This is a genomic window from Undibacterium sp. Ji22W (assembly GCF_049340305.1).
GTDB lineage: Bacteria > Pseudomonadota > Gammaproteobacteria > Burkholderiales > Burkholderiaceae_D > Undibacterium.
Genome location: NZ_JBMPOU010000001.1, coordinates 922745 through 980276, shown reverse-complemented (window position 1 = coordinate 980276; position 57532 = coordinate 922745). Strand labels below are relative to the sequence as shown.

The 57532-nt window shown below is 45.6% G+C and carries 59 protein-coding genes and 1 tRNA gene (2 of these 60 cut by a window edge); 34 read left to right on the top strand and 26 right to left on the bottom strand.

The genetic code is table 11. The annotated features are described in order from the left end of the window. Position 1: a 1-nt sliver of a flagellar brake protein gene (locus tag ACO0KW_RS04075; protein WP_423050898.1), read on the top strand. Its footprint begins 761 nt before the window's first position; a 1-nt sliver of its 762-nt coding sequence is all that appears in the window; the start codon falls outside the window, past its left edge; only part of the stop codon is in view: it crosses the left edge, with 1 base visible at position 1. Between the two features lie 46 nt (positions 2-47). Here ACO0KW_RS04075 and fliE read toward each other — a convergent pair whose 3' ends face one another. After that, complete coding sequence (fliE, locus tag ACO0KW_RS04070) at positions 48-422, bottom strand: flagellar hook-basal body complex protein FliE (RefSeq protein ID WP_423050896.1); 375 nt, start codon at positions 420-422, stop codon at positions 48-50. Between the two features lie 171 nt (positions 423-593). On the opposite strand from fliE, the gene fliF reads away from it, so the two are divergent. The 14 genes from fliF (at position 594) to ACO0KW_RS04000 (ending at position 14318) form a co-directional block, all read left to right on the top strand. Beyond that, positions 594-2294 carry a flagellar basal-body MS-ring/collar protein FliF gene (fliF, locus tag ACO0KW_RS04065; protein ID WP_423050894.1) on the top strand — a complete coding sequence of 567 codons (1701 nt, stop codon included), beginning with the start codon at positions 594-596 and terminating at the stop codon, positions 2292-2294. Continuing rightward, a complete protein-coding gene (gene fliG, locus ACO0KW_RS04060) occupies positions 2287-3282 on the top strand; it encodes a flagellar motor switch protein FliG (RefSeq protein ID WP_423050892.1) in 996 nt (331 codons plus the stop codon). Before fliF ends, fliG begins: the two co-directional genes overlap by 8 nt. Continuing rightward, a complete protein-coding gene (locus tag ACO0KW_RS04055) occupies positions 3275-3949 on the top strand; it encodes a flagellar assembly protein FliH (RefSeq protein WP_423050890.1) in 675 nt (224 codons plus the stop codon). Before fliG ends, ACO0KW_RS04055 begins: the two co-directional genes overlap by 8 nt. Beyond that, positions 3946-5337 (top strand): flagellar protein export ATPase FliI, encoded by a 1392-nt coding sequence (fliI, locus tag ACO0KW_RS04050; protein ID WP_423050888.1) that lies wholly within the window; start codon positions 3946-3948, stop codon positions 5335-5337. The genes ACO0KW_RS04055 and fliI overlap by 4 nt, the downstream gene beginning before the upstream one ends. A gap of 43 nt (positions 5338-5380) precedes the next feature. Next, on the top strand, positions 5381-5818 hold the full coding sequence (gene fliJ, locus ACO0KW_RS04045) for a flagellar export protein FliJ (protein WP_423050886.1): 438 nt from the start codon (positions 5381-5383) through the stop codon (positions 5816-5818). Between the two features lie 42 nt (positions 5819-5860). Then, positions 5861-8155 carry a flagellar hook-length control protein FliK gene (locus ACO0KW_RS04040; RefSeq protein WP_423050884.1) on the top strand — a complete coding sequence of 765 codons (2295 nt, stop codon included), beginning with the start codon at positions 5861-5863 and terminating at the stop codon, positions 8153-8155. Between the two features lie 353 nt (positions 8156-8508). Next, positions 8509-8997, top strand: coding sequence for a flagellar basal body-associated protein FliL (gene fliL / locus ACO0KW_RS04035; RefSeq protein ID WP_423050882.1), 489 nt, complete (start codon positions 8509-8511; stop codon positions 8995-8997). A 5-nt stretch (positions 8998-9002) separates the two neighbouring features. Then, the gene (fliM, locus tag ACO0KW_RS04030; protein WP_423050880.1) at positions 9003-10016 is read left to right on the top strand and encodes a flagellar motor switch protein FliM; all 1014 of its coding nucleotides are present in this window, start codon (positions 9003-9005) and stop codon (positions 10014-10016) included. Then, positions 10009-10440, top strand: a complete 432-nt coding sequence (fliN, locus tag ACO0KW_RS04025; protein ID WP_423050878.1) for a flagellar motor switch protein FliN — start codon at positions 10009-10011, stop codon at positions 10438-10440. Before fliM ends, fliN begins: the two co-directional genes overlap by 8 nt. Further along, complete coding sequence (gene fliO, locus ACO0KW_RS04020) at positions 10440-10859, top strand: flagellar biosynthetic protein FliO (protein ID WP_423050876.1); 420 nt, start codon at positions 10440-10442, stop codon at positions 10857-10859. Before fliN ends, fliO begins: the two co-directional genes overlap by 1 nt. Positions 10860-10866: 7 nt before the next feature. Beyond that, positions 10867-11634, top strand: coding sequence for a flagellar type III secretion system pore protein FliP (fliP, locus tag ACO0KW_RS04015; RefSeq protein ID WP_423050873.1), 768 nt, complete (start codon positions 10867-10869; stop codon positions 11632-11634). Between the two features lie 18 nt (positions 11635-11652). Beyond that, positions 11653-11922, top strand: coding sequence for a flagellar biosynthesis protein FliQ (gene fliQ / locus ACO0KW_RS04010; protein ID WP_186940269.1), 270 nt, complete (start codon positions 11653-11655; stop codon positions 11920-11922). 9 nt (positions 11923-11931) lie between these two features. Then, a complete protein-coding gene (gene fliR / locus ACO0KW_RS04005; protein ID WP_423050869.1) occupies positions 11932-12732 on the top strand; it encodes a flagellar biosynthetic protein FliR in 801 nt (266 codons plus the stop codon). 14 nt (positions 12733-12746) lie between these two features. Continuing rightward, a complete protein-coding gene (locus ACO0KW_RS04000; protein WP_423050866.1) occupies positions 12747-14318 on the top strand; it encodes an NAD(P)H-hydrate dehydratase in 1572 nt (523 codons plus the stop codon). A 74-nt stretch (positions 14319-14392) separates the two neighbouring features. Here ACO0KW_RS04000 and ACO0KW_RS03995 read toward each other — a convergent pair whose 3' ends face one another. The 9 genes from ACO0KW_RS03995 to ACO0KW_RS03955 form a co-directional block, all read right to left on the bottom strand. Then, complete coding sequence (locus ACO0KW_RS03995) at positions 14393-14761, bottom strand: MerR family transcriptional regulator (protein ID WP_423050864.1); 369 nt, start codon at positions 14759-14761, stop codon at positions 14393-14395. Between the two features lie 23 nt (positions 14762-14784). Beyond that, a complete protein-coding gene (locus ACO0KW_RS03990; protein WP_423051959.1) occupies positions 14785-15207 on the bottom strand; it encodes an integration host factor subunit alpha in 423 nt (140 codons plus the stop codon). A 223-nt stretch (positions 15208-15430) separates the two neighbouring features. Continuing rightward, complete coding sequence (pheT, locus tag ACO0KW_RS03985) at positions 15431-17857, bottom strand: phenylalanine--tRNA ligase subunit beta (protein WP_423050862.1); 2427 nt, start codon at positions 17855-17857, stop codon at positions 15431-15433. 197 nt (positions 17858-18054) lie between these two features. Beyond that, positions 18055-19071 carry a phenylalanine--tRNA ligase subunit alpha gene (pheS, locus tag ACO0KW_RS03980; protein WP_423050860.1) on the bottom strand — a complete coding sequence of 339 codons (1017 nt, stop codon included), beginning with the start codon at positions 19069-19071 and terminating at the stop codon, positions 18055-18057. 362 nt (positions 19072-19433) lie between these two features. Continuing rightward, a complete protein-coding gene (gene rplT / locus ACO0KW_RS03975) occupies positions 19434-19793 on the bottom strand; it encodes a 50S ribosomal protein L20 (protein ID WP_186889230.1) in 360 nt (119 codons plus the stop codon). 27 nt (positions 19794-19820) lie between these two features. Further along, positions 19821-20018, bottom strand: coding sequence for a 50S ribosomal protein L35 (gene rpmI, locus ACO0KW_RS03970; protein ID WP_314860630.1), 198 nt, complete (start codon positions 20016-20018; stop codon positions 19821-19823). 196 nt (positions 20019-20214) lie between these two features. Next, entirely contained in the window at positions 20215-20751 is a 537-nt protein-coding gene (gene infC / locus ACO0KW_RS03965) for a translation initiation factor IF-3 (RefSeq protein ID WP_314860632.1), read from the bottom strand. A gap of 44 nt (positions 20752-20795) precedes the next feature. Beyond that, on the bottom strand, positions 20796-22703 hold the full coding sequence (gene thrS / locus ACO0KW_RS03960; RefSeq protein WP_423050857.1) for a threonine--tRNA ligase: 1908 nt from the start codon (positions 22701-22703) through the stop codon (positions 20796-20798). A gap of 224 nt (positions 22704-22927) precedes the next feature. Further along, positions 22928-23004 (bottom strand) — tRNA-Val (locus ACO0KW_RS03955). Positions 23005-23221: 217 nt separating this feature from the next. On the opposite strand from ACO0KW_RS03955, the gene ACO0KW_RS03950 reads away from it, so the two are divergent. Then, entirely contained in the window at positions 23222-24172 is a 951-nt protein-coding gene (locus ACO0KW_RS03950; protein ID WP_423050855.1) for a cation diffusion facilitator family transporter, read from the top strand. Between the two features lie 39 nt (positions 24173-24211). Here ACO0KW_RS03950 and ACO0KW_RS03945 read toward each other — a convergent pair whose 3' ends face one another. Together ACO0KW_RS03945 and ACO0KW_RS03940 are read right to left on the bottom strand one after the other, a co-directional pair. Continuing rightward, a complete protein-coding gene (locus ACO0KW_RS03945) occupies positions 24212-25006 on the bottom strand; it encodes a spermidine synthase (protein WP_423050853.1) in 795 nt (264 codons plus the stop codon). A gap of 2 nt (positions 25007-25008) precedes the next feature. Next, positions 25009-25569 carry a DNA-3-methyladenine glycosylase I gene (locus ACO0KW_RS03940; protein WP_423050851.1) on the bottom strand — a complete coding sequence of 187 codons (561 nt, stop codon included), beginning with the start codon at positions 25567-25569 and terminating at the stop codon, positions 25009-25011. Positions 25570-25851: 282 nt separating this feature from the next. Here ACO0KW_RS03940 and ACO0KW_RS03935 point away from each other — a divergent pair, with 282 nt between their 5' ends. Both ACO0KW_RS03935 and ACO0KW_RS03930 read left to right on the top strand, forming a co-directional pair. After that, positions 25852-27309 (top strand): S41 family peptidase, encoded by a 1458-nt coding sequence (locus tag ACO0KW_RS03935; protein ID WP_423050849.1) that lies wholly within the window; start codon positions 25852-25854, stop codon positions 27307-27309. Between the two features lie 145 nt (positions 27310-27454). After that, positions 27455-27967: a peroxiredoxin family protein gene (locus ACO0KW_RS03930; protein WP_423050847.1), complete on the top strand. Its 513-nt coding sequence runs from the start codon at positions 27455-27457 to the stop codon at positions 27965-27967. Positions 27968-28131: 164 nt separating this feature from the next. On the opposite strand, the gene purM is transcribed toward ACO0KW_RS03930, so the two are convergent. Then, positions 28132-29175, bottom strand: a complete 1044-nt coding sequence (gene purM, locus ACO0KW_RS03925; protein ID WP_423050845.1) for a phosphoribosylformylglycinamidine cyclo-ligase — start codon at positions 29173-29175, stop codon at positions 28132-28134. A 206-nt stretch (positions 29176-29381) separates the two neighbouring features. Between purM and ACO0KW_RS03920 the strand changes: the two genes are divergently transcribed. The 8 genes from ACO0KW_RS03920 to ACO0KW_RS03885 are packed head-to-tail and all read left to right on the top strand — an operon-like array spanning position 29382 to position 36041. Further along, positions 29382-30467, top strand: coding sequence for an AI-2E family transporter (locus tag ACO0KW_RS03920; protein WP_423050843.1), 1086 nt, complete (start codon positions 29382-29384; stop codon positions 30465-30467). 51 nt (positions 30468-30518) lie between these two features. After that, positions 30519-31196: a DnaA regulatory inactivator Hda gene (hda, locus tag ACO0KW_RS03915; protein ID WP_423050841.1), complete on the top strand. Its 678-nt coding sequence runs from the start codon at positions 30519-30521 to the stop codon at positions 31194-31196. Positions 31197-31237: 41 nt separating this feature from the next. Continuing rightward, positions 31238-31933, top strand: a complete 696-nt coding sequence (locus ACO0KW_RS03910; protein WP_423050839.1) for an HAD family hydrolase — start codon at positions 31238-31240, stop codon at positions 31931-31933. A gap of 11 nt (positions 31934-31944) precedes the next feature. Continuing rightward, complete coding sequence (gene pcnB, locus ACO0KW_RS03905) at positions 31945-33342, top strand: polynucleotide adenylyltransferase PcnB (protein ID WP_423050837.1); 1398 nt, start codon at positions 31945-31947, stop codon at positions 33340-33342. Positions 33343-33346: 4 nt separating this feature from the next. Then, a complete protein-coding gene (gene folK / locus ACO0KW_RS03900; protein ID WP_423050835.1) occupies positions 33347-33823 on the top strand; it encodes a 2-amino-4-hydroxy-6-hydroxymethyldihydropteridine diphosphokinase in 477 nt (158 codons plus the stop codon). Positions 33824-33853: 30 nt separating this feature from the next. Further along, positions 33854-34201 carry a DMT family protein gene (locus ACO0KW_RS03895; RefSeq protein WP_423050833.1) on the top strand — a complete coding sequence of 116 codons (348 nt, stop codon included), beginning with the start codon at positions 33854-33856 and terminating at the stop codon, positions 34199-34201. Between the two features lie 38 nt (positions 34202-34239). Continuing rightward, positions 34240-35052, top strand: a complete 813-nt coding sequence (gene panB / locus ACO0KW_RS03890; protein ID WP_423050831.1) for a 3-methyl-2-oxobutanoate hydroxymethyltransferase — start codon at positions 34240-34242, stop codon at positions 35050-35052. 26 nt (positions 35053-35078) lie between these two features. Next, positions 35079-36041 (top strand): carbon-nitrogen hydrolase family protein, encoded by a 963-nt coding sequence (locus tag ACO0KW_RS03885; RefSeq protein WP_423050829.1) that lies wholly within the window; start codon positions 35079-35081, stop codon positions 36039-36041. A 10-nt stretch (positions 36042-36051) separates the two neighbouring features. On the opposite strand, the gene ACO0KW_RS03880 is transcribed toward ACO0KW_RS03885, so the two are convergent. From ACO0KW_RS03880 to ACO0KW_RS03850, 7 genes are all read right to left on the bottom strand, one after another. Further along, positions 36052-37473: a S41 family peptidase gene (locus tag ACO0KW_RS03880; RefSeq protein WP_423050827.1), complete on the bottom strand. Its 1422-nt coding sequence runs from the start codon at positions 37471-37473 to the stop codon at positions 36052-36054. A gap of 71 nt (positions 37474-37544) precedes the next feature. Next, the gene (locus tag ACO0KW_RS03875) at positions 37545-38246 is read right to left on the bottom strand and encodes an SDR family NAD(P)-dependent oxidoreductase (RefSeq protein ID WP_423050825.1); all 702 of its coding nucleotides are present in this window, start codon (positions 38244-38246) and stop codon (positions 37545-37547) included. Between the two features lie 288 nt (positions 38247-38534). Beyond that, a complete protein-coding gene (locus ACO0KW_RS03870; protein WP_423050823.1) occupies positions 38535-38798 on the bottom strand; it encodes a TIGR02450 family Trp-rich protein in 264 nt (87 codons plus the stop codon). Between the two features lie 7 nt (positions 38799-38805). Then, positions 38806-40353 (bottom strand): cryptochrome/photolyase family protein, encoded by a 1548-nt coding sequence (locus ACO0KW_RS03865; protein WP_423050821.1) that lies wholly within the window; start codon positions 40351-40353, stop codon positions 38806-38808. Then, the gene (locus ACO0KW_RS03860) at positions 40350-41720 is read right to left on the bottom strand and encodes a DASH family cryptochrome (RefSeq protein ID WP_423050819.1); all 1371 of its coding nucleotides are present in this window, start codon (positions 41718-41720) and stop codon (positions 40350-40352) included. Before ACO0KW_RS03860 ends, ACO0KW_RS03865 begins: the two co-directional genes overlap by 4 nt. Then, positions 41717-41872 carry a DUF2256 domain-containing protein gene (locus tag ACO0KW_RS03855; RefSeq protein ID WP_423051957.1) on the bottom strand — a complete coding sequence of 52 codons (156 nt, stop codon included), beginning with the start codon at positions 41870-41872 and terminating at the stop codon, positions 41717-41719. Before ACO0KW_RS03855 ends, ACO0KW_RS03860 begins: the two co-directional genes overlap by 4 nt. Positions 41873-41905: 33 nt before the next feature. After that, entirely contained in the window at positions 41906-42946 is a 1041-nt protein-coding gene (locus tag ACO0KW_RS03850; protein ID WP_423050817.1) for a MerR family transcriptional regulator, read from the bottom strand. A gap of 237 nt (positions 42947-43183) precedes the next feature. Between ACO0KW_RS03850 and ACO0KW_RS03845 the strand changes: the two genes are divergently transcribed. The 5 genes from ACO0KW_RS03845 to ACO0KW_RS03825 all read left to right on the top strand — a co-directional run bounded on the left by ACO0KW_RS03845 (position 43184) and on the right by ACO0KW_RS03825 (position 47012). Next, positions 43184-43576: a thiol-disulfide oxidoreductase DCC family protein gene (locus tag ACO0KW_RS03845; protein ID WP_423050815.1), complete on the top strand. Its 393-nt coding sequence runs from the start codon at positions 43184-43186 to the stop codon at positions 43574-43576. 96 nt (positions 43577-43672) lie between these two features. Next, positions 43673-43981: a high-potential iron-sulfur protein gene (locus ACO0KW_RS03840; RefSeq protein WP_423050812.1), complete on the top strand. Its 309-nt coding sequence runs from the start codon at positions 43673-43675 to the stop codon at positions 43979-43981. 6 nt (positions 43982-43987) lie between these two features. Then, entirely contained in the window at positions 43988-44245 is a 258-nt protein-coding gene (locus tag ACO0KW_RS03835) for a TIGR03643 family protein (RefSeq protein WP_423050810.1), read from the top strand. A 519-nt stretch (positions 44246-44764) separates the two neighbouring features. Next, a complete protein-coding gene (locus ACO0KW_RS03830; RefSeq protein ID WP_423050808.1) occupies positions 44765-45244 on the top strand; it encodes a cache domain-containing protein in 480 nt (159 codons plus the stop codon). A gap of 154 nt (positions 45245-45398) precedes the next feature. Next, complete coding sequence (locus ACO0KW_RS03825) at positions 45399-47012, top strand: methyl-accepting chemotaxis protein (RefSeq protein ID WP_423050806.1); 1614 nt, start codon at positions 45399-45401, stop codon at positions 47010-47012. A 219-nt stretch (positions 47013-47231) separates the two neighbouring features. Here the strand turns inward: ACO0KW_RS03825 and ACO0KW_RS03820 are convergent, their stop codons facing one another. The 6 genes from ACO0KW_RS03820 to grpE all read right to left on the bottom strand — a co-directional run bounded on the left by ACO0KW_RS03820 (position 47232) and on the right by grpE (position 55064). Further along, positions 47232-48824: an FAD-binding domain-containing protein gene (locus ACO0KW_RS03820; RefSeq protein WP_423050804.1), complete on the bottom strand. Its 1593-nt coding sequence runs from the start codon at positions 48822-48824 to the stop codon at positions 47232-47234. Positions 48825-48930: 106 nt separating this feature from the next. After that, positions 48931-50046: an acyltransferase family protein gene (locus ACO0KW_RS03815; protein WP_423050802.1), complete on the bottom strand. Its 1116-nt coding sequence runs from the start codon at positions 50044-50046 to the stop codon at positions 48931-48933. Between the two features lie 230 nt (positions 50047-50276). After that, positions 50277-50945, bottom strand: coding sequence for a carbonate dehydratase (gene can / locus ACO0KW_RS03810; protein ID WP_423050800.1), 669 nt, complete (start codon positions 50943-50945; stop codon positions 50277-50279). A 155-nt stretch (positions 50946-51100) separates the two neighbouring features. Then, positions 51101-52219, bottom strand: a complete 1119-nt coding sequence (gene dnaJ / locus ACO0KW_RS03805; protein WP_423050798.1) for a molecular chaperone DnaJ — start codon at positions 52217-52219, stop codon at positions 51101-51103. Positions 52220-52353: 134 nt separating this feature from the next. Then, positions 52354-54291, bottom strand: a complete 1938-nt coding sequence (gene dnaK, locus ACO0KW_RS03800) for a molecular chaperone DnaK (RefSeq protein ID WP_423050796.1) — start codon at positions 54289-54291, stop codon at positions 52354-52356. Positions 54292-54485: 194 nt separating this feature from the next. Next, entirely contained in the window at positions 54486-55064 is a 579-nt protein-coding gene (grpE, locus tag ACO0KW_RS03795; protein ID WP_423050794.1) for a nucleotide exchange factor GrpE, read from the bottom strand. 294 nt (positions 55065-55358) lie between these two features. Between grpE and rfbB the strand changes: the two genes are divergently transcribed. The 3 genes in view from rfbB to rfbC are tightly spaced (at most 30 nt apart) and all read left to right on the top strand, a layout consistent with a single transcriptional unit that may run on beyond the window. Continuing rightward, entirely contained in the window at positions 55359-56420 is a 1062-nt protein-coding gene (gene rfbB / locus ACO0KW_RS03790) for a dTDP-glucose 4,6-dehydratase (RefSeq protein ID WP_423050792.1), read from the top strand. A gap of 30 nt (positions 56421-56450) precedes the next feature. Next, a complete protein-coding gene (gene rfbA, locus ACO0KW_RS03785; protein ID WP_423050790.1) occupies positions 56451-57341 on the top strand; it encodes a glucose-1-phosphate thymidylyltransferase RfbA in 891 nt (296 codons plus the stop codon). 20 nt (positions 57342-57361) lie between these two features. After that, positions 57362-57532 carry the beginning of a dTDP-4-dehydrorhamnose 3,5-epimerase gene (rfbC, locus tag ACO0KW_RS03780; protein ID WP_423050789.1) on the top strand. 387 nt of this gene lie beyond the right edge of the window, so the window shows 171 of its 558 coding nt (coding positions 1-171); the start codon lies at positions 57362-57364; its stop codon lies off the right edge, out of view.

Here is a 57532-nt window from a genome sequence, read left to right as displayed (position 1 = left end):
GTACAGATAAGATTTTTTTGATCTAAGTCGAAGTAATTCTGTGGCGCTTAAATTTGCATATTCATAATATCGTGATAGGCGCTCACCAACTTGTTCCGAACTTGTACTGTGGTTTGAAATGATATGCTCGCTTTCTGCATAGAGATCATCATGTCAGACATGCTGACACTATCATCCCCCATTGCAAATTTCTGCCCCATCTGCTGTGAGGAAAGTTGCGCTGCGTTGACTTGATCTAAGGATGATTTCAGTGCGTCTGCAAAATCCAACTTAGGCGTCGTCGCGGCTCCAGACCGTGACACCTCACCGGCACCTGCTTCCATTTTCGTCGCGGCTGCCTTTAGCTGCGCTACCATCGCATCGATCCGGCTCTTGTCTATGCCTCCGATATTCACTTGCACTCTCCACTTATTCAGATGCATGAAGCTTATCATCGAAAAAAAAAAGCTTATTTTGAATAAGACGGGTGAAATCACCGTTTTTCTCCCCTTTAAATTAGTGAACAAGCCTCACAATCTGTATCAAGGAAAAAACCTTCACGGGAATCATCATGCTGCAACTAGAATTTAAAACGCTATCTACCGGGAGTGCACATGGCAACAGCAAATGACACTACGCTAACGCCACCTGTGCCAGAACTTTTTGGTATACCGCAGACTCCTGGCGTGCGTACCATTATTTTGTCAGTCGGCGCCGCAATTACCGTCGCGGTCATGGTTGGAATTTGGATGTGGAGTCAGGCACCTGACTACCGCGTGTTATTTTCCAATTTCAATGATCGAGATGGTGGCGCGATTGTCGCATCACTTCAACAACTGAATATTCCTTACAAATATTCTGAGGGTGGTAGTGCAATTTTAGTTCCTGCAGATCAGGTTCACGACGTACGTTTGAAATTAGCGGCACAAGGCTTACCAAAAGGTGGTAATGTTGGCTTTGAACTGATGGAAAATCAAAAACTCGGTATTTCTCAATTTTTAGAGCAGGTCAATTTTCAACGCGCACTTGAGGGTGAATTAGCACGCTCGATTCAAGCAGTTTCCGCAGTACAAACTGCACGCGTGCATCTGGCCATTCCAAAAGCATCCGTATTCATACGGGAGCAACAAAAACCAACCGCATCTGTCCTACTCAATCTCTACCCGAGCCGAGTCTTAGATCAGCAGCAGGTCAGTGCCATCGTACATCTCGTGGCCAGCAGTATTCCCGAATTATCTGCAAAAAATGTGACCGTTGTTGATCAAAATGGAAATTTATTGTCAGATCCAAGCAAACAAGTAGCGAACAATAATTTAGATCCATCGCAATTGAAGTATGTACAAGAATTTCAACAAAGTGTAGTGAGAAAAGTTGAATCTATTATCTCGCCGATCGTTGGCTTGCAAAACGTCCGCGCAGAAGCCAGCGCTGATATCGATTTCTCTCGTAGTGAGCAGGCTGCTGAAAGTTATCGCCCGAATTCTCCGCCGGAAGCCAGCTCCATTCGTAGCCAACAAAGTAGTGAAAGTTATGGTAAGCCTACCGCCGCTTCAGGAGTTCCTGGTGCTTTAAGCAATCAGCCTCCCGCCCCTGCGACAGCGCCCATTTCTGGTGCTGCAAATGCGAACGCAACACCTACTACAAGCACAGCAGCAACTGGAATTACACAAAAAGACTCTACCGTGAATTTTGAGGTCGATAAGACCATCCGTTACACACAACAAGCCATGGGTGGATTAAAACGCCTCTCAGTCGCAGTGGTTGTCAACTATAAAACTGAGATCGACAAATCTGGCAAAACCATTACTCGTCCGTTAACAGAAATTGAGAAAACACAAATTACCGATCTGGCCCGAGAAGCTATGGGTTTTAGTAAAGAACGTGGCGACACTTTAAATGTAGTGAATAGCCCATTCGCAGCCCCAGAAAAAGTCAGTGCGGAAGACATTCCGATATGGAAGCAAGCGGATATTCTGCAAACCGTAAAAGAAGTTGGAAAATATATCGTTGGTGGTTTATTGTTACTGTATCTGTTCTTTGGCTACTTAAAGCCAACTTTGAATAAATTGACAGGTAAAGATGCTGCATCAGTGAAAAAAGAAAAAGAGCGTCTGCGTAAAGAAGAGGAAGAAGAGGAAAAACAAAAAGCGGAAGAGGAAGAAGCTGCGATCGTCAATATTAAGAGCGAAGCGGACGCACAACATAAACATCAACATTCGAGCTACGAAACAAATATGGATATGGCAAAACAACTGGCCGCTAGTGATCCTAAAATTGTCGCGAATGTAATCAAATCTTGGGTAAGCAATGAGTGAAGACGGCATACAAAAAGCAGCAACATTAATGCTCGCGCTTGGTGAGGATGGCGCTGCTGAGGTAATGAAACATCTCGGTCCACGCGAGGTGCAAAAAATCGGTGCGGCAATGGCGGCGATCGGTGCGATTCCGCATGAAACTATTGCCAAAGTTTTAGAAGATTTTAAGTCAGAGGCGGATCTTAGTTCATCGGTTGGGCTGGATTCAGATGAGTATATTCGTAATGTTTTGACTAAAGCACTGGGCGACGACAAAGCGTCGTCCCTACTTAATCGAATACTAGGTGGTAAAGACGCGAGCGGAATTGAAAGCCTGAAGTGGATGGACTCTGCGTCAGTTGCCGAGCTCATTAAGAACGAGCATCCGCAAATTATCGCCACGATTCTAGTCCATTTAGAAAGTGACCAGGCCAGCGAAATCTTAAATCATTTCAGTGAACGATTACGTAATGATGCCGTTTTGCGCATCGCAACTTTAGATGGGATTCAACCAACGGCCCTACGTGAATTGAATGATGTATTGACCAAGTTGCTGACGGGCAATGAAAGCCTGAAGAAAAAATCGATTGGTGGCGTTCGTGCTGCTGCAGAAATTCTTAACTTTATGAGTGGCGAAAACGAAGCCTCGATTATGGAAAACCTGCGCAAATATGACGGTGATATGGCAGAAAAAATCATGGATGAAATGTTTGTATTTGACAACATTCTCGAAATCGATGATCGCGGCATTCAACTGTTGCTACGAGAAGTACAATCGGATTCATTAATCATCGCACTCAAAGGTGCGAATGCCGATATGCGCGAAAAGATTTTCAAAAATATGTCACAGCGCGCGGCTGAAATGATGCGCGAAGATCTTGAATCTAAAGGTCCAGTTCGCTTGTCCGAAGTTGAGGCGCAACAAAAACAAATTCTATTGATTGTTCGTCGCCTGGCAGATGAAGGTCAGATCATGTTAGGTGCAAAAGGCGAGGATTCCTATGTCTAGCGCTCTACCAAAAGAGCAACAAACAGCCTTCCAACGTTGGGAAATGACCTCGTTTGGGGATGCACGTCCCGCACAAATTGAACGGGTAGCGCAGGCGGCCAAAGTGAGCCTGGCAGAACTTGAGTCCATCAAAGAACAAGCGCGCAATGAAGCCTACACAACTGCGTACAAAGAAGCATATGCACTTGGCTACCACGAAGGCCAACAAGCTGGCACACTCGAAATGCAAACTCAACTAAGTGAGTCGTTAGAAACACTGGTCAAATTAAAGAATAATTTCAAACATCAGTTAGAGCAAGCGCACAATGACATCGGTCAAGATCTTATTTCCTTGGCTGTCGATCTCGCAAACGCGATGACCAAACATCAGTTTGAACATCACTCCGAGGCGATCGTTGATATTGTGAAGGAATCGATTGAAATGCTCCCAGTGATCCATCAACCTGCGCAGATTTTTTTGCACCCCGACGATTTACAAATCATCAGAAGTGTAATGGGCGAAACACTAGAGAAAGACGGATGGCGCTTAAATCAAGATGCTCACCTCACCCGCGGCGGATGTCGCATAGAGACCGCCCAAAACCTGATCGACGCAACGTACGAAACTCGTTGGGCGCGACTGACCGAGGCGTTATTAAACAGACCGTCTGATAACCAAGCAATATGAACGACACGCTCTCGCCTCAGCATTGGAAAGATCAATTTGCCAAAAGCGCAAAGACGCTTCAACATACGCAGAGCGAAAATATCTCCGGACGCATCGTCAAGGTAACGGGCTTAGTGATGGAAGCCGTTGGCATCAAACTTCCAGTTGGGAGTGGTTGCATTATTCACTTGCAAAACAACGTCAAAATTGAAGCAGAAGTCGTCGGATTTGATGGAGATCGCTTATTTCTTATGCCACAAAGCGATTTAGATGGCGTCATTCCCGGTGCTGCAGTATTTCCTGTGACGACCCCAGTTTATGCCGGTAGCGATTTACCGCATCGGCGCAATGCTGACCGTACAAAACACTTACCAGTAGGCCCCGAGTTACTTGGACGTGTGTTAGATGCCAATGGCCGCCCCTTAGACTCGCTGGGACCGCTTAATAGTAAGGCCAGTGCTCCACTTGGCGCTCGCATTTATAATCCACTGTCACGTGCACCAATCAAAGAAAAATTAGATGTCGGGGTACGGGCGATCAATAGTATGTTGACGGTAGGTCGTGGACAGCGTCTTGGATTATTTGCAGGCTCTGGCGTGGGTAAAAGTGTATTGCTCGGTATGATGGCGCGCTATACCACCGCCGATGTCATCGTCGTTGGACTGATAGGTGAACGGGGCCGTGAAGTTAAAGAATTTATTGAAGAAATTTTGGGTGAAGCTGGCCTGGCACGTGCAGTTGTTGTAGCCGCCCCAGCTGATGCACCTCCATTAATGCGCATGCAAGGCGCTGCCTATGCAACCACGATTGCAGAATATTTTCGCGATCAAGACAAAAATGTCTTGTTGATTATGGACTCACTTACCCGTTATGCAATGGCACAACGTGAAATTGCATTGGCGATTGGCGAACCCCCGGCGACGAAAGGTTATCCACCATCAGTTTTTGCGAAATTACCAATTTTGGTTGAACGTGCTGGAAATGGACGCCTCGGCGGCGGCTCCATCACCGCTTTCTACACGGTGCTGACTGAAGGGGATGATCAGCAAGACCCTATCGCGGACGCGGCCCGTGCAATTTTAGACGGTCATATTGTCTTGAACCGGACATTGGCTGAAAGCGGACACTATCCGGCTATTGATATTGAACAGTCAATTAGCCGTGCCATGCATGGCATTACATCTCCGGAACATCAACGGCTATCCCGTAAATTAAAACAACTCTACTCCCGCTATGAACGTAGTCGAGATTTAATCAACGTCGGCGCTTACTCAGCGGGTTCTGACCCAGTCTTGGATGAGGCGATTCGAAGATATTCCGAAATACAGGCTTTTTTACAACAAGAAATCAACGAAAAATCATCTATAACCGAGAGCTTAGCCGCACTTTCGGCTCTATTCGACGCTTAAAATAAAATCTTTCTCCGTAAAATAGAAGTCAACCGAAAACATCATGGCAAGTTCAGCGTTACATACTTTGATCGGATTAGCGGTAAACGACGTTGAGACGGCAGCAAAGAATTTAGGGAAGTGCATCAAGGCGCGCGAAGATGCGAACGCACAATTAAGCTTATTACTTCAATATCGCAACGACTACGTGGATCGATTTCAAGCCAATGCACAACGAGGTCTAAATGTCACCCAATTCACTAATTTTCAAGGATTCATCAATAAATTAGATCTGGCAATTGAAGGTCAAAAAAAGATCGTCGCAGATGCCGAATATAAAATCGACATGGCAAAAAAGACCTGGCAAGAATGTGAAAAAAAACGTTTATCTTATAAAACGCTGATCGATAGAAACGCCGCGGCTGAAACTAAAAAAGAAAATAAACGAGATCAAAAACAAACAGATGAACGTGCAGGTCGCACATTGTTTTACAAAAAATAAATCGCAGAAAGTTTGCGACATTTACATTACGCAGGTGACATCATGCCCAGTTCTCAAACTATTCAGCAAGCTCTTCCGATTTTTTCCTCTACAAAAAATACAGCGTTACCTGTTGAGCTAAAGACGAGTAGCAATAACTTTAATCAAGTATTGAAGAACGAGGTAGTGAACAAATCCAAAAAGACCAGTGTTGAACAGTCTAAATATAATCCCGCACCTAATGTTAAGTCTAACCCAACGCCTAGCACCACGCAGATCAAGCCTACCGAACATGAAGACGATGCTGAAATCAAGGATACAAACAAGGAAGAAGTTGCTGATCAAGCAGAACATACCACCGGAAACTTAAGCGATCCGGGTTCAATGCTTGCATTTGTCAGCAATGTCTCAGCCCTCGCACAAGCGGCCAATAATGACATCGCGTCTGACAGAAACAATACAGACATTACCAGTATCACGCTTGCGGTAGGAAATGATGTCACGTCTTCTTCTATGAACGATGTCGAACAAAACAACAATGTCAATAGCAATGGCCTCAACGCCGCTGATATCAATGGCGATGCGCCATTGATAGATGAGATAAATCCGTCAAATTCGTCTATGAGCTCGCAGAGCAATGCGATCAACGCGCAGCGAGACATTTCCTCACCAGCGCAAACAACAGAAGTGGTCAAGTTCAGTGACGTGCGATTACAGACACAGCCAAGTTCACAAGAAAATCGCGAGACGCCATCCGCGATCCAGTCCCCACCGAATCAGCCGGAAATAGGAATTGACAAACAACTGGCTAAATCATTGAATTCACAAAAAGTAAATCAACAATCGTTGTCAAACACAGTCAATCGTCAAGAAAATTCCGCGCTAACGGTACAACAGACGAACGCCGCTGCCTTAACAAGTATGGAGGCATCAACTCGTCCAATCGATGCCCGCCTCTCTAATTCTGCAGAGACTAAAGTCTCGCTTCAACAAACGCCGTCAATAGCGATTAGCCCTCAAGAAAATACCGCGCTAAAAGTACAACAAGTACCCACTTCTTCCTTAGTAAGCAAGGAGGTATCCACCCGTCCGATCGATGCCCGCCTCTCTCATTCTGCAGGGACTCAAGTTTCGACAATAAATTCAAATAATTCCTTACCAATTTCCAATTCCACCAACAATTCGGGGCTTAACGAATCCGATCTGATTCCTATTCTCCCTGCGATCTCGGAAACTAAAAGTCATCTGGGGCAATTGGCCCCAAATCTTGCCAACACTACACAAGATCCTGCCGTTAATCTACTTTCACCAGCACCACTCAAATCAGCTCCTGCTAATTCGACTTCACAAGACCTGAGCCTCAAAAACCAAGCAAATTTAACATCACCAGATCTCACTGATCCGGCCTCGGAACAAATTACAGCGTCAAAAAATCTCAACAACATGTTCGCTGTGAATACGCAACAAAGTCAGATGCCGCCGCAATCTAATTCAATGCCATCAATACCTAAATCAGATAGGCTTGGTCAAGAAAAGAATCGCAATGGAGACATGCGTATCAACAGTGCGCCCCTCGCACAAGGATTGCCGGTAAGTGAAGATTTACCACGAAAAAATGATTTGCCTACTACCGAAATGCATGAATTAACGGCTCCCGAAAACCTACACAAGTCTGAAGAGGTCGCACAAAATGCGCAAGAAATATCATCCAGCATTCAACTTGACAAGGGTCAATTTGCCAAGGAACTCAGCACACAACTGACACAAGAGCGATTAGACATTCTCAAGTCGCTGAAAGTGGAGTCACATAATGAACAAACACTCAACATAGATCGTACTGAGCAAGTAACAGGGACACCCGTACCCGCTGCTCCCTCTGAAATCGTAAACACCACGGCGATTTCCGAGCACATCAGCCCACGTGTTGCCAACAAGGGCTGGGATCAGGCTCTGGGACAAAAAATCGTATGGATGGTTGCTGGCGGAGAGCAAAGTGCGCAACTTACTTTAAACCCACCGGATTTGGGTCCATTGCAGGTAGTGTTGAGCATTAGTGACAATTTTGTCGACGCTAGTTTTGTCTCATCACATTTGGACGTACGTGAGGCGATCGAAGCTGCTGCGCCAAAATTGAGAGAAATGATGGATAACGCAGGAATTTCCTTATCTGGTTTTTCAGTGAGTGCCGAAACTGCGCAGTCAGGTAACCCATTTAGCGGTGAAAGATTTCAGCATAACAGCGGAAGTCAACTACGCGAAATCAGGGCGGGCTCGGACGAACAAAACATGAATTCGACAAATCCAGCGCCCCTTACAAATAACAGCCGCGATTCAGGCATAGTCGATACTTTCGCCTAATTCAGTCGCCGCGTTCTAATTCTTGTTGTGAATGTGTGATGAAAATCATTGATTTTAGTCACACACCTTTCATTCGGGCATGATTTCTTAAAAACGATACTATAATTAAATATGCAAAAGAATTCCCCTAATGAAACTTTATCGTATCTACTGATCAGTCTTGCGCAGAAGTCGCGTGCGATTTAATCAGTGATAGGAAACTTACCAAGGAATTCAGATTTATTTATACGCGCATCTGACTTATCACGAGAGTTAGGCGATAAACTCCTCTCTTTTTAGAAGATAGGATGAATACAAAATGCTGCATAATTTCTTCCAATCAGACAAACACTTAACATCGGTGAAAAATCAATATGTCTAAAGCTCCAGAAAACCCAGCGAATGCCTCTAATACTGGAAAATCTAAAAGAAAACTGCTGGTAATTATTGCCGCAGCAGTGGTTCTGCTTGCCGGCATTGGCGGAGGCGCTGCCTATTTCCTGTCTAAGAAAAAGGCACCTGAAAAAGAACATAAAGAAGAAGCCAAGGCGCCAGTATTTTTGCCATTAGAACCGTTTGTAGTTAACTTGCAGTCTGAATTCGGCGAAAAGTATCTACAGGTTCAAATGACTTTACAGGTACCTGACGAAGCGCAATCAACTTTAATCAAAGCAAACCTACCTCAAGTAAAGAGTCGCTTAATCATGCTATTGTCTAGCAAGAGTGCTGAGGGACTATTAACCCCAGAGGGTAAGGACACTTTGATTCAAGAAATCACCACGCAGGTTAACTTACCATTTAATCCAAAAGCCGATCCACAGAAGGTTAGTGGTGTTTTCTTCACTTCGTTTGTAGTTCAATAGATATCGTGTCTGATAATTTTCTATCACAGGAAGAAGTCGATGCCCTTTTAAAGGGAGTCACAGGCGATCAGGATGACTCTGAGTCGCTAGAAGATACCTCGGGGGTCCGCCCTTATAACTTGGCGACTCAAGAACGTATCGTTCGTGGGCGTATGCCAACGCTGGAAATTATCAATGAACGTTTTGCACGGTTACTGCGTATTGGTTTGTTCAACTTTTTACGTCGCAGTGCTGAAGTTTCTGTCGGCACCGTCAAAGTTTCAAAATATAGCGAATTTATCCGTAACTTGGTGGTGCCGACCAATTTGAATTTGACCCATATGAAGCCGCTGCGAGGAACTTCATTAATCGTGTTAGATCCTGGTTTGGTGTTTTTATTGGTCGATAATTTATTTGGTGGCGATGGCCGTTTTCATACGCGAGTTGAAGGACGTGACTTCACGCAAACCGAACAAAGAATTATTCAAAGAATTTTAGAAATAATATACGAGACCTATGCCAAATCTTGGGAGCCTGTTTATCCGGTTCAGTTTGAATATATTCGCTCGGAAATGAATACGCAATTTGCAAATATCGCCACACCAAATGAAGTCGTAGTGTCGACTACATTTACGATCGAACTTGGCCCCGTGAGTGGTGAAATGCACATGTGTATGCCCTATTCAATGATAGAACCAATTCGTGATTTATTGACGAGTAGTTTGCAAGGCGAAACCTTGGAAATCGATAAGCGTTGGGTGCGTTTAATGACGCAACAAATTCAAATCGCCGAAGTGGAAATTGTCGCGGATCTGGGCACTACCAAAATGACATTGGGCGATATTTTAAATATGAAAGTTGGCGATATCATTCCAATTTCCGTACCTGAAATCGTCTCTGCGAAAGTAGATGGTACGCCAGTAATGGACTGTAAATACGGTGTGTTTAATGGACAATATGCATTACGTGTCGACAAAATGCTTGGGTCAAGTGTCAATGAAATAGCGCATGAGTCGCTACATGGAGAAAACAATGGATGACAATAACGACAACCCGATCAGTGAAGACGATTGGGGTGCAGCGATTGCCGAACAAGAAAAAGCCGATGCTGAAGCAGCGGCAAGAGCTGCTGCGCCACCTGCGGTCCAATCTGGTGCGAGCATGTTTCAAGAATTTGGCAAAAGCCCACCGCCACAAACGCACAACGATATCGACTTTATTCTCGATATCCCAGTTCAACTTACTGTAGAACTAGGCCGCACTAAAATCGCCATTAAAAATCTGCTGCAATTGGCTCAAGGTTCCGTGGTGGAGCTTGATGGACTGGCAGGCGAGCCTATGGATGTGTTAGTCAATGGCTGCTTGATCGCTCAAGGTGAAGTGGTGGTGGTGAACGACAAATTTGGTATCCGTTTGACCGATATTGTTACGCCTGCTGAACGTATACGTAAATTGAATAAATAATGGGTAAATTATTTTTACTACTAGTTAGCCTGTTATTTTCAAAAGAGGCACTTGCACAATCAAACACGGTTTCTGCCAGTACTGGTCTCTTACAAATTTTCTTGGCGCTGACAGCCGTTATCGCTGTGATGCTGTTGTTGGCATGGGTATTGAAACGTGTCGGACCAATCAACAACACCAACAAATTACCAGTGAACATCATCGGCGGTATCAGCATCGGGAATCGTGAGCGTGTCATGGTGATAGAAGTGGCGGATCAATGGTTGGTTTTAGGCGTTACTTCGCAACAAATAAACACACTAGCGACTATGCCAAAACAAGAATTACCTGCCTTTGAACCACACAGCAATCCATTAGCAGCACCTTTTTCCGACTTGCTCAAGAAGACCATAGAAAAGCGCAATTCACCAAAAAATTAAAGTATTTATGAAAAACGTGCGCAAGACTCTTAGCTCATCCCTGCCCTTCGCAACAATATTGCTATTAACTGGCCTTTCCCAATTGGCCTTAGCGCAAAGCGGTGGATTGCCAGCGATTAATAGTTCACCTGCTTCCGGTGGCGGGCAAAATTATTCCCTCAGTATTCAGACGCTGATCTTTTTAACTTCACTGGCATTTATCCCAGCAGTTCTACTGATGATGACCAGTTTTACTCGCATCATCATCGTTTTGTCGCTACTTCGTCAGGCACTAGGAACACAATCCGCTCCACCAAACCAGGTTTTGGTCGGTTTAGCCTTATTCCTCACTTTGTTTGTGATGGGCCCAGCATTTGACAAAATTTATGAAGATGCTTATCTGCCTTTTTCTGAAAATAAAATCACCATGCAAAAGGCGATGGAAAAAGGTGTGGAGCCATTGAAGGGCTTTATGCTGAAACAAACACGAGAGTCAGATATTGCGCTTTATGTGAAATTATCTAACACGCCGGCGTTGCAAGGACCAGAGGATATTCCACTGCGTGTCTTAATTCCCGCATTTATTACCAGTGAATTGAAAACGGCATTTCAAATCAGCTTTGCGATTTTTATCCCATTCTTAATTATCGATATGGTAGTCGCCAGTGTTTTGATGGCGATGGGTATGATGATGGTGTCGCCATCGATTGTCTCACTTCCCTTTAAGCTAATGTTATTTGTCTTGGTCGATGGCTGGCAATTATTAATCGGCTCATTAGCACGAAGTTTTTATTAGCGGAATCAGAGGATAAAAATGAATCCAGACAGTGTCATGACGATGGGCCGTCACGCAATGGAGGTGACTTTGATGGTTGCTGCACCATTGTTACTTGTGGCGCTTGGCGTGGGCTTAATCGTCAGCATTTTTCAAGCAGCGACACAGATTAACGAAACAACCTTGTCATTTATCCCTAAATTAGTCGGAATATTTGTAACATTAATCGTTGCCGGTCCTTGGATGTTAGGCGTCCTTGGTGATTACATGCGTGAGGTATTTACCAGCATTGCCTTTATGAATGGCTAATTTAAGATTATGGTTTCAATTAATAGCAACGAATTGATCGCGTTAATCGCCTCATTTCTCTGGCCGTTAACCCGAATCCTTGGTTTCATTTCAATTGCACCGCCCATCGGGAATAATGGCGTTCCTGTGCAAGTAAAACTGACTCTTGGCGTGTTTCTAGCGTTAATAGTCGCTCCGAGCATTCCTGAACTAAAACAAGTTGATTTAATCTCCATCACTGGAATTGCGGTCCTTATGCAGCAATTAATCATTGGCCTAGCTATGGGCTTCGTAGTCAGGCTAATGTTCGCAGGCGTTGAAATGGCCGGTGAAGTCATTGGCTTAACGATGGGCTTGGGGTTTGCAACTTTTTTTGACCCCCAAACAAAAGGTCGATCCTCCGCAATCTCGCAGTTTTTAGTCATTATCACGACGTTGATATTTCTTAGCCTCAATATGCATTTAGCGATGTTTGAAGCCTTAATTAACAGTTTCAAAAGCATCCCTGTTTCGACTTCTTTAAACATGGGTTTTAGCGTACAACGCATAGCAATTTGGGGAGAGGAAATTTTTAAAATTGGAATGCTGATTTCTATGCCTATGGTGGCAGCACTCCTGATTACGAATATCGCCTTAGGTATCTTAACCCGCGCTGCGCCTCAACTAAATTTATTTGGTATTGGCTTTCCTATCACCATCGCGGTCGGTTTTCTCATGCTTAGCTTAATCTTGCCTTATTTACTGCTCCCCTTAGAAAATATGTTTCAACAAAGTTTGGATCTTATTAACGGGTTAGGTTCGCCTCCGCACTATCCAGTAAAGCAACCCTAAGGATATTCCTCAGCATGCATCCATCATCAAAGATCTTTCTTCAAACTCCTGAAAACTCACCGCTGGGTTTGTATCAAACTCGACAGATCCAAGCGATTGAAGCGATAGCAAAAAAAGACTTGCCGATAGGGGCTTTGATGCGCGCAGCAGGAATAGCCGCCACAAATTTGGCTAACAAGCTTTTACACAAAAAAAGTGAAAAAGTATTGGTGCTTGCAGGTCCAGGCAACAATGGTGGTGATGCGTTAGAAGTCGCTCACTTGTTAGCGGAAGAAGGATTTGACGTTCATGTCCTTTTGTTTGGTACAGAGCAGCACTATTCTCAAGAAGCGAAGCAAAGCTTACAGCGTGCAAAACATAGCAAACTAAAATGGCCATTACAAGCCGAAGTAGAGACTCTAGCTGTCCGTTATTGGGACTTAATCATCGATGGACTATTCGGAATTGGGCTCAGTCGCCCCATCGATGGAACGATTGCGACGCTGATCGCCTACATCAATAATAACAATAATAATCAACAAGTACCAATATTGGCATTGGATGTACCCAGCGGGTTGGACGCCGATACCGGCACGATCCTCGGCGGCCAACAAAATGCTTTACGCGCTACCTATACGATTAGCTTTATAGCCAATAAAATTGGCCTACATACCTCACAAGGCAAAGACTTTGCCGGACAAGTTCACGTTGACGGATTAGGTATAGATTACAATATTTATCCACCTGCCTACGCACACCTATTGACCAGCAAAACATTCGCTGACAGCATGCCCCAGCGTGAACATGACAGCCACAAGGGAACTTATGGTGACGTGTTAGTTGTTGGTGGAAATAACGGAATGACTGGGGCACCTTTATTGGCTGGTCGAGCTGCATTATTTTGCGGCGCCGGACGTGTTCATCTAGGATTTCTCGACAAATTTAACGCTGTAGATTATTTACATCCAGAGCTGATGTGCAGAAGTGCGCAGGACTCTGACTTCATTTCTGCAGTCGTTGCGATAGGTCCGGGTCTTGGCACGACTGATGACGCCAAAATCCAATTACAACGCGCATTACAAGAGAGTACCGATTTAGTGATTGATGCTGATGCGCTCAATCTGATTGCGTGCCACCGCCAGTTACAAGATTTGGTCAGACACCGAAGTCAACAAAACCTACGCACGATTATCACCCCGCACCCTTTAGAGGCGGCGCGTTTACTTCAAACAACGGTGCTGGCTGTACAGGCGGATCGATGTGGCGCCGCGAAAAAGCTAGTGGAAGATTTGCAAGTGTGCGTAATTCTCAAAGGAGCCGGAAGTATCATCGCCGATGCTGATTTTATTTGGGTCAATAGCAGTGGTAACCCAAGTCTAGCAACTGCTGGTACTGGCGATATTTTGACGGGTATATGCGCAGCTTTTTTGGCGCAAGGATTAGGAGTAACGCATGCAGCCTGCCTCGCAGCCTATTTGCATGGAAAAGGTGCGGACGACTGCCTAACGGATGGTTTAGGACCACTAGGTATTTCTTCTAGTGAACTCATTCAGGCAGTACGTTCAGCACTAAATAAGCTAATAAGATCCAAAGGAATACCCCACTGATCTTCTCAAATTTTTCCGATTAATATTTTTGCCGGATATTACTCTTAATATTAATCGGTCAAACAAATCCACTCTTAGAGCTTCAATAAATGTAACACAGCACGCAATTCACTACGGATCTGCACAAAGCTTAACGGCATCGAATTATTTGACTCAGTTTTAACCTCATCATGTGTGAGCTGCGTTAGCTGATTATTCAATTTATTACGGGCACCATTAATCGTAAAACCCTGCTCATAAAGTAACTCTCGAATTCTACGAATAAGCAAGACTTCATGATGCTGGTAATAACGACGGTTGCCACGACGTTTCACAGGTTTCAGTTGCGCAAATTCCTGCTCCCAATAACGCAATACATGGGGTTTCACTCCACACAAATCACTCACTTCGCCGATAGTGAAATAACGCTTTGCTGGTATCGGGGGCAGTATTAAATTTTCCATGGCGGCATCACTCATAAGAGACATTAAGCTACGTTAGCGCCATTAAATTCGCTAGGGGAATGTAAATCATCGACCATACCCTTTAACTTTTGACTGGCATGAAAAGTCACAACACGACGTGCCGTAATAGGAATCTCTTCGCCTGTTTTCGGATTGCGCCCTGGCCGTTGTGGCTTATCACGTAACTGAAAATTACCAAAACCAGAAAGTTTCACCTCGGCACCTCGTTCCAAAGCATCACGAATCTCGCCAAAAAAAGTCTCAACCATATCTTTTGCTTCACGTTTATTTAACCCAACTTGCTCAAATAAAAGTTCGGCCAACTCTGCCTTGGTCAATGTTGGTAAATCTTTTTCTGCCTTAGAACGTGCTTGAGCTTCTCGCATAGCACGTTCCAAATCTTCGTCCAACAGGGTATGAAGATCAGCAGAAGTTACATCATTCATCATTGTTTACCTATTATTTTCCAATTTTCACCATGCGCAATTTCAATACGGGTGAGCTTTATTTTTAACAGCAAAGCCGCAGATAGCGAACGACCCATGTGCAGCACAATGTTTGAATTACAGTTAACGCAAACCGTTCTAGATGTTCAGCTTAGTTTAAATGCTTTGACGCCTCTACGTGCCAAAAATAAGTGGCAATCAAGGCGTCAAAAAATAAGCATGTCTAACGAAGTCTTGCGGAAACGCCAGCAGTTGCTGCAGCCACTAAAGCAGTCATCGCCAGTTCAACAGTGTCATCCTGTAGTGTATTCTGAGTATCTTGCAAGCTAAAGCGGAAAGCAAGACTTTTCTCATCGCTTTCTAAGCCTTTACCACGATATTCATCAAATAAAACAAGGTCTTGCACGATTTTGCAAGATTCAGCTTTGTTTATTTCCGCACGGAAAACGTCGATCAAATCTTGTGTGGAAACGGCTTGTTTCACAACCAATGCTAAATCGCGCGTAACAGCTTGAAACTTCGAAATGTCACGATGACTAGGTAAATTAACTGCTTGCAGTGCTGCGATCTCAACTTCAAATACGATAGGCGCTAATGGCAAGTCATATTTCTGTTGTAATCGTGGATGCAGCTCACCAATCATGCCAATGACTTTACCATCGCACTCAACTTGCGCAGAACGTCCTGGATGTAAAGCAGGATAATCAACCTTATTGAAACGCAGCACTTTCGGTGCAAACAAATTTTCCAGGTCTGACTTCATATCAAAGAAATCAACATTACGTGTCGCTTGTCCCCACTGCTCTGCAGCAACTGGTCCATAGGCTAACGCGGCCAAACGTTTAGGCTGATCGTATCCGGCAATAGTTAATGCCCCATCAGTCACAGCTTGGTCGCGCAAATATACCGCTGCCAATTCAAAAATACGCACACGATTTAGTTTGCGATTCAAGTTGTAACGTGTGTTTGCCACCAAACTTGCGATCAGGCTGGTACGCATGACACTCATTTGACTGGCAATCGGATTTTGCAGTTTGATAGGATTATCGTTACCACAGAAATCTCTTTCCCAAATCTCTTCGACGAAACTGTAATTAACGACTTCTTGATAATCTAAGTCGGCAATTTGACGACGCAAAGTAAATGCGGAGCGGGTATTTTCCGGTGCAATTAACATCGCGTTTGGTGCGACTGGCGGCAAGGATGGAATATTCTCAAAACCATATACGCGTACCACTTCTTCGATCAAATCTTCTTCGATTTCGATATCGAAACGATAGGACGGTGGTGTAACTGAAAACAAGCCAGGTTCTTGCGTGAATTGCAAACCAAGACGGGTAAAGATGTCAGCGATTTGCGCGTCAGTAAAATCTACGCCAATCACTTTATTAGCACGCGCTGTGCGCAATTTTACTGGCAGGCGCTTCGGTAAGTTAACCACGTGATCATCAACAGGGCCGACTTTGACGTGCTCGGTGCCACCACAAATTTCTACAATCAATGCGGTGATGCGTTCCACATGTTCAACGATAGATTCGAAGTCGACACCACGTTCGTAGCGATGCGCTGCATCGGTAGAGAAATTATATTTGCGGGCACGACCTTGAATTGCCTGCGGCCACCAGAAAGCGGATTCTAAATAGATATTTTCTGTATCTAATGTAACTGCAGTTGAATCGCCGCCCATGATACCAGCCAAAGATTCAATTTCTTGATGATCTGCAATCACACCAACCCATTCATCAACCGCAACCGTGTTGCCATTTAAGAGTTTTAAAGATTCACCAGCTTTACCCCAACGGACATCGAGGCCGCCGTGGATTTTATCCAGATCAAAGACATGACTAGGGCGACCCATTTCTAGCATTACATAATTAGAAATATCGACCAATGCAGAAATTGGACGCTGACCACTGCGTTCAAGACGCTGTTTCATCCAATCAGGTGTTGGCGCTTTCGCGTTCACACCACGAATCACACGACCGACAAAGCGGCCGCACAAATCTGGCGCACTGATTTTCACTGGCAGTTTTTCAGTCAAAGCCACTGGCACAATATGCGCCTCTGGCAAATGCATAGGCGTACCCGTCAATGCAGATACTTCTCGTGCGACGCCGAGCACGGATAAACAGTCGGCTTTGTTTGGCGTCAACTTGATGGTGAATTTCAAATCATTTAACTGATAATAATCGCGGAAATTTTGACCGACTTGCGCATCAGCTGGCAAATCCATCAAACCGCCGTGATCTTCGGATAACTTCAATTCACGCGCTGAGCACAACATACCCTGCGATTCAACGCCACGCAACTTGCCGACTTTAATCAGGAAAGGCTTACCGTCCGCTCCCGGTGGTAACACTGCACCAGCCGTTGCACACGGCACTTTCATACCAACCCTGACATTCGGCGCACCACAGACGATATTCAGCAACGTGCCAGTACCGACATCGACCTGACATACATTCAGTCGATCTGCATCCGGATGCTTGGCGATTTCGCGAATCTCAGCGACAAACACATTAGTAAAAGGTGGCGCAACAGCTTCCACCTCTTCGACTTCCAATCCGGCCATAGTGAGTAAATGAGATAACTCATCCGAAGTCATATTCGGATCAACCATGGTACGTAACCAGTTTTCAGAAAATTGCATAATTCAACCGTGATGTTGATGGTGTACTTTGCAGTACGGAAATTTAATCTAATTTAATTTTGCTAATGGAGCATCTAGAAATTCAATTATCGGGATGCAGATTGAGGCGCAAAACGAAGCAATACTTCAGTATTCAATATTGCGTGGCTTTGCGACAAAAAATATGCGGGCGAGAATTGGATTTATAGATGTTTCCATTAGTTAAACTGCTTTAAGAATCGCAGATCGCCTTCGTAGAACAGACGCAAATCGCTGACACCATAACGCAGCATCGTCAAGCGCTCTAAACCAGAGCCGAATGCAAAACCGATGTATTGTTCAGGATCGAGACCCATGTTTTTGATCACTGATGGATGCACTTGGCCTGAGCCGGAAATCTCCAACCAACGTCCCTTCAAAGGGCCGCTGCCGAAAGCAATATCAATCTCTGCCGATGGCTCTGTAAACGGGAAATACGATGGGCGAAAACGTACTTGCAAATCGTCAGTCTCAAAAAAAGCTTTGACGAAATTCAGATACACACCTTTGAGATCCGCGAAGCTGATATCTTCTGCAATCCACAAGCCTTCGACTTGATGAAACATCGGCGAATGCGTCGCATCACTATCGACGCGATAAGTGCGACCAGGCGCGATCACTTTGATCGGTGGTTTGTTCATGCGTGCATAGCGCACCTGCATAGGACTAGTATGCGTGCGAAGGAGTAAAGGCTTACCGGATGTATCGTTACCTTCTACGTAGAAAGTATCTTGCATAGAACGCGCAGGATGATTTTCCGGGCTATTCAAAGCAGTGAAGTTCGTCCAGTCGTTTTCGATTTCCGGACCATCTGCCACATCAAAACCAATCGAGCGGAAAATTTCCTCTACACGTTGCCAAGTGCGCATCACCGGATGGATTCCGCCCATGCCGCGACCGCGACCAGGCAAAGTTACATCGATAGCTTCTGAATTTAAACGTGCTTCCATTTGCGCGTTGGCTAATGCATCACGACGCGCCGTTAAAGCATTTTCAATTTTTTCTTTGGCAACGTTAATGACCGCCCCTTGAACTTTGCGCTCTTCAGGCGGGAGCTTGCCCAAGCTTTTCATTTGCTCGGTGATTTGCCCAGACTTACCTAGGTACAAGGCTTTCGCATTTTCTAGAGCTGCTGCATCTGGAGCAGCAGTGAAATCAGCGATTGCTTGGTTGACGATTTGATCTAAGGGATTCATGCGTTTTTTCCCACTTCGTGTGGATGATAGAAAATGACGAGTCTTATGTTGTAGCTTGAATGAAAAACTCTTCAAACTACTTCATCCCCTCCCGTTCAAGTGGAGGGTTAGAGTGGGAATAGGTCTAATTTGAGTAAACAAACAGTATCTATTACTCGAAATAGACCAATCCCCATCCTAGCCTTCCCCATACAACGGAGAGGGGAAAGGGGCGTAATTCTAAAGACTCAAACAAAATAATCAACAAGGTAAATAGAGTATTTTGTATAAGCCCTTCAGAAAAACAAACGGGGCACAGGATTGAACCTCTGCCCCGCTCATCTTGCAGATTCGCGAATGGCGAATATGCAGACTATGGCTTATTAAGCAGCCAAAGTCGTTTTTACTTGATTAACAATCGCAGCAAATGCTGGTTTGTCCATCACAGCCATATCGGCCAACACTTTACGGTCGAGTTCGATGTTCGCTTTTTTCAAGCCGTTCATGAACACACTGTAAGTCAAACCATGTTGACGGGATGCTGCATTGATACGAGTAATCCACAATGCGCGGAATACGCGTTTCTTATTACGACGATCACGGTATGCATATTGACCAGCGCGCATAACTGCTTGCTTAGCAATACGGAATACCTTGCTACGACGACCACGATAGCCTTTGGCTAAATCGAGAACTTTCTTATGGCGGGCACGAGCGGTAACCCCACGTTTTACTCTAGGCATAATAACTCCTTAAATATTGAGTATGGGTTAAGCGGTTGGCATCATGCGTTTGACGGATGTTACGTCAGCAGCATTAACGTTCGTGATTCCACGCAATTGACGTTTACTCTTTGTGGTTTTCTTAGTCAAAATATGACGTTTGAAAGCGTGACCACATTTAACTGTTCCACCTGGGCGGACGCGAAAGCGCTTCTTTGCAGAGCTCTTTGTTTTCATTTTAGGCATAACATCTCTGTCTTACGACAGCTCCTTTTATATGATGGTAGGTGGCAACAATGACGTTACTCTTGGATGCCTACTTCTCACTTAGCATGGGTTTGAAATCGAGTTCAATACCCTTTGTTGCAATCACGATTCTTACGATTCGCTTTCACTACAAATTCTTTTCGTTCGTGTGGCGGGTTGTAGCCCACCCTACAAATTATTTCTTCTTCTTCGGTGAAAGGATCATAACCATTTGGCGTCCTTCCATTTTAGGAAACTGTTCAACCTGACCGTACGGCTCAAGATCAAGTTTCAGCTTTTCTAGCATACGCATACCAATTTCTTGGTGAGCCATTTCACGACCACGGAAACGCAAAGTAATTTTAGTTTTATCGCCGTCATCCAAAAATCTAGTCAGATTACGCAACTTAATGTTGTAATCACCATCATCTGTACCTGGACGGAATTTCACTTCCTTGACCAAAACAACTTTTTGCTTCAGTTTGGCCTCATGTGCCTTCTTCTGCTCTTGATACTTAAATTTGCCGTAATCCATCAATCGGCAAACAGGCGGCTGCGCGGTTGGCGCGATTTCCACCAAATCTACTTCGGCCTCTTCGGCTAAGCGAAATGCTTCACTTAATTTAACAATGCCTAAAGGCTCGTTCTCAACGCCGGACAGACGCACTTCTATCGCTGTAATTTCGCCGTTGATGCGATGTGACTTATCGGTAGCTATCTTAGTTTCCTTCAAAAATTTAAATAAACAGGCTGTACTTTTTCGCGGGCAAAAGCTGGTTAAGCCTTGGTTTCCAAGTCGTTTTTGAGGCGATCCAAGAAGGCTTCCTGAGTCATTACACCCAAGTCCAGATTACCGCGCGTACGCACAGCCACTGTATTTGCATCCCGTTCTTTATCACCGACTACGATGATGTAAGGCAATTTTTGCATGGAATGTTCGCGTATTTTATAGGTAATCTTCTCATTACGCAAATCTGTATGCACCCTAAAGCCTTGTTTTTTCAGGTTTTCTGCGACAGATTTGGCATATTCAGCCTGAGACTCAGAAATATTCAGTACCGCAACTTGCACTGGAGCCAACCAAGTTGGCAAAGCGCCAGCATGATTTTCGATCAAAATACCAATAAATCTTTCCATCGAGCCAACAATAGCACGATGCAGCATGACAGGCACTTTGCGTGAATTATCATCCGACACATATTCCGCACTCAGACGACCCGGCATAGAGAAATCAACCTGCATTGTTCCGACTTGCCATGGACGACCCAAGCTATCTTTCAAGTGATACTCGATTTTAGGACCGTAGAAAGCACCCTCACCCGGCAACTCTTCCCAGGTCATACCACAATTGCGCAAAGCGGCACGCAAAGTGTCTTCTGCTTTATCCCAAATTTCTTCGGAACCAATACGATTTTCAGGGCGCAGTGCCAGCTTAATTTGAATATTTTCAAAGCCGAAATCGTCGTACACTTTCATCGCCTGCGGATGGAAAGCCATCACTTCATCTTGAATCTGATCTTCGGTACAGAAGATATGACCATCATCTTGCGTAAAGCCGCGCACACGCATAATCCCATGCAAGGCACCAGACGGCTCATTGCGATGGCATTGACCAAATTCACCGTAACGCAAAGGCAATTCGCGATAGCTACGCATATTCGAATTAAAAATCTGCACGTGACCAGGACAATTCATCGGCTTCAATGCGTAATTGCGATTTTCAGATTCCGTACTGAACATGTTTTCGCGATAGTTCTCCCAGTGACCGGTCTTTTCCCACAGAGTACGATCCAAAATCTGTGGCGCTTTCACTTCTTGATAACCGCAGTCTTGGTAGACTTTACGCATGTATTGTTCAACTTGCTGCCAAATTGTCCATCCTTTTGGATGCCAGAAAATTAAACCTGGCGCTTCATCTTGGAAGTGGAACAAATCCAGACTCTTACCCAATTTACGGTGATCGCGCTTCTCTGCCTCTTCCAACATATGCAGGTATTGCTCTTGGTCTTCTTTTTTCGCAAATGCTGTACCGTAGACACGTTGCAGCATTTCGTTTTTAGAATCACCGCGCCAGTATGCACCCGCCAACTTCATCAACTTAAACACCTTAAGCTTGCCAGTTGATGGCACATGAGGACCACGACACAAATCGGTAAAGCTACCCTCTGTGTAAAGCGACACGTCCTGATCAGCAGGAATCGATTCAATGATTTCCGCCTTGTAGGCCTCACCAATTGACTTAAAGTAAGCCACCGCCTCATCACGCGGCAAAACCTTTCGAGTGACTGGCTCGTCTTTTTTTGCCAATTCAGTCATCTTCTTCTCAATGGCCACCAAATCATCTGGTGTAAATGGGCGCTTGTAAGAGAAATCGTAGTAGAAACCATTTTCGATCACAGGGCCGATTGTCACTTGCGCATCTGGGAACAACTCCTTCACCGCGTAGGCCAACAAGTGAGCCGTAGAGTGACGAATAACCTCTAAGCCATCCGCGTCTTTATCAGTCACGATCGCCAAATCAGCATCGGATTCGATCAAATGTGAGGTATCGACCAATTTACCATTGACCTTACCAGCCAAGGCAGCTTTCGCTAAACCCGCACCAATACTGGCAGCAACCTGCGCCACTGTGACAGCGGACTCAAATTGTCGTTGCGAACCATCGGGCAATCGAATTGAAATCATATTCATCTCCATACGGGCCTAAGCCAAAAAAATTACTTTTTTAAAATTCAAACAAATCTTTAGACGAAAAAAAACGCGGACTAGCCGCGTTTCTTTATCGTACCTGAAGACGAAAAAACACCTCGACTAGCGTCGCTCACAAAGGAATGTGATCGTAGTTCGCGGTGTCATAACCATGATGCCTTTCTCGCTCTTACAAAGTACTGCTTATTTTTACTAAATTCTGGTGGGCGGTGCAGAATTCGAATCTGCGACCCCTTGGATGTCGACCAAGTATTCTAACCAGCTGAACTAACCGCCCGAAGAGCCGAGACTATAGCAAACAACTTAGAAATCGTAAAGTGCTTTTTGGAACTTTCTTACGAAACAGTTACTAAGTACTTACGACTGCATAGCAAATATCACACCACTCCATGCCAATTTCAGGTGGAATGAAATTCCAACCATAATTAGTTTGCCCATTCATCTAAACATAAATCCCTTACAATGCGGGATCAATCACATGACATCACTCAACTATGCCTCACGACTCACACGCCCACAACAATCTCGAGAAAAGCGCACATCTTCATGCACATCGCCATGGGGATGCCGAGCATCTGCACTATTTCGCTGATCGTAGTCAATCGATTTTGGCATGGGCACTTGGCCTAACATTATTTTTTGCCGGTGTTGAGATTGTTTTTGGATTCCTGTCAAATTCACTAGCCTTGATTTCTGATGCAGGTCACATGGTGACTGACTCTGCTGCACTTGGCCTGGCGCTACTCGCACAAATTATCGCCAAAAGACCGCCAACGGCCAAACATACATTTGGCTTTGGACGATCTGAAGCATTGGCAGCATTTGTCAATGGTCTGATCATGCTTGGCGTTGTCGCTTGGATTAGTTTTGAGGCTCTGCAAAGACTGGCAACACCTGAAAAAGTACAAGGCGGCATAGTCATGATCGTTGCTGCGATTGGCTTAGCAATTAACATTGTCGTCGCATGGGTGCTTTCACACGATAAAGACAGCATGAACACGCGCGCCGCACTGATTCACGTGATGGGAGATCTACTAGGATCTGTTGCTGCAATTGTTTCTGGGGGCATCATCTATTACACCGGCTGGATGCCGATTGATCCTATATTGTCCATTTTTGTCTCTCTACTAATCTTAAAGTCCACCATCGGCGTACTCAAAGAATCCTTTCATTTCTTAATGAAAGGTGTCCCACACCACATTGATTACGTACAAATTGGCAGCGATTTGGAAGCTACACCTGGTGTCGCTTCTGTCCATGACTTACATATTTGGGATATGTCACCAGGTCAGCCTGCACTCATCGGGCATTTAGAAATTGATGACCTAAGTGCATGGCCACGTATTTTAGAAAGCATCAAGAAAATGCTTTTGGAGAAACACGGCATTGATCATATTACTTTGCAGGCGGAGGTTTTAAGAGATGATGAATTTGATGTGAACTGACTCAATTTAAAGACTCCATTCACGCCAAGATGAGTTAGTTCAATCGTCTTCGCGTAACATCCAAGCCTTTAAGCCATTCACCCAAACAGGCGCTTGCAATTTGTAATTCACTCGCAAAATTGCAGCGCGCTGATACAAAATTTCAAAATCAATTTCCGGCGCCTTCTTAAATGCGATAGCCACGACATTGGCGTCGTGCACCTCAGGCAACCACACGACCACATCAAAAAAAGCCTGCATTGCTTCTATATTTTTTCGACGTTGCACATCACTCGCAAACAAGTTAACTGTCATCATGCCTTCGGACGTCAGACAGGCCGCACATGCTTCATAAAATTCAGCACTATCTAATACCGGCCCTTCGGCCTCAGCATCATACAAATCCACCTGGATCACATCGATTCTGCCGTGACGCGCCGGATTGCGTACGAAATCGAAAGCGTCCATTTCGAGCACATGTAGGCGCTCATCATCTACGGGTAGCTTAAATTGCTCACGACACATGGCAATGACCTTTGGATTTAAATCTACCGCAGTAACAACTGCGTCGGGGAAATGCCGATAACAAAATTTTGTCAGCGAAGCTGCTCCCAATCCTAGTTGCACAATATGCTTAGGCGCCATATTAAACAACATCCACAGATTCATTTGCTGTACGTATTCAAGTTCAATTTGATCTGGCACCGCCAGCCTCATTGATCCTTGAATCGGCGCGCAACTAGTATCAGCGTTAATCGCACTAGCCAAATGCAATGACCGCACGCCTCTAAATTCAGAAACAAATACATCTGGATGTTCGTTAACCAGCGCTTCTACAATGTTCTTTTTTTTCATGGCTATGCGACGGGAGTTTGGCGCCATGCACAATCATGCACGTGATCGTTCACCATGCCGATTGCTTGCATGTAAGCGTAAATAATCGTTGAGCCAACAAATTTAAATCCACGCTTCTTCAGGTCTTTAGAAATTTGATCAGATAAGTCGGTCGTGACAATGCGCTCCCCATTGTTAACTATCGGCGTGCCTTGCACATGCTTCCACAAATAGACATCTAGTCCGCCACATTCGGCACACAACTGCAAGTAAGCTTTAGCATTTGAAATTACTGCTTGGATTTTTAATCGATTCCGGATAATCCCCGCGTTTTGCATTAGCCCAGCAACCTTTTCCTCATCATATAAAGCAATTTTCTTCGCATCCCATGCATCAAAAGCTAGACGATAATTCTCTCGTTTATTCAAGACCGTTTCCCAACTTAAGCCCGCTTGCGCGCCCTCCAAATTCAGCATTTCAAACAAACGCAATTCATCATGGCATGGCACGCCCCACTCTTGATCGTGATACTTCAAATACAATGGATTGGCAGCATTGGCCCATCCGCAACGTTGTAAAGACATAATTCCTCTGTGAAATTTGGATAAACTTACACCCAAGTAGATTCCGCAAATCATACAAATCGATCCATTTACGAGCGAGGCGAAGTACAAATATTTCTCTCTACTCTTGTCGATAGATTTGTTTTTTAGATACGTTTATTTTTTTATCAAACAACTTGGATTATACTGCTCAGGGACTAGGCTTAGATGCCAAACAATGAATAAAACCAGCTGCGCCAGTATTGAACATCGGCATAATCAACGCGATGAACTCGAACCGGACGAAAACAATTGAGGCAAACAATGCTTAACAAACTATCGACGACAACAGCCGCACTCTCCTGTCTTTTATTGTCACTATCTTTGAGCAGTTGTGGCGGCGGTGGCAATTCGAATAGCAGTTTAAAGCTGTGCGGAAATGGCACCGGCGTGTGCTCAGTTGCGACGACGGATAACACGAATACTGGAAATAACAATTCGAGTGGAGGCAATACGGAAATTGGCTTGCCAGGTGTGTATGCAAATATTTGCACCCCAAGCGTGGAAAAATCTTGGGTCAGAGCACATTTAAATGATGTCTATCTTTGGTACAAACTGATTGTCGATGTTCCAGCGGCCAATTACAGCACACCACAAAGTTATTTTGACGCATTGCTCGTGAAACAAAATGACCGTTTTAGTTTCACTGCGAATAAAGATGAAATTGATGGATATTTTGAGGCCGGTGAAGATGTAGGTTTTGGGTACAAGCTAGTCAATCAAAACAATCAATTGCGCGTCGCCTATGTCCAACCAGGTTCACCCGCCGATTTACAACAAATCAAGCGCGGTGCGCAAATCATAGGATTAAATGGCACACCGATTGGACAAATCAGCTACGACAATCAAATCGCTGCACTTTACCCGAGCAGCTCACAAACCACGACGCGCTTTGAAATCAAAGATGTCGGTGCCAGCACGGCACGCAGCGTCGACCTGAAAGCTACCACAGTTATCACCAAACCCGTATTACAAAACAAAATCATCACCACAGCAGACAACCGTCGCTTAGGTTATCTGGTGTTCACCGATCATATTGCGACCGCATCAGATCCCCTAGTCAATAGCCTGCGCGAATTTAAAGAACAAGGAATTAACGATCTTGTCTTAGATGTCCGCTACAACGGTGGCGGATATATTTATATCGCGAATGAAGTCGCCTCCATGATTGCGGGCACCAAAGCGCAGGGTCATGTTTTTGAGCAATTGCAATACAACGACAAACATGCTGATTGGACCGCTCAGAGCAAATTCATGTTCACTAACAAATCACGTTCTGGCATGGATTTACCGCAACTTAATTTGACGCGTGTATTCGTATTAACCAGTGCGCGTACTTGTTCTGCCAGTGAATCTATCATCAATGGATTGTCGCCATTCGTACAAGTCATTACGATAGGCGGTACAACTTGTGGAAAGCCTTACGGTTTTAGCCAAACTGACAACTGCAATACAGCATATTTCGCCATTGAATTTGATGGTATTAATGATGCAGGCAAAGGCGGTTATGTAAACGGTTTTGCCCCGACCTGCCCGGCAACAGACGACTTAGAACATGATTTAGGTACACTTAATGAACGTCTGCTTGCGAATGCAGCGGCTTACAGCAAATCAGGCATTTGTGGCGCTAGCGGCTATACTCCGCCACCAGCCTTGATTGGCAGTTCGACGATCACTGACCATGAACCTCATGCATGGCGAAATAATCGAATTCGGAAGTAATTGTCGAACCTAACTGCAATACTAATTAAGCAAAAAAATCCCAAGCCACTTTGTTTGGGATTTTTTTTCACTAAATATGTAATTTATTCTCTCGTGTCTCGACTAATCGCCAAATGAATCTTTTAAAACCAATCTCATGGCGACTATGTACAAATTACTATTCAAAATAAGTGCGATTGCACTAGCGTTCAGTTTAAGCGCCCCAGTTTTTGCTCAACAAATAAAGCTTGCGCCAAAACTAGCGCTCATCGGAACCGATTACAACGGCAAAAAAATTGATTTACGAAACTATGCGGGCAAAACAATCTTAATCAGTTTTTACAGTGCGGGTTGCAGTGTGTGCGCCCGTGATTTGAAATTGATGCGCGAATTCTATCGTGATAACAACGCCAAAGATTTCATATTAATAGGCGTCAATACCGACAAGACACAGGCAAATTTTGATCTCTACACGAGAATACTTTCAGCGAGCATTCCAAAAAATCAACAATTCCCTATAATCTGGCGCGGGAACGCAGAAGCAATTACTGGGTTTGGCACAATGAATGTCGACCCCAGCCACTACCTGATTTCGCCCGATGGGCAGATTACTTTGAAGCGTGAAGGCACATTTAAAGCAGAAGATTGGGATAATTTGTGGGAGTCTCTACATCAGTAAATAGCAACATCACACGGTACTTATTAGCCAATCGATCAGTGAAAATTTACAAATGCTTGACCCAACAAAAAAACGCACCGTCATTACCTGAAGGTGCGTTTTTTTAAAATGAAAATCGTCAATGCACTAACAACTGATCGACTATTAACTTGTCTACTACCACCTTATACGACTATCGTTTGATGCTCGTCACCCTCACGAGCGCGGATAGCACCAATCTTAAATACGGTCTCGCCGGCGGCTGCTAATTGCGCCATTGCCGCATCAGCCTGATCTGCCGACATAATCACGACCATACCAATACCGCAGTTGAATACGCGGTGCATTTCTGCATCAGCGACGCCACCGTGTTGTTGCAACCATTTGAACAAAGGTGGCATTTCCCAAGATTTACTATCCAAGATCGCAGTTAATTTATCGCCCAAAACGCGTGGTACGTTTTCTACCAAGCCACCACCGGTAATGTGCGCCATGCCTTTGACTTCCATGCTCGCCATCAAGGCCAGCAAAGGTTTGACGTAAATACGGGTTGGTGCGATCAAAGCATCCGCCAAGCTACGGCCGTGGAAATCTGCGTTCAAATCGGGATTTGCAACTTCGATGATTTTGCGCACTAAAGAAAAACCATTGGAATGAATGCCGGAAGAAGCTAAGCCCAGGATTACGTCACCTGGTACGATTTTGCTACCGTCGATGATCTTAGATTTTTCTACAGCACCGACTGCGAAACCAGCCAAATCGTATTCACCTTCTGGATACATAGAAGGCATTTCAGCCGTTTCACCACCAATCAATGCGCAGCCTGCTTGTTCGCAGCCAAATGCCACGCCTTTGATCACATCGGTCGCCGTTGCCACATCTAATTTGCCGCAAGCGAAATAATCAAGGAAGAACAAAGGCTCAGCGCCCTGCACCAAGATGTCGTTGACGCTCATAGCGACCAGATCGATGCCAACGGTATCGTGACGATTCAGGTGAAAAGCCAATTTCAGCTTCGTACCAACACCGTCCGTACCAGAAACCAACACTGGCTCTTTATATTTTTTGCTGACTTCAAACATCGCACCAAAACCGCCAATACCGGCCATCACGCCTTCGCGCATCGTGCGTTTTGCGAATGGTTTGATCGCATCGACCAGCGCGTCGCCAGCAACCATATCGACACCAGCGTCGGCATAAGAAAGAGAAACAGGAGTATTTGTGCTCATAGGATATTCGTCAGTAGGGGCTTGAGGCGGTAAAATAGCGGAATTGCCAGAAACGAGGATGTTCAAAATCAGTTGTTTCACACTAAATTCATGAAAAAAACGATTTTCAGCACATCCAAAACCGCTATTTTAACAAATTGACCTAGGTTTTACCTAGTTTTTAGGCAAACTAGCGGTTTCAACATTTGCTCAACCAAGAAAAGACTATGCCCTTTAATCTGACCAGCAATCAAAAGCAAACCATCACATGGTTGAGCGTCGCTTTCGCTTTTATACTTTTGCTATCTTTACTTGGCCCGATTTTGATGCCGTTTATTGTGGCGGCAATCTTAGCGTATGTCCTCAATCCTTGGCTCGACAAGCTGTGTAAAGTAAAAATCAAAGGGATCCATCTGCCTCGCCCGATCGCGGCCACCTTGATGATCCTATTAGTTGTTGCCTGTATCTTGGCGATTGTTTTAATCATGGTGCCAATTTTACAAAAGCAAATTCCCCTTTTACACAATCAAATTCCCCAGTTTCTCGATCGCTTCAACGCCATGCTTGGCCCGATCCTGCGCGACTTTGGCATACAAGCCAATATCGATAGCGAAGGCATTAAAGCCATTATCAGTGATCATTTAGCCACCAGTGGGGACGTTATCGGCAAAGCCGTGCTCTCCTCTATCCGAGTTGGGGGTACCGCAGTGTTGGGGATGTTAGCCAACTTTATTTTGATCCCCATTGTATTGTTTTACCTGTTGGTAGATTGGCATGCTCTCATGGGGCGTCTACGTAATTTCATCCCCCGTCGCTGGTTAAAACAAACGCAGACCTGGTTCAAAGAAGTGGATGAATTGCTGGCGCAGTACTTACGCGGTCAAATCATGGTGATGGTGATCTTGGCGATCTACTACACTCTTGGCTTAGCAATCGCTGGTTTTGATTTGGCGTTACCGGTCGGTATTTTGACTGGTTTGCTGGTATTCATTCCCTACCTAGGCTATGGTTTGGGCCTGTTTCTCGCCTTGGTCAGCGCGGTACTGCAATTTAACGATTTACATGGTTTGATCGCTGTCGGTATCATCTACGGCATTGGTCAAGCCTTAGAATCCTTTATTTTGACACCAAAATTGGTTGGTGAGCGTATCGGCTTACATCCGCTGACCGTAATTTTCGCTTTAATGGCTTTTGGTCAGTTGTTTGGTTTTATTGGTATTCTGGTCGCCTTACCTGCATCTGCAGTAATCTCGGTTGCTGCGAAAAACTTACGCCTTTCCTACCTAAATAGTTCCTTTTATCGTCAATCATAATTCATCCCTGATGAGTGATACGAAATTGGTTTTTTGACGATATTCATGATAATGAGACAGCTTTTACTTGATCTGGATGCGGAGAGCCTTCCGTCCTTAGATACTTTTGTAGTGGGACAAAATGCAGAACTGGCACAGATTTTGTGCCTATTCTCAGAGCGCATCGCCAGTCAATATGGCGAGCGCTCCGTGTATTTATGGGGCGAAGCGGGCGCTGGCAAAACGCATCTACTGCACGCAATTGCGCAAGCGCCCAACACTCGCTATATCAACGCCGACGCGCCTGAGGAGCAATTTTGGTATAGTCCAGAGGTAGATCTTTATCTGCTCGACGACTGCGATCAATTGTCAGCTGCGGCACAGATTGACGCTTTTGCGCTATTCAATGAAGCGCGTGCCAATGGTGCTTTTTTTGTAGCCGCTGGCAATCACCCACCGATGATTTTGAATGTGCGTGACGATCTGCGCACGCGCCTTGGCTGGGGCTTAATTTATCAAGTAATCGGCTTATCAGATGAAGACAAAATTGATGCCTTAGAACGCGCGGCACAGGCAAAAGGCATAGGATTAGCACAAGGCGTGTTACCCTATCTTATTACACACTACCGCCGCGATATGCGCTCTTTGACCTCGATGCTGGGCGAACTTGATCACTATTCGCTGGAAACCAAGCGCCCGATTACACTACCCTTATTGCGCGAATTATTACAGAGAGATCATGCAGATTAATTTTTTGAATTGCCTGCATAGTGAACATTTTGAGCATGCTTATGACTAAACAATCCACGCAAAACATCGCACTTTTTGATCTTGACCACACGCTATTGCCGATTGATTCGGATTACGAATGGGGTCAGTTCCTGTGTCGTATCGGTGCTGTTGATGCTGAAGAGTTTGGACGCCGCAATGCGGAATTTTTCGCACAATACCAAGCGGGCACCTTGGATCCTGTCGAATATTTGGAATTTGCATTAGGCACGCTGGCACAATTCTCACGCCAGCAATTAGACGATTATCACGCGCAGTTTATGCAAGAAGTGATCAACCCTGCCCTCTTGCCAGCTGCACTTGATTTAATCAAACAGCATCAAGATCAAAACGACTTAATCGCCATCATCACGGCAACCAATCGCTTCGTCACACAACCGATCGCGCAAGCCTTGGGCGTTGAGCATTTATTGGCAGCTGAACCACATTTGGACGAACAAGGCAATTTGACTGGTAAACTGCGCGGTGTGCCGACTTCAGGTCCCGGCAAAGTCACGCATTTAAACGCATGGCTGGCGGGACAAGGTAAGCAACTTAGTGATTTTGATAAGAGTTATTTTTACAGCGATTCACAAAACGATATTCCCTTGCTCTCTATCGTGACTCACCCGATTGCGACCAATCCGAATAAACTACTACAAGCCCATGCAAAAGCACATGGCTGGCCGACCTTACAATTATTTGAGCTGCACAACTAAGCATAAAAAGCATGATTAAGAAATTTATACGCAAAATCCTAGGCGTTAAAAGCCCTGACGACACCATCGATCAAGGCAAAGCGAGCGCTAAGAAAAATAAGCCAAAAGCCTTGAGCGCGAAAGAACACGGCATCGATCCAGAACTGGTATCGAATAACGCGATACGCGTCACGCAAACCTTGCAAGACAACGGCTTTAAAGCCTTCATCGTCGGCGGCGCGGTGCGTGATTTGTTACTCGGCGTAAAGCCTAAAGATTTCGACGTCGCCACTGATGCAACGCCTGAGCAAGTAAAACGTCTATTCCGCCGCGCCTTTATCATTGGTCGCCGTTTCCAGATCGTGCATGTGATGTTCGGGCAAGACTTAATCGAAGTCACAACTTTCCGAGGTGCAGCTAAGCACGAAGCGCCAAAAGATGAACATGGCCGCGTCTTGCGCGACAACACTTTTGGTGAGCAACATGAAGATGCGGTAAGGCGCGATTTCACCATCAATGCCATGTACTACGACCCTGCTAGTCAAACGGTGCTCGATTACCATGGCGGCATTGCCGATATTCGTAAAAAAACTTTGCGTATTATTGGCGTGCCAGAATTGCGCTATCGTGAAGATCCTATCCGCATGTTGCGCGTTGTGCGCTTCGCTGCCAAGCTCAAATTCACCATCGATGCCGAAACCCGCGCACCAATCAAAGTGATGGCAGCGTTGATTAATAATGTGCCAAGCGCCCGCGTGTTTGATGAAATGCTCAAGCTCTTAATGAGCGGGCATGCGATGGCTTGCTTACAGCAGTTACGCAAAGAAGGCCTGCATCACGGTTTGATGCCCTTACTCGATGTCGTGCTCGAACAACCTTTAGGTGAACGTTTTGTCACGCTGGCTTTGGCGAATACCGACGAGCGTGTACAGCAAGGTAAAACAGTATCCCCTGGATTCTTATTCGCTTCTCTGCTCTGGCATCAAGTAGTGGAAAAATGGGAAGCTTATAAAGTGTCAGGTGAGTTGCCTATTCCTGCTTTGCATTTAGCGGCCGATGATGTTTTGAATACGCAAACAGATGCCCTCGCCTTGCAACGCAAAATCGGTACCGACATGCGCGACATCTGGGCGATGCAACCGCGCTTTGAAAAACGCATAGGCAAAGCACCCTACAAGCTCTTAGAAAATAATCGTCTGCGCGCTGGTTACGACTTCTTATTACTGCGTTGTGCTTCCGGGGAAATCGACGCAGAATTAGGCGAATGGTGGACCGACTTTATCAATGGCGATGAGCAAGACCGCGTACGCTTACTGAGCATTAAGCCAAAAGCGAAAACTGCGGAAAGCGCACCAGCAAAAAAACGTCGCCCACGCCGCAGTCCGAACCGAAACGCTAGCAGCAAACCTAAAGCGGATAACGCAGAATAAAGCCATGACGATCAGCGCTTACATCGGTATCGGTGCCAATCTCGGTGACGCACGTGCGATGGTCGAGTATGCAATTGAAAAATTACGCAGCTTACCGCAAACACAGTTCAAGCAAGCCTCGTCGCTATTCATCACCGCACCGATAGACTCCAGTGGCGACGACTACATTAATGCCGTTGCAGTATTGGAAACTGATTTAGAAGCGCAGGTTTTACTAGAACATTTACAAGCATTAGAACTCGCCTGTGGTCGTGAACGCCCGTATCGTAACGCGCCACGCACCTTGGACCTCGATTTGCTACTGTATGGTCAGCAAACAATCAATACCGAACACTTGACCGTGCCACATCCACGTATGACGGAGCGTGCCTTCGTGTTGATTCCTCTGTTGCAGCTCGATCCCTTTATTGAGATTCCCGGCAAAGGTGCTGCGCATCAATTCGCTCAAGCCGTCGCGGATCAAGGCATCCGCAAACTTTAGATCCAAAATCTAAACGCAAAAACGATCGTCATGCAAATTCCCGTCATCATGCAAACCACCGGGCTATTGATACTATCAAACGTCTTCATGACTTTTGCATGGTACGGTCACCTCAAAAATCTCAACAGCAAAGCCTGGTATATTGCGGCGTTTGTCAGTTGGGGCATCGCACTTTTCGAATATCTACTCCAAGTACCAGCGAATCGTATCGGTTACACTCAATACAGTTTGGCGCAACTCAAAATCCTGCAAGAAGTTTTGACGCTCTTAGTCTTTGTGCCTTTTTCGATGATATATATGAATCAACCGTTTAAGTTAGACTATGTATGGGCGGGGTTTTGCTTAGTAGGCGCTGTGTATTTTATTTTTAGAAGTTAGGCTTCCAAGTCAATCCACTTCACACCAAAGGAAACATCGTGGCTGAATACTTACAAGACCGCAAAGCGGTCACCATCACGACACTCAACACATTACGTGAACAGAGTGAAAAAATCACCATGCTAACCTGCTATGACGCCAGCTTTGCGGCCATGATGGATCGCTGCGGTGTCGAAGTTTTATTAGTCGGTGACTCACTCGGCATGGTCTGCCAAGGACACAGTTCCACTTTGCCCGTGACCAACGCCGATATTGCGTATCACACCGCCAGCGTAGTCCGTGGGAATGACAAAGCTTTTGTGGTAGCCGATATGCCTTTTGGCACCTACCCAACACCCGAAACCGCCTTTACCAACGCAGTACAACTGATACAAGCCGGTGCACAAATGGTCAAAGTCGAAGGCGGCGCATGGATCGCCCCTATCATCAAATTCCTCACTGAACGCTCCATCCCAGTCTGCGCCCACCTAGGATTAACGCCACAGTCTGTACACCAATTAGGCGGCTATAAAGTTCAAGGAAAAACCATCGCTGCAGCTGATTTGCTCAAAGCCGACGCACACTTATTGCAAGAAGCTGGCGCGGCCTTATTGGTTTTAGAAGCCATCCCAGCGGGTTTAGCACAAGAAGTCACTGACCTTTTACAGATCCCAACCATAGGCATAGGTGCTGGCCCCGATTGTTCAGGTCAAGTCTTAGTCATGCACGACTTACTCGGCGTTTTCCCAGGACGAAAAGCGCGTTTTGTAAAGAATTTTATGGATGGTCAAACCAATATTGATGATGCGATTAAGGCTTATGTGGCAGCTGTTAAGGACAAGAGTTTTCCTGCGGCTGAGCATTGTTTCTGACAAATACCTAACATCAAGGCATCGCAATGACTTCTAAACAACAAGACCACATCACCGTCGCCCTAGCCCAAATCGCACCGGTCTGGCTCAACCGAGTCGCAACAACCGCGAAGATCATCGACTACATACAGCAAGCCGCGAAGGAAGGTGCGCGCTTGGTTTGTTTTGGTGAAACTCTATTGCCCGGTTATCCATTTTGGTTGGATCTCACTGATGGTGCGCGTTTTAATGATGATGTGCAAAAAGATTTGCATGCCTTCTATGTGCAACAAGGTGTGGATATTGAAGCTGGTGATTTGGAGAGTATTTGCTTGGCCGCGAAAACACATAAGATCGCTGTCATGCTCGGTTGTTTGGAACGGCCAAAAGATCGCACTGGTTATAGCGTGTATTGCTCTTGTGTGTACATCGGCACAGATGGCATGATCGGTTCGGTGCATCGCAAGCTAATGCCGACTTACGAAGAGCGCTTGACGTGGGCTGCCGGTGACGGTCATGGTTTGCGCACCCATGCATTGGATGGTTTTACCGTTGGGGGTTTGAATTGCTGGGAAAACTGGATGCCTTTGTCGCGAGCCGCTTTGTATGCACAAGGTGAAGATTTGCATGTGGGAATTTGGCCTGGTAATTTGCGTAATACAGAAGACTTAACCCGCTTCATTGCAAAAGAAGGCCGCAGTTTTAGCATTGCTGTGTCAGGTCTGATGCGGAAACAAGATATTCCGGCTGATACGCCGCATCTCGATAAAATTCTCGCACGTTGTCCTGAGATGTTAGCAAATGGCGGATCCTGTATCGCCGCACCAGATGGCAGTTGGGTCGTTGAACCTGTCGTTGATCGGGAATGTTTGCTGATCGCTACGCTGAATAGAAATCAAGTTCGACGTGAACGCCAGAATTTCGACGTGACCGGTCATTATTCACGACCCGATGTCACGCGATTAGTGGTGAATCGCCAGCGTCAAACACTGGCGAGTTTTGAGGATTAAAAAATTCAGGCTAGTTCTGCAAATTCAATTCAGCTGAGCTAGCCAGTTTCACCACACTCTCCTGCTGCATGCCTTTTAATATCTGCACCGCTGCTTCCAATCCTGCATCTTTATTCAATAATAAATCTGCCCGCGTGACGCTAATGGCTTGATCTGGTATGACGCCCACGCCTTCTATGCGTTTGCCATTCAAAGGGGCGAAATCCAATTCGCTGTAGGCTAATGCGCCACCGCCCGGGACATTGGCATAGCCCATATAGCCGAGCAGGCATCCGCAACTGGTTTCACCTATGACTTTTGCACGACCTATGCTTTGCAAGCTCCCTGCAAAAAATTCGCTGGCACTGGCGCTGTCGCTATCGACCAAAACTACCACCGGCCCCAAGTAAGGATTTTTCACGCCTTGTAATTCTAACTCTAATTTTCCCGTACTAATTAAGCCGAAAAACAAAGTGGCTGGTTTGCCTGTGCGGGTGATACGCTTACCAATCGCGATTTTTCCATTCACTAGCTGATTCATCATCGCCAATGACAAGTTGAGCGCTCCGCCGCCATTGCCGCGCAGATCAATCACGAGTCCTTTGGCAGTACTGACTTTGTCATAAGTCGCTTCCAGTTCTTTACCTAGCGCGGCATCAAAGCCTGTCAATCGCAGGTAGCCAACTTCATCAGCGAGCATTTTGCTAGTCAAGCTATCTTTGCGTGGTAAATCTGTGCGCAATAGAGTGACTTCAGTTTGCGTGCCATCATTGCGCTCAACTTGCAAAGCGATACTGTCTGAAGGCGCGTCCAGATCGCCACTATTGAGAATCCGTTTCACGGTCTTAAAACGCGCGCGCTCTGTTGAATTCTTGCGCGCCTTGCTCAACTGTAGCTGCCACCAATCATTCGCTTTAACACCCTCCACGCTGACGATTTTATTACCTTTAACGATGCCTGCTTTTTCGGCTGGTGAGTCTTTCGCAACGCTAGTCACGATCAGCTCACCGCCCAAATCAGCAACGCCCAACCCTACGGTATAACTGCGTTTGTCTTTATCGTAGGCATATTGTTTCGCCGATAGTACGCGCGTATGCGCATCACCCAGTTCGCCCACCATGCTATCCAAACTCTTCCAAAACGCTTCGTCGGTCGTTGCACTTAAAACTTTGGGTTGATACTCTTGTCCGACTTTTTTCCAATTGACGCCATTTAAATTAGGATCAACATAGGCGTCATTCACACGATTCCAGACAAAATCATAGGCACGCTGTCTAGTATCAGTATCGAGTGCGACACCAACAGGTGGTGCGTCATTACCAATACGGCGAGTCAAAATGTGATTCGGATCGATGGCTGCACAGGCGAGCAAAAGCTGCAGCAAGCCCAACGACAGACCACGTTTGCACCAGGTTTGAAAATCTATTTTCTTTACGGACAAGTTCAATTTCATGAAGTTTTCTTTCAAGCGAATTAGACAATCACTACGATCATCATACAAGAACTGCATTCTACTCGCGCCATTTACCAAGGCAAGCGTTCTCCGTTATAACTGACAAAGTTCGCACTGTCTTCCGACTGCAAACCATCTATGACTCCAAGCATTTCGTTTGCTGCCTGCGCGGGTGGTCTACCGATTTGCTCACCACGAAACGGTCGCGACAATGCCGAATTGACTGTACCCGGATGCATGGCGATCACAACGGTATTGGGCTGCGACCGTTTGATCTCAATCGCTGCCGTTTTGATCATCATATTCAAAGCCGCTTTCGAGGCTCGATAACTGTACCAACCACCTAAGCGATTATCTTCTATGCTGCCAACTTTCGCTGATAACAGCGCAAACACACCGCGCTGTTTGTCGAGTAAGTGTGAGAAATGGCGTAGTACCATAGCTGGGCCAAAGGTGTTCACCGTGAAGGTGGCTTGCATTTGCTCCATATTCAAGTCACCCAGCTTTTTTTCGGGCATAAAATCTTGCTGATGCAAAATACCTGCGGCGTGAATGATGAGATGAAATGGGCCTTGTGATTTGATGTGTTCTGCGGCTGCTTCGATACTATTCGCATCGCTTAAGTCTAGTGCGGGCACGGTGTTTCTATGCAGTGCTACTACTCTGGCGCAACGAGCGTCGTTTTGCAGTGCTTCGACAAATGCTGCACCAATCGCACCGCTCGCACCGATGACGCATGCGCGGAAACCGTCTGGGAATGAATGTAATTGCATGGGTGAACCTTTTTTCAGAGATTAAAACCTTGGAACAAACGAGTAAAATTCATGATCATTCCTGCGCATGCAGGAGACCAGTGGCGTTCGTCGATCAAACTAAGACACTGGATTCCTGCTTAAAGCATGCAGGAATGACGGCGATACGATTGCGTTTCCGATGACAAGTAACACTCTTTCGTAGGGCGGGTGAAACCCGCGCTGCACATGCATCGATCTCGCTAGGTCTACGTTTAGGCGGCGCGGGTTGCACCCGCCCTACTAATTTCTCCATTGCGCTAGCTATCCTTACACCCAACCCTGCTTCCAACGCGAGCTATCTTGTAATTCGCGCCAGAAAATAATTCGCTTTTCGCCCGAATAAACCGCTTCAATCTCAATCTGGGTAATTGGCAAATTAAAATCTTCAGGCTGCACTACGCGACTCACCAGATAATGTTTTTGCTTTGCGACCACCTGCACCGCCGTCCATTTACTGAGCAAGAGTTTTTTAGGATTCAACTTGATAAGCTTGCTGACCTCTGACGGTTGATTTTGATTTATTCGACTCATCTACATCTCACAATTCATTTAAATTTTGACGCAAATAATTGGCGCGTTCAGACAAATCATGGCGCGCCTCTTCTCTCATCTTGCGTAATTGCGGATACACCATGCCTATGCGTGGATTGCTCGATAATTGTTTTTCATTGCGCTGAAAAAAATCCCAATATAGCGCATTGAACGGACAAGCATTTTCCGTCGTACGTTGCTTTTTATCGTAGTGACACCCCTTGCAATAATCGCTCATTCGATCAATGTATGCGGCACTCGATACATAAGGCTTAGTCGCTAACACACCACCATCGGCGTATTGACTCATGCCCAAAGTATTTGGCAGTTCTACCCATTCAAACGCATCGATATACACGCCGAGATACCATTCATGTACGCGTTGTGGATGCAAACCTGCGAGCAATGAAAAATTCCCTATCACCATTAAGCGTTGGATATGATGCGCATGCGCTTGTTTTAAAGATTGACCGATGGCATGCGATAAACAACGCATCTTGGTCTTGCCCGTCCAAAACCATGTAGGCAATTCAGTTTGATGATCGAACACATTTTCTTGCGCGTAATCGGGCATGAAATGCCAATACACGCCACGTACATATTCACGCCAGCCGAGGATTTGCCGTATGTATCCTTCTGCTGCTGCAATCGGCACATCGCCGCGAGCCCAGGCAGCTTCGACCGCATCGATCACTTCACGTGGACTGATCATCTTGACGTTTAATGCGAATGACAATTGCGAGTGAAACAAACGCCACGCCTTACTACTCATCGCATCTTGAAAATCACCAAAATGCGGCAGTGCCAATCGTATGAAAGCCTGCAATTGCTGAAGCGCTTCATCCCTGTGCAAAGGCCAAGCAAACTCGGTCGCATTGGGTTCACCGAAGCTTTTCACGCCAGCGTTTTGAATTATTGCCCACAGCAGACTATGATCATGACGCGACCGAAAATCTTCTGGCTCCCACGGCAATCCGGGCCAGGCTTTACGATTATCATGGTCAAAATTCCAGGCGCCACCTGCGGGATCTTGATCGGTCATTAAGACTTGATGCTTCGCCCGCATTTGTCGATAAAAATGCTCCATCAACCACTTTTTACGGCCGTCGAAAATCTTGTTAGCTTCGTCTCGCGCAGTAAAAAAGTGTTCACTGTCGAACATGTGACAACGCAGCGCTGTGCTTTGCGTAAATACTTGCAATTGCTGATCTAAACGATATTCATCCGGAGATTGATATTGAAACTCTTGGGCTTGATAAATAGAGACTAATTTTTCAATATTCGCGGGAATCTCATGCTGGTTTTCAACATCATCGATCGCCAGATAATGCACACGATGCCCTGCCATTTTCAAACGCCGTGCGAACTCACGCATGGCCGCAAAAATCGCGATAATTTTTTGCGCGTGATGTAAGACATAATCAGTTTCTTGCCGCACTTCCATCATGACGTACAGCACGTCGTCTTGCTGGTGTTCAAACCAGCTATGTTGTGAATTAAGCTGATCGCCCAAAATCAGGCGCAAGGTCTGGACTTTTTTCTTGTGATTTTTCATAGTGCTTTTGAAATTGTATTCCACAGCCGGCGATATACACCGTCAGCATCATGTTGCTTCGCCTGCTTTTGCGGATCGAACCAACGCCCACCCAGGTAGCCGCGCGGGTCAGTACCTAATCCGGCCAAGTACAAGCAATTACCCTGATTACTATAGATATCGTAGTCAAGTAATTGCGATTCAAACCAAGCTGCCGCAACCCGCCAATCACCGCGAAGCTCATGCAGCCAATAACTCACTACTTGCTGCCTTAATCGATTCGACAAATAGCCCGTAGTGGCAAGTTCGCGCATTGCAGCATCGATCAACGGCTCACCCGTTGTGGATTGCGTCCATGCTTGAAATTTTTGAGCATCGAAGGCTGGCAAACTCACAGGTGTTTTGGATAAACCACTGGCACGATAAAGCCATACGCCGTATTTGCAGTGCAAAAAGCGAAAATAGTCACGCCATAACAATTCAAACCAAATCCAATAACTGCTATCACTCTTGCCCTTTTCATCTTCGAACACACGCAAGGCCGCCATAATCTGGGACGGCGACACAGCACCGCTTGCCAGCCATGGAGAAAATTTTGTGGAAAATTCTGTTCCGTGCAACTGGTTACGCGTTTGCTTATAGCTGTGTGCTAAATCTGTAGAAAAGTAGTGCTCTAGATGCTGCAAAGCTGCCTGACTTCCACCACAAAATTCGGCAGTTCTATAGGGGAAAGAGGAACGACTATCTTGTTCAAGATGCTCGACAAATACCTCTTCCTCGCTTTGCATTTGCACCGACAACGCTTGTAAATTTGGATCATCTAAGGCGAAATTTTTTGACAATGTGCAAGATAGTGGCTGACGACAAGGATAAGCGCCTTGCTCTACCTTATGTCTAAATGCGGTGAATTGATCAGGCATCTGTGTCAGAGCAAAATCAAAATCTTCGGGCGAGTACATCGTTGACTGCCAAACCGTATGCACGGGTAATTTCAATGCTCGCAAAGACCGAACCTGCGCCACTTCTTCAGGTGCAGCTATCTCCTCACAGACGAGAGTCTGCAATTCATAGTGTTGCGATAGATATGCCCAAAACTCGGTTTGCGCGCTCAATTCTCCATCTAGTTCAAGCAAAGAAAATTCATATTGATGCAATTGACGACGTAAATCTTTCAAGCTATCGCACAGAAATTTTTGTCTATGGGTAGATAGGCGAACGAAACCCCATTTGGTTTGGCTAGCGCGCATTGCACCGTACGCTGAAGTATGGCAAAACACCGTCAGTAACTCAGCGCCAGTTCGTTCTGCTAATGCACAGGCATAATTCAAAGCTGGATTATCGTCCACTCGAAGATCATTCCGAAACCAATAAATAATCAACTTTTTCATAGCGACTTCGCCGATACTGGAACCCGCGAGCGACTGCAACGTTCGGAACAATATTTGACTGATTCCCAATCCTTTTCCCATTTTTTGCGCCAACTAAACGGCAAGCCGCAAGTGACACATAGCTTACTTGGCAGGTCAGATTTTTTGCGCATTTTCATGTTGTTGCTTTCAGAGAAAATGCCATCTCAATATTGTATGCCTTCAGCCTGAGCGACTCGCACCAAGGCTTGCTCTAAGGCCGAACGCGCGTGTGCCGCGGTATAGTGCAAGTCGCGATGCAAACTCGCATCATCTTCATTCCGATTTTCGCATTGCGCGCTATAGCGCTCGAAACTGGTGAGCATCTGTAATAAGTCAACCAAGTGTCTTGGACATTCACAGTGGATGCTGGTCGCAAACTTGGCTATGTGCATCAGATTATCATCATCAAGCAAGCGTGCAGGAATCGCATTTGGACGTTTAATGCGAGAAGTATCGGATTTCGTCACGCTCTTTTTAGCTCGCCCTATGCGACCTTGCTGTTCGACTAGCGTCAATGCACGTGCCAAAGCCACCCGGCACAAATGGTCAATCTCCAGCATGTCGGCAGGAATACGCGCGACATGAAACCCTGCGAGTCGCATTTGACGAATCGCATCGCTCGATGCGAAGCGATATAAAATCAAAACAGCCGTTGCTTGACAAGCCTTTTGCGCGGTGTTCAAAAGTGGAATCTGTTCTTCGGGTGCAGTAAGTTCGCCTTGTTCAACAACCAGCACATCGACCTTCACGTCCTTTAGCTGCAACTCTGCTTGTTTCAAATTGAAGGCAGTTTGAACTAGGCTCAGCTTACTTTGTTCCGGATTGAGATTAATCAGAGACTGACGCAACATGACACCGACTAAAGCAATACGCAAGAGTCCATTGCTCACTTGGACTTGTGATTGGGTCGCTGGCAAATTCGCAACCGCGCTCAACATCCCCAGTAGTTGTTGCAAGTCCAAGTGCGCAACTGCGCCGATCGAATTACCCGCATCGACGAGTTGTTTAATCAGGCCAAGTCGCCGGACATCTTCAAACGAGTATTGGCGTTGACCACGTTCTGAGCGCGTCGGATCGGTCACACCATAGCGTCGTTCCCACACACGTAGGGTTTCTACCGGTACGCCAGACAAACGAGCAGCCGCGCCACTACGGTAGGTGGAGTTGGCATCATTTGCAGAGGACTTTTGCGATTCATTGTTCATAGTGACTCACTTTAGGTGCAGGTTAAAACAGCGAAACGGAGAGAAGATTCGGCACGACTTTGATGAATCATCAAAAGAACCGACATTGAACCGAATAAATCAATAATAACACAAGTTTTTACGGTTCACTTGTTGGACAATTATTTCACTTTGGTCTAAGCTAAAGGCATTGAATACATTTTGTGTTCACATTGATTAACACTTGTTAGTCCTAATAGAAAACCAAGGTAATTCTGTATGAGCAAAGAAATAACCAACTTACATGCCAATACCGCGAAGGTATGCACTATTTATTTCGACGGTGCCTGCCCTTTATGCGCGAAAGAAATTGCCACCTATCAGAATTGGCAAGGCGCAGAACGAATTGAATGGATTGATGCCAGTCGCTGTGCAGACATAGCTTTGGGAACACAGCTTGAGCGAACGCAAGCACTAGCCAAATTGCACGCTCGTGATGAAAATGGAATGCTAGTATCCGGAGCCGCAGCATTCGTCATGATGTGGCGGCAACTACCTGCACTAAAATGGATCACACCTTTTTTGGGCCAAGCATGGATGATTCGTGCATTAGATTATCTGTACGAAGGCTTCTTAAAAATTCGCCCACTATGGCGTAAGCCGGTCCAGTAAAGAAAATTCACAAACTGATCGACAAAGTCTGCACTTTACACACAACACCGCATCAACAAAGCACTTTTATCACTCCACAAACTAGAGGAAATCATCATGAATTCACGTCGCCAGTTCCTAATTCACACTATTCCAGCTGCCTTGAGTCTGGGAGTTGCTCTCAAAGCCAGCGCCCAAGCAAACCACATAGACGAAAATGCGCCAGCTGCAACGGCACTAGGTTACAAGCATGACGCAAGCAAAGTCGACACCAAGAAATATCCAGCATACGCTGCCGGCAAAAACTGCAGCAACTGCATGCTTTTCCAAGGCAAGCCGGCAGACGCATGGGCGAACTGTGCCGCATTGGGTGGCAAGCAAGTGAATGGCAAAGGCTGGTGCATGGCGTGGGCGAAAAAAGCCTAAACGACGATGCAGCAAATCGATCAAGCTATCGTCGATAGAATCATACAAATGGCGTGGGAAGACCGAACCTCTTTCGACGCCATTCAACGTCAATTCGGCTTAGATGAAAGCGCCGTGATCCGGCTGATGCGCAGCGCCATGAAAGCATCCAGCTTCAGAATGTGGCGGGCAAGAGTGTCTGGTCGCAAAACCAAACATCAGGCGTTGCGTGGTGCTGAGGTCATGCGGTTTAAGTCTAGTGATCAGAAGAATCGTGATTTTTAGACCCGCATCTTGGTAGGCACCAATACAAAGATATACTGAAACTATTCGTCCAGCTCTACGCTAACACTTGCACCTGAAATCATCTGCACAAAGGGTTCAGATACGCATATCGAACCTTATTCGCTTAAAATAAATATAGATTTCAAATCATCTACTCGGCATCCTAACGCTAGTAATGTCGACAACTGCCGACTTTAAATTTGCCTGTTGTGTTTTTTGCTCGGCCCCAACAAACCGTCATGAATCAATAAAAACACCGGCTCAGGCGGTACAACTTGATGTTGGTCAATAAAACACGGTAATTAAGTATTTTTCTAAATTCTGTGTCCTGTCATTCACAGACGATGGCTTTCCCAAAAGCAATCTCCTATACTAGCCTCAGGGTTCTTGCATTTTGAGGATGACCTAGAAGTAATTCTAGGTACACCTTCATCCATCAACCTAGCCTCGTAGTTTTAGAAGCAACGGACAATTTTTTTGTTGGTTGTTAAGTTTGCCCATTTACTTTGGAGACAAGTCATGAGTACTAAAAATATCAATCAATATTTAAAATTGCTGTTAAGTATGTGCGCCATGTTTTACGTTTCGCTGGGTCTTGCGTTCGCGAGTGAAAAAGGCACTGCACCTGAAGCAGAGGCAATGGTGAAGAAAGCCGTCGCCTATATCAAATCAAATGGTGCAGAAAAGTCTTACGAGGAATTCACCCATGGAAAATTATTTAAAGACCGTGATTTATACATCATCGTCTACGACTTGAACGGCAAAAACTTAGCGCAAGGCGCAAATCCTAAATTAGTCGGCAAAGACTTGATCGGATTAAAAGATCCGGATGGCAAACCACTGATTCAAATGTTTGTGGATCTTGCGAAAAGCAAAGGTAAAGGATGGGTAGAAGGCTATAAATTTCTTAATCCTGTAACTCAAAAAATCGAATCCAAGGCGATGTATCTTGAACGCGTTGGCGATACTTTGGTAGGTTGTGGCATTTATAAAAACTAGGCAACAACCATCCAGGAAATGAATCTTTGGTCGTTGACATCAACGACCATTCTAAAGCTTCGATTCCAGCGTCATATGACAAGCTAGGTGCAAATGCGCACTATTTCGCAGCCCACTAGCTTTGATCACTAAAACTCAAATTCAAGAGTGAAACATGAAACTACGAAATTTCAGTATTGGGCTCAGACTAGGCTTGGGATTCGGCATCACTTTATTAGCCGCCACTGGAATGTTAGCCGCCGCTTTGTATAGCCTACGCGAAAGCCGTACAGCATTGATTGATAGTTTGCAACGGGCCAACCAGCAACAAGACCTTGCCGTCGAAATGCGCGACAACCTGCTAAGTAGCGCTGTTTCGGTACGCAATATGGGGTTGCAGACAGATACAACGGCATTGCAGAAAGATGAAGCAGAGTCCAAGCGCTATCGCAACCAGTATCTCACCGCAAAAACAAAACTAGAATCATTAGGATTAAATAGCAAAGAAAAAGAATTGTTCGCGCGGCTCGCAGAAATTGACAAGCAGATGGATGCCTATTTCAAAGAGGCAGTTGATCTCGCAGCTCAATTTAACACCGAACAATCAGCTGCAGTCATCACAAAAAAGATTGATCCTATTTCAGTCAAAGCGTCGGCTGAATTGGCAGCTTTCATTGGGATGCAAAAACAAAGACGTGTGGAAGTCATTGAGCAAACCAATACCAGCAATCGTTCTACGGTTTTGGCGATCAGCGTAGCTGGTCTCTTCATGTTAGTCGTTGCAGCATATTTAGCATGGCGCATGACGGTCAGTATCACACAACCACTTGGATCGGCTTTAGAGGCAACTGCACGTGTTGCGAGCGGTGATTTAGTTTCGGACATCGATGTCGACGGTAGCGACGAAGCCGCACAATTACTTAGCGGCATGCGCGACATGCGAGATGGCTTGTCAAAAATGGTGGGTGAAGTGCGAGAATGTGCAGAAAGCATATCTACAGGCTCCAGTGAAATTGCAGCGGGCAATTCAAATTTATCGCAGCGAACTGAAACCCAAGCGAGTAATTTGGAAGAAACCGCTGCGTCCATGGAAGAATTGAATTCGACGGTCAAAACAAATGCAGAAACTGCGCGTGAAGCAAATAAATTGGCAAGTGCAGCGAGTGATGCCGCGGTGAACGGTGGTGTCGTTGTCGGCCAAGTGGTCGCCACGATGCAAGAGATTACTGGTGCATCGAAGAAAATTGCAGACATTATCGGCGTGATTGATGGGATTGCCTTTCAGACCAACATCTTGGCCTTAAATGCCGCCGTAGAGGCTGCACGAGCAGGCGAACAGGGCCGTGGATTTGCTGTGGTTGCCAGCGAAGTACGCAGCCTTGCCGGACGCTCTGCCGAAGCTGCAAAAGAGATTAAGAACCTAATTGGCGCCAGCGTAGAGAAGATAGAAGCAGGTAGCCGTTTAGTTGGAAGTGCTGGCAATGCGATGGAAGATATTGTGACACGCGTCAAACAAGTAGCAGGTTTAATTGGCGAAATTAGCGCAACTGCCCATGAACAAACAATCGGCATTGAACAAATCAATCAAGCGATTACCGAGTTAGATGATGTCACGCAACAAAATGCGGCCTTAGTAGAAGAAGCAGCGGCTGCTGCCGAGAGTTTAAATCAACAGGCGGCCCGAATGGTCGAAGTGGTCAGTGTCTTTAAACTCGCATCGGGTACGGTGATTCAGCGTGCAACAGCGTTGCGACCAATGACAAATGTAAATACGCGCCAGTTAACATAACAATGAATGAACCCACCAAGGCGAAATACGTTGCAGTAAAACTGCTAAATGAAAATTCACTTGGTGGAAAACCGATTTGGGTAAAGAGAATTAAATTCAGCACAATTCAAATTTAACGTAGAAGCTTAAAAAATCTTAGCCATCTCTTGTATGAGCTTGTACACCGAAGGTTCTCAAACAGCATATCGAATCTTTCGATGATGCAGGTATGCATCTACCCTAAAAATCGAAACCCAACTGCGATGCTGCTCCTCTCTCAGAACTGGAATTAGAGTCGCCCCTTTCCTCGGTCGCCCCGCGTTTTGCGTGCTTCGTTTTACGTACCGTTCTTGAAGCATGCTTTTTTACGATAGCCGATTTACCCGCCCTAACCTCTGACTGGCCTCGTACCGCAAATAATTTGGCCTTGGCTTCACGTGTCGCATTCTCAAGATCGACCACAGGAATCGGTATATCGCGCCCCAACTTAACACCACATGCGACCTGTACATCCGCCGGCATCGTCCAAGGCTCAAACAAAAACAGATCTGGTACCTTACGCATCGCAGGCAACCAACGTCGCACGAATACGCCTTTCGGATCATGATCATGCGCTTGCTTGATTGGATTATAGACACGTGGCACGTTGATGCCCGTCGTGCCAGATTGCATCTGCATCTGGCTCCAGTGAATGCCGGGTTCATAGTCTAAAAACTGAGTTGCCAACCACGCGCCTACTTGACGCCAATCTAGCCATAGCGGATACGATGCGACAGACACCAACATCGCGCGCATACGAAAATTAATCCAGCCCGTTTCGCGCAACATCGCGATACAAGCGTCGACCATAGGCCAGCCAGTACGCCCTTGCGTGAATGCCTGAAAATGCGCCTCGTTAAAATCGTTTTCGCGCAAACCATCGTAGCCACGATGCATGTTTTGATATTCAATTTCAGGCTCAGATTCCAGCTTTTGGATGAAGTGACAATGCCAGTACAAACGACTGACGAAGGCATTTAAACCTTGCTTCATCCGCGTGGCCGATGGGTGTCTTGAAAATAGAGGATCATCATGCAGTTGTTCCATGCGCTGTGCAGTGGCATGGACGATTTCGCGCAAACTCAGACAACCGAAAGTCAGATAGGGCGAGAGCCTAGAGCAAGCATCCGGCGCGGACAAGGGCGAAGAAATTCCACCGCGATAATAGGTGCTACGCTCATGTAAGAATGACGATAAAACTGCTAGGCCCGCTTGTCTCCCGCCGCGTTGTCTGCGCGGTGGATCGGGTTGATTCAGGTGAAGTCGATTTGCCGAGGGTGGCACGGTATCTTGCCAGGGTAGATCTACAAATTGCATCTGCGCTGGGATGGGTAAACAAATTTGTTCAACATGCGTATCCCAACCCGCCTTCCAATGATCGCGATCAGCCAAGCGGCGCACTACGCCGAACTGTCGAAACTCCTGCCAATTAACTTGATGCGCGCGACACCAGCGCCCTACAGCCAAGTCGCGTTGATAAGTCCATGAATTTCCGGTTTCTTCATGCGCGCATAAATTTTGAAAAGGCGCTTGATCATGCAAAGCCGTGAGCACTTCAATGATATCGCCAGTCACTACATGCAAACGACCACCATGTTGTTTCAAAGCGATGTACAGATCACGCAAGCTTTCTAAGATAAATTCAAAGTGCTGACGTGCCGCATCAGCTTGTGCCCACAAACCAGGCTCAACCACATACAAACATAAAAACGGTCCACGTGATGCAGCCTCATACAAAGCAGCATGATCGTGCAAACGTAAATCGCGTTTAAACCAGACAACGCTATAAGACATACAGAAACACTAGAAATGACTAAGAGCTCTAGTATTCCAGATCGCTACGAACAGTTTGCCAAGTAATTCGGGTCAGGGCGAAAGCCCAACTGGGACAAATTCACCTTTATTTGTAAGGAAAATAGCGATCACGTAATCGCATGAAGGGTGTTTCCACAAGGCGATACAGAACATACGTCGCCAGCAAACTTAGCACAAACATGCTACTTATGCCTATCCAAGATTTGACGGATATGCCCCAAGCTTCAAAAGGACGGATCAAAGCATTCATGAGCGGTTTATGCACCAAATACAGCGCGTATGACCACAAGGCCAAAACTGAAGCACCGGGAATACGCCAACGATATAAACGCGAATTGGGACTAAGTCCTGCCAAAGTCAGTAAAGCAAATCCGCCAGCCAATAAACTATAGCCAAACGTCGTGGTGAACCATAAAAAGCCTTGTCCTTCCACATAGCTATAGAAGGTGAATAAATACATGGCGACACCGGTCAGGACGGCGCCACCCAATAAACTCAAGTGCCCATATTTAAGCGAACGCGTCCAGATTTGTGGATGAAAATTTTTCAGTAAAGCGAGCGCTACGCCAGGCAATAATTCATCAAAACGACACCAAGTTGAATAGTAAATATGTACGTAATACTGCGTATAGTCGTCACCGACTTTCTGCCACATCAGATAACGCATGCATGCAGCAGCGCTCATTGCACCGACCAAAACCAACCACATTGCCCGCGCCGATTTCAAATAAGTAATAGTCGCGATGGCAATTAAGGGCAAAGCGACATAAAACTGTTCTTCAATACTGAGCGACCATGCATGTGAAAACGCCGAACCCGGCTTTAGGTCAAAGTTCTGTGTGAATGTTAAAAATTTCCAAAGTGGGGTCACAGCTTTACCTCCCGCCTCGATTGGAAATAGGAAATAAATGGCGAGTACTACATAAAAATTCGGCAGTGTGCGTAGTGCGCGGCGAATATAGAAAGTCTTGAGCGAAAATCCGTATTCACTTTTTAAACCAGAAAAGATCTGATTACCAATCAGATAACCGCTTAAAACAAAAAACAGATCGACACCAACCCAACCGATTTCACTGAGAAACCCGAAACTAGGTTCGTGACTTACGAAGACCATATAGTGATACATCAATACCAGTAAGATAGCGCAGGCACGCAGCGTATCAAGACCATTGAGGCGAGAATTGTTTACTGATAATTTCATCGAGAACAGTGGAAATGGAATGTAAATTAATAGCGACAATCGCCATCAAGAAAAGCTCGCTATTGTCTACGATCAGCGGATATTTTGTCTCGGCATTTTAAAAATATTTTTACCCTCGAATCACCAGGTGTCGACAATGCTCATCAATTATTGATCCAACAAAAAAGCGAAGCCCCTTAATACGGATGCTTCGCTTTTTTGTTTGTCGCATTCCCTACTAAATCGAGAATTTATTCAGCGTAACGCGCCAAGCTACGTTCCAGATGTGGCGCCAACATTTGCGGGGACTTGATAGACATACCGAGTTCATTTAATAAACCGTCTTGAATGCCATATACCCAGCCATGCACTTCTACAGACTGTCCACGCTCCCACGCGTCTTGAATGATCGTGGTTTGGCATACGTTGACCACTTGTTCAATCACATTCAATTCGCATAAGCGATTAACGCGATCTTTTTCTGGCAACACTTCACCCAAATATTTTTCATGTTTCTGATGCACGTCCTGCACATGGCGTAACCAATTGTCAGCTAGCCCTACACGACGACCAGTCAAAGCCGCTTGCACGCCACCACAACCATAATGTCCACACACGATGACGTGTTTTACTTTCAACACATCCACCGCGAACTGCAACACAGATAGGCAATTTAGATCAGAATGCACGACCAAATTAGCAATATTGCGATGTACAAACAATTCACCTGGCAATAGCCCCAATAATTCATTCGCGGGAACACGACTGTCGGCACAACCTATCCATAGGTATTCAGGGCTTTGCTGTTCCGCCAATTTATTGAAAAAATTGGCGTCCCGGCTCAGTATCTCCGCAGCCCAATCGCGATTATTTTCAAATAGTTGATCTGGTGTAACGCTTCCGCGTATGACTTCTCTCATATTGCTCTTTCCCTATTTTGACCGACGACATTCTACCTTTTTTAGAGTATCTCATCGAATTTGACCTTACAAAATCAATGCCTTGAAATTGCCGCCCAAAAAAAAGCGCGGATAAAATTCATCTGCGCTTTTCTTTTCATCATCAGAAATTTTCTTTATTCAAAGAATTTTTTCACTTTATCCATCCAAGATTTACTTTGCGGACTATGTTTAGAACCACCTTCTGTCGTCAGTTGTTCAAAACTACGCAATAAATCTTTCTGCTTCTCAGTCAATTTTACCGGTGTCTCTATCACCACGTGACAGAACAAATCACCCGCATAACCAGAGCGCACGCCCTTTACGCCTTTGCTGCGTAAACGGAAGGTCTTACCCGATTGCGTACCTTCTGGAATCGTAAACGTTGCCTTACCACTCAAAGTAGGCACTTCGATATCACCACCCAAAGCAGCTTTTACAAAGGAAATTGGAATTTCACAATGCAAATCATCGCCTTCACGCTGAAATACGGCGTGTTGTTTGATGTGAATTTCTACATACAAATCGCCAGGTGGACCACCATTGATGCCAGGCTCGCCATTACCAGAAGAACGAATACGCATACCGTTATCAATACCGGCAGGGATCTTCACTTCCAAAGTCTTATTGCGTTTGATACGACCCGTACCATTACATGGATTACATGGGTCAGGAATCATCTTGCCTGTGCCGTGGCACTTAGGGCAAGTTTGTTGAATGCTAAAGAGACCTTGTTGCATACGTACCTGACCATGCCCACCGCAAGTGGTACAAGTGACAGGAGACGTTCCTGGTTTCGCACCGGAACCATGACAAGTGTCGCACTCATCGTAACTAGGTACACGGATCGTTGTATCAAAACCATTCGCAGCTTGCTCAAGAGTGATCTCAAGGTTATAGCGCAAATCTGCACCGCGATACACTTGTGGACCAGCACTGCGACCACGACCACCGCCGAAGATATCACCAAAAATATCACCGAAAGCATCCGCAAAACCTGCGCCACCACCGCCGCCGCCACCCATATTCGGGTCGACACCAGCATGTCCATAGCGATCATAAGCTTCGCGCTTTTGTGCATCGGAAAGCATTTCGTAGGCTTCTTTTGCCTCTTTAAATTTTTCTTCCGCAGTCTTGCTATCCGGATTACGATCCGGATGATATTTCATCGCCATCTTGCGATAAGCTTTTTTGATTTCATCTTCCGAGGCGTTTTTCGCAACACCCAGAATTTCGTAAAAATCACGCTTCGCCATCTCGATTACACCTTGTTTTTATAGAGTCACATTACGCGAAAACGCCGAGTAGAGCATCGCGGCAAAGCACGATCACACTACCCGGCGAGATACCGACATTGAGTCAAACAAATTCAATGTCGGACAAGTTTCAATTACTTGTTATCTTTCACTTCTTTAAAGTCAGCATCTACCACGTCATCGTCTTGTGGTTTCGCATCTGCACCTGGTGCGGCACCTGCAGCACCACCGGCAGCGGCTTGTTGTGCTTGCATGTCTGCATACACTTTTTCACCTAACTTTTGAGACGCTGTCGACAAATTGCCGAGTTTAGTATCGATTTCTGCTTTATCGCCAGATTTCAATACGTCTTCCAACTCTTTGATCGCTGCTTCAATCTTCTCTTTTTCGCCAGCATCTAACTTATCGCCGTGCTCTGCCAATGCTTTCTTTGTTGAATGAACTAAGGCATCACCTTGATTGCGGGACTCAGCCAACTCTTTGACTTTTTTGTCTTCTTCCGCATTCAATTCAGCATCTTTCACCATTTTTTGAATTTCATCTTCAGTCAAACCTGAGTTTGCTTTAATGGTGATTTTATTCTCTTTACCAGTCGCTTTGTCCTTTGCACCTACATGCAAAATACCGTTGGCATCGATATCGAAAGTAACTTCAATTTGTGGCGTGCCACGTGCTGATGGTGGAATACCTTCCAGATTGAATTCGCCCAAACCTTTGTTACGTGCAGCGATTTCGCGTTCACCTTGGTAAACCTTGATCGTTACCGCTGGTTGATTGTCATCCGCAGTAGAGAATACTTGGCTGAACTTGGTTGGAATCGTGGTGTTCTTTTGAATCATCTTCGTCATCACGCCACCCAAAGTCTCGATACCCAAAGACAAAGGCGTTACGTCCAACAACAAGACGTCTTTACGATCGCCAGACAAGACAGAACCTTGAATCGCAGCACCAACTGCAACCGCTTCGTCTGGGTTTACGTCTTTACGAGGTTCTTTGCCGAAGAATTCTTTGACCAATTCTTGAACCTTAGGCATACGAGTCATACCACCAACCAAGATGATGTCATCGATGTCAGAAGTTTTCACGCCCGCATCTTTGATCGCCATGCGGCAAGGGTCCATCGTCTTTTGGATCAGTTCTTCAACCAAAGCTTCTAACTTAGCGCGTGTGATTTTCAAATTCAAATGCACCGGTGCGCCATTTGCCATCGCAATGTACGGCTCGTTGATTTCTGTTTGCTGTGAGCTAGACAATTCAATCTTAGCGCGTTCTGCAGACGCTTTAATACGTTGCAAAGCGATAGGATCTTTAGACAAATCCAAACCGTTGATCTTTTTGAATTCGTCGATGATGTAATCGATGATACGTTGATCGAAATCTTCACCACCTAAGAAGGTATCGCCGTTCGTGGACAATACTTCGAATTGCATTTCGCCATCTACGTCCGCGATTTCGATAATGGATACGTCGAAAGTACCACCACCCAAATCATAGACCGCAATCTTACGATCGCCTTTTTCTTTTTTGTCCAGACCAAACGCCAATGCCGCAGCCGTTGGTTCATTGATGATACGCTTAACGTCCAATCCAGCGATACGTCCGGCGTCTTTCGTTGCTTGACGTTGTGCATCATTGAAGTAAGCAGGAACAGTAATGACTGCTTCTGTCACTTCTTCACCGAGGTAATCCTCAGCAGTTTTTTTCATTTTGCGCAAAACTTCTGCGGAGATTTGTGGCGGCGCCAATTTCTTGTCACGCACAGACACCCATGCATCGCCATTGTCTGCCTTAGAAATGGTGTAAGGCATCAGACCGATGTCTTTTTGCACTTCTTTTTCATCGAACTTACGACCGATCAAACGCTTAACAGCATACAAAGTGTTCTTTGGATTTGTTACCGCTTGGCGCTTCGCAGATGCACCAACCAGAATTTCGCCATCCTCTTGGTAAGCAATGATCGATGGCGTCGTACGCGCGCCTTCGACGTTCTCGATTACTTTTGGCTGGCCATTTTCCATGACTGCAACGCAAGAGTTGGTTGTACCCAAATCAATACCGATCATTTTTCCCATGATATTTCCCTATCTTTAAAAATTATATTTTTGAACTTGGTGAGCACTCAGTAAGAAATCAATGCATTACTGGGCTCGTCTGTTTCTGATGTATGGCAAAAAACCTGTTTTTCAAGTCGCTTTTTACTATTTACTAGGTTTTTATGCGTTTTATCTAGCTTTTCAACTGTTTTATCTACTGTTTTACTAAGTTTTTACTTTGCTTGTGCAACAGTAACTAAGGCTGGACGCAATAAACGATCTGCAATCATGTAACCTTTTTGCAAAACAGTAACGATCGTATTTGCTTCTTGTTCTGCTGGCACCATAGAAACAGCCTGGTGTTTGCTCGGATCTAGCTTGTCGCCCTGTTGTGGATTAATCTCTAGCAGGCGATTTTTCTCAAAAGCAGAATTCAATTGCTTTAGCGTCATTTCTACGCCTTCTTTAATTGCTTCCACTGTTTGCGTTTCTATCTTTAAGCCCATTTCCAGACTATCTTTGACAGGCACTAAAGACTCAGCAAAGCTTTCAATCGCAAATTTGTGCGCCTTTGAAATATCTTCTTGAGCGCGACGACGAATGTTTTCACCTTCGGCTTTTGCGCGCATGAACGCATCTTGCAATTCCAGCACTTTCGCTTCTAACTGCGCTAAAGTATCTGCAGAAACACCCGGTTCGATCACCGATTCGGGTTCAACCTGATTTTCAGCAACAGCTGCTTGCAGCGCTTCGGCATCGATAGTTGTTGCTATTGTTTCAGTATTTTCTACTGGTTTATCTTGCTCTTGCATTAACAATCTCCATAAAAATCAACCATTGCCCATGTAAATGAGGTGGGTATTCCACAATTCAAGAGTGAAATGCTGTTTTTTTTCGACTGGAACACGAAAAATACCGATCGCCTCAAATATCAGTCAAAACACTATTTTTTTTACAATTAAATTAATGTTCCAAAAGCAAAAAAAGCGGCGCAATTCTGACGACTTCGGACGCAAGTGGCGTAAAATTGCGGGTTTTCATTGAAAATCTCATTGGTAGCTTAATTAAAAGCATCAGTGACAACCTCAACAGGATCGGAACTCCGCATGATTTTAGTCACTGGTGGCGCAGGCTTCATAGGCGCAAATTTTGTTTTGGATTGGTTGGATCAAAGTCAAGAAGCTGTCATCAATTTTGACAAATTGACCTATGCAGGCAATCTCAACAATCTAGCCAGTCTAAAAAATGATGAACGACATATTTTTGTCCAAGCGGATATCAATGACAGCGAAATCCTGAAGCAGCTGCTGCAGAAACACCAACCCCGAGCGATTGTACATTTTGCAGCAGAAAGCCATGTAGATCGCTCCATTCATGGCCCAGCTGCGTTCATTGAGACAAATGTGAATGGCACTTTTAGCTTACTGGAAGCAGTACGCGCGTACTGGCAATGTCTCGAAGAAGACCGAAAAGCGGCATTCCGCTTTTTGCATGTTTCAACAGATGAAGTCTATGGCAGCCTGGAAGCGCATGACCCACCGTTCACAGAGACGACTGCTTACGCCCCGAATAGTCCTTACTCCGCATCGAAGGCGGCGTCCGATCATTTAGTACGCGCCTATCATCACACATATGGTCTGCCGACACTGACAACTAATTGTTCCAATAACTACGGCCCCCTGCACTTTCCTGAGAAACTCATCCCTTTAGTCATCACAAATGCGCGGGCTGGCAAAGATTTACCGATCTATGGCGATGGTAGTCAGGTCCGTGACTGGTTATATGTAAGCGACCACTGTACTGCGATACGTCGCGTCTTAGAAGCTGGTCGCCCAGGAGAAACCTATAACATTGGTGGTTGGAATGAAAAGACCAATCTCAACGTCGTCCATAGCATTTGCGACCTGCTCGATGAATTGCAAGCTAAACCGGCTGGCAGCTACCGTGATCAGATCCGCCACGTTAAAGATAGACCGGGACATGATAAACGCTATGCGATTGATGCCCGCAAAATCGAGCGTGAACTAGGCTGGAAACCTGCCGAGTCTTTTGAAACTGGTCTGCGTAAAACAGTGAGTTGGTACTTGGCAAACGATGCATGGACTGAGCAAGTTTTGTCTGGAGAATACAAGAACTGGGTAAGTTTGCAATACCAAACAAAAAACTAATTAGAACAAAAACGAGCATAAGAGACGAACATGGCACAAGCACAACGCAAAGGCATCATTCTGGCGGGCGGCTCCGGCACAAGGCTGTATCCTGTCACCAAATCTGTATCCAAGCAGTTACTGCCGATCTATGATAAACCAATGATTTACTACCCGCTGACATCATTGATGTTAGCCGGTATGCGCGATATTTTAATTATTTCGACACCACAAGATACACCACGCTTTCAAGAGTTACTCGGCGACGGTTCGCAGTGGGGCATCAATCTCAGTTATGCAGTGCAGCCCTCACCTGATGGCTTGGCGCAGGCATTCATTATTGGTAAAGAATTTGTCGGCAACTCACCATCTGCCTTAATTTTGGGCGACAACATCTATTACGGACATGAGTTCGAAGCCATGCTGCGTAGCGCAGACGACAATCAAAATGGCGCTACCGTGTTCGCCTATCACGTCCATGATCCTGAGCGCTATGGCGTCGTTGACTTTGACGACCAACGGAATGCACTCAGCATAGAAGAAAAGCCGCTCAAGCCAAAATCAAACTATGCCGTGACTGGTCTGTATTTTTACGATCAACAGATTTGCGATATCGCGGCCAACATCAAACCATCAGCACGTGGCGAGTTAGAGATCACTGATGTCAATAACGTCTATTTGCAGCAAGGTCAACTCAAAGTTGAATTGATGGGACGCGGTATGGCATGGTTAGATACTGGTACGCATGACTCGCTATTGGAAGCTGGTCAATTTATCGCCACGATCGAAAAGCGCCAAGGATTAAAAGTCGCCTGTCCGGAAGAAATCGCTTTCCGTAAGGACTATATCAGCCCGGCAGAACTTGAAGACTTAGCTCAACCTCTGAAGAAAAACGAATACGGCCAATACTTATTGCGCCTGTTGAACCACAAGAGTTTTTAAATATCCGCGAAGCACCTGCTATGAATATTATTCAAACAGATTTACCTGAAGTCTTGATTTTAGAGCCCAAAGTATTTGGCGATGACCGCGGCTTTTTTTATGAAAGTTTTAATGCAAAAACTTTTGCCGCTTGTACTGGTGTACATACCGAGTTTGTGCAGGATAATCACTCCCGCTCGGCCAAAGGTGTG

Excerpts from the sequence above, each read along its gene's own strand:
- ACO0KW_RS04040 (WP_423050884.1), top strand. The coding sequence starts at position 5,861 with ATGCCCAGTTCTCAAACTATTCAGCAAGCTCTTCCGATTTTTTCCTCT.
- pheS (WP_423050860.1), bottom strand. The coding sequence starts at position 19,071 with ATGAATCCCTTAGATCAAATCGTCAACCAAGCAATCGCTGATTTCACT.
- ACO0KW_RS03895 (WP_423050833.1), top strand. The coding sequence starts at position 33,854 with ATGCAAATTCCCGTCATCATGCAAACCACCGGGCTATTGATACTATCA.
- ACO0KW_RS03875 (WP_423050825.1), bottom strand. The coding sequence starts at position 38,246 with ATGCAATTACATTCATTCCCAGACGGTTTCCGCGCATGCGTCATCGGT.
- fliJ (WP_423050886.1), top strand. The coding sequence starts at position 5,381 with ATGGCAAGTTCAGCGTTACATACTTTGATCGGATTAGCGGTAAACGAC.
- fliL (WP_423050882.1), top strand. The coding sequence starts at position 8,509 with ATGTCTAAAGCTCCAGAAAACCCAGCGAATGCCTCTAATACTGGAAAA.
- ACO0KW_RS03945 (WP_423050853.1), bottom strand. The coding sequence starts at position 25,006 with ATGAAAAAAAAGAACATTGTAGAAGCGCTGGTTAACGAACATCCAGAT.
- ACO0KW_RS03990 (WP_423051959.1), bottom strand. The coding sequence starts at position 15,207 with ATGAATGATGTAACTTCTGCTGATCTTCATACCCTGTTGGACGAAGAT.
- rpmI (WP_314860630.1), bottom strand. The coding sequence starts at position 20,018 with ATGCCTAAAATGAAAACAAAGAGCTCTGCAAAGAAGCGCTTTCGCGTC.
- ACO0KW_RS03880 (WP_423050827.1), bottom strand. The coding sequence starts at position 37,473 with ATGAAATTGAACTTGTCCGTAAAGAAAATAGATTTTCAAACCTGGTGC.
- fliG (WP_423050892.1), top strand. The coding sequence starts at position 2,287 with ATGAGTGAAGACGGCATACAAAAAGCAGCAACATTAATGCTCGCGCTT.
- ACO0KW_RS03950 (WP_423050855.1), top strand. The coding sequence starts at position 23,222 with ATGCCTCACGACTCACACGCCCACAACAATCTCGAGAAAAGCGCACAT.
- grpE (WP_423050794.1), bottom strand. The coding sequence starts at position 55,064 with ATGCAAGAGCAAGATAAACCAGTAGAAAATACTGAAACAATAGCAACA.
- rfbB (WP_423050792.1), top strand. The coding sequence starts at position 55,359 with ATGATTTTAGTCACTGGTGGCGCAGGCTTCATAGGCGCAAATTTTGTT.
- ACO0KW_RS03855 (WP_423051957.1), bottom strand. The coding sequence starts at position 41,872 with ATGCGCAAAAAATCTGACCTGCCAAGTAAGCTATGTGTCACTTGCGGC.
- rfbA (WP_423050790.1), top strand. The coding sequence starts at position 56,451 with ATGGCACAAGCACAACGCAAAGGCATCATTCTGGCGGGCGGCTCCGGC.
- can (WP_423050800.1), bottom strand. The coding sequence starts at position 50,945 with ATGAGAGAAGTCATACGCGGAAGCGTTACACCAGATCAACTATTTGAA.
- dnaK (WP_423050796.1), bottom strand. The coding sequence starts at position 54,291 with ATGGGAAAAATGATCGGTATTGATTTGGGTACAACCAACTCTTGCGTT.
- ACO0KW_RS03820 (WP_423050804.1), bottom strand. The coding sequence starts at position 48,824 with ATGTCTTATAGCGTTGTCTGGTTTAAACGCGATTTACGTTTGCACGAT.
- pcnB (WP_423050837.1), top strand. The coding sequence starts at position 31,945 with ATGATTAAGAAATTTATACGCAAAATCCTAGGCGTTAAAAGCCCTGAC.
- ACO0KW_RS03830 (WP_423050808.1), top strand. The coding sequence starts at position 44,765 with ATGAGTACTAAAAATATCAATCAATATTTAAAATTGCTGTTAAGTATG.
- ACO0KW_RS03940 (WP_423050851.1), bottom strand. The coding sequence starts at position 25,569 with ATGTCTTTACAACGTTGCGGATGGGCCAATGCTGCCAATCCATTGTAT.
- ACO0KW_RS03825 (WP_423050806.1), top strand. The coding sequence starts at position 45,399 with ATGAAACTACGAAATTTCAGTATTGGGCTCAGACTAGGCTTGGGATTC.
- ACO0KW_RS03850 (WP_423050817.1), bottom strand. The coding sequence starts at position 42,946 with ATGAACAATGAATCGCAAAAGTCCTCTGCAAATGATGCCAACTCCACC.
- fliP (WP_423050873.1), top strand. The coding sequence starts at position 10,867 with ATGAAAAACGTGCGCAAGACTCTTAGCTCATCCCTGCCCTTCGCAACA.
- ACO0KW_RS03920 (WP_423050843.1), top strand. The coding sequence starts at position 29,382 with ATGCCCTTTAATCTGACCAGCAATCAAAAGCAAACCATCACATGGTTG.
- ACO0KW_RS04000 (WP_423050866.1), top strand. The coding sequence starts at position 12,747 with ATGCATCCATCATCAAAGATCTTTCTTCAAACTCCTGAAAACTCACCG.
- fliI (WP_423050888.1), top strand. The coding sequence starts at position 3,946 with ATGAACGACACGCTCTCGCCTCAGCATTGGAAAGATCAATTTGCCAAA.
- ACO0KW_RS03840 (WP_423050812.1), top strand. The coding sequence starts at position 43,673 with ATGAATTCACGTCGCCAGTTCCTAATTCACACTATTCCAGCTGCCTTG.
- ACO0KW_RS03885 (WP_423050829.1), top strand. The coding sequence starts at position 35,079 with ATGACTTCTAAACAACAAGACCACATCACCGTCGCCCTAGCCCAAATC.
- ACO0KW_RS03865 (WP_423050821.1), bottom strand. The coding sequence starts at position 40,353 with ATGAAAAATCACAAGAAAAAAGTCCAGACCTTGCGCCTGATTTTGGGC.
- ACO0KW_RS03835 (WP_423050810.1), top strand. The coding sequence starts at position 43,988 with ATGCAGCAAATCGATCAAGCTATCGTCGATAGAATCATACAAATGGCG.
- folK (WP_423050835.1), top strand. The coding sequence starts at position 33,347 with ATGACGATCAGCGCTTACATCGGTATCGGTGCCAATCTCGGTGACGCA.
- purM (WP_423050845.1), bottom strand. The coding sequence starts at position 29,175 with ATGAGCACAAATACTCCTGTTTCTCTTTCTTATGCCGACGCTGGTGTC.
- ACO0KW_RS03845 (WP_423050815.1), top strand. The coding sequence starts at position 43,184 with ATGAGCAAAGAAATAACCAACTTACATGCCAATACCGCGAAGGTATGC.
- rplT (WP_186889230.1), bottom strand. The coding sequence starts at position 19,793 with ATGCCTAGAGTAAAACGTGGGGTTACCGCTCGTGCCCGCCATAAGAAA.
- thrS (WP_423050857.1), bottom strand. The coding sequence starts at position 22,703 with ATGATTTCAATTCGATTGCCCGATGGTTCGCAACGACAATTTGAGTCC.
- ACO0KW_RS03860 (WP_423050819.1), bottom strand. The coding sequence starts at position 41,720 with ATGAAAAAGTTGATTATTTATTGGTTTCGGAATGATCTTCGAGTGGAC.
- fliQ (WP_186940269.1), top strand. The coding sequence starts at position 11,653 with ATGAATCCAGACAGTGTCATGACGATGGGCCGTCACGCAATGGAGGTG.
- fliE (WP_423050896.1), bottom strand. The coding sequence starts at position 422 with ATGCATCTGAATAAGTGGAGAGTGCAAGTGAATATCGGAGGCATAGAC.
- fliF (WP_423050894.1), top strand. The coding sequence starts at position 594 with ATGGCAACAGCAAATGACACTACGCTAACGCCACCTGTGCCAGAACTT.
- ACO0KW_RS03995 (WP_423050864.1), bottom strand. The coding sequence starts at position 14,761 with ATGGAAAATTTAATACTGCCCCCGATACCAGCAAAGCGTTATTTCACT.
- hda (WP_423050841.1), top strand. The coding sequence starts at position 30,519 with ATGAGACAGCTTTTACTTGATCTGGATGCGGAGAGCCTTCCGTCCTTA.
- ACO0KW_RS03935 (WP_423050849.1), top strand. The coding sequence starts at position 25,852 with ATGCTTAACAAACTATCGACGACAACAGCCGCACTCTCCTGTCTTTTA.
- fliR (WP_423050869.1), top strand. The coding sequence starts at position 11,932 with ATGGTTTCAATTAATAGCAACGAATTGATCGCGTTAATCGCCTCATTT.
- ACO0KW_RS03815 (WP_423050802.1), bottom strand. The coding sequence starts at position 50,046 with ATGAAATTATCAGTAAACAATTCTCGCCTCAATGGTCTTGATACGCTG.
- ACO0KW_RS03910 (WP_423050839.1), top strand. The coding sequence starts at position 31,238 with ATGACTAAACAATCCACGCAAAACATCGCACTTTTTGATCTTGACCAC.
- dnaJ (WP_423050798.1), bottom strand. The coding sequence starts at position 52,219 with ATGGCGAAGCGTGATTTTTACGAAATTCTGGGTGTTGCGAAAAACGCC.
- ACO0KW_RS03930 (WP_423050847.1), top strand. The coding sequence starts at position 27,455 with ATGTACAAATTACTATTCAAAATAAGTGCGATTGCACTAGCGTTCAGT.
- pheT (WP_423050862.1), bottom strand. The coding sequence starts at position 17,857 with ATGCAATTTTCTGAAAACTGGTTACGTACCATGGTTGATCCGAATATG.
- fliO (WP_423050876.1), top strand. The coding sequence starts at position 10,440 with ATGGGTAAATTATTTTTACTACTAGTTAGCCTGTTATTTTCAAAAGAG.
- ACO0KW_RS03870 (WP_423050823.1), bottom strand. The coding sequence starts at position 38,798 with ATGAGTCGAATAAATCAAAATCAACCGTCAGAGGTCAGCAAGCTTATC.
- ACO0KW_RS04055 (WP_423050890.1), top strand. The coding sequence starts at position 3,275 with ATGTCTAGCGCTCTACCAAAAGAGCAACAAACAGCCTTCCAACGTTGG.
- fliN (WP_423050878.1), top strand. The coding sequence starts at position 10,009 with ATGGATGACAATAACGACAACCCGATCAGTGAAGACGATTGGGGTGCA.